The organism is Microbacterium sp. B35-30, assembly GCF_010634855.1.
In the GTDB taxonomy this organism is placed as follows: domain Bacteria; phylum Actinomycetota; class Actinomycetes; order Actinomycetales; family Microbacteriaceae; genus Microbacterium.
In genome coordinates this window covers 1-56,611 of sequence record NZ_MWLQ01000022.1, presented here as the reverse complement: position 1 = coordinate 56,611, position 56,611 = coordinate 1, and the positions used below count along the sequence as shown (strand labels likewise).

At 69.6% G+C, this 56,611-nt stretch carries 52 protein-coding genes (1 of these 52 cut by a window edge); 18 read left to right on the top strand and 34 right to left on the bottom strand.

The genetic code is table 11. From position 1 onward, the window contains the following. The 4 genes from B2K11_RS13200 to B2K11_RS13185 form a co-directional block, all read right to left on the bottom strand. Positions 1–552: the 5' portion of a carbohydrate ABC transporter permease gene (locus B2K11_RS13200; protein ID WP_163618747.1), read on the bottom strand. The gene continues 345 nt to the left of window position 1, outside the view; only the first 552 of its 897 coding nucleotides appear in the window; its start codon is at positions 550–552; its stop codon lies off the left edge, out of view. After that, entirely contained in the window at positions 549–1,511 is a 963-nt protein-coding gene (locus B2K11_RS13195; RefSeq protein ID WP_163618746.1) for a sugar ABC transporter permease, read from the bottom strand. The genes B2K11_RS13200 and B2K11_RS13195 overlap by 4 nt, the downstream gene beginning before the upstream one ends. A 61-nt stretch (positions 1,512–1,572) precedes the next feature. Continuing rightward, positions 1,573–2,904 (bottom strand): ABC transporter substrate-binding protein, encoded by a 1,332-nt coding sequence (locus B2K11_RS13190; RefSeq protein WP_163618745.1) that lies wholly within the window; start codon positions 2,902–2,904, stop codon positions 1,573–1,575. A gap of 116 nt (positions 2,905–3,020) precedes the next feature. Continuing rightward, positions 3,021–4,094, bottom strand: coding sequence for a substrate-binding domain-containing protein (locus B2K11_RS13185; RefSeq protein ID WP_163618744.1), 1,074 nt, complete (start codon positions 4,092–4,094; stop codon positions 3,021–3,023). A 107-nt stretch (positions 4,095–4,201) separates the two neighbouring features. On the opposite strand from B2K11_RS13185, the gene B2K11_RS13180 reads away from it, so the two are divergent. Together B2K11_RS13180 and B2K11_RS13175 are read left to right on the top strand one after the other, a co-directional pair. Continuing rightward, positions 4,202–6,253, top strand: coding sequence for a DUF2264 domain-containing protein (locus B2K11_RS13180; protein ID WP_163618789.1), 2,052 nt, complete (start codon positions 4,202–4,204; stop codon positions 6,251–6,253). Beyond that, positions 6,250–7,260: a hydroxyacid dehydrogenase gene (locus tag B2K11_RS13175; protein ID WP_239526036.1), complete on the top strand. Its 1,011-nt coding sequence runs from the start codon at positions 6,250–6,252 to the stop codon at positions 7,258–7,260. The genes B2K11_RS13180 and B2K11_RS13175 overlap by 4 nt, the downstream gene beginning before the upstream one ends. Before the next feature lie 73 nt (positions 7,261–7,333). On the opposite strand, the gene B2K11_RS13170 is transcribed toward B2K11_RS13175, so the two are convergent. The 6 genes from B2K11_RS13170 to B2K11_RS13145 all read right to left on the bottom strand — a co-directional run bounded on the left by B2K11_RS13170 (position 7,334) and on the right by B2K11_RS13145 (position 14,689). After that, positions 7,334–8,878, bottom strand: a complete 1,545-nt coding sequence (locus B2K11_RS13170) for a M20/M25/M40 family metallo-hydrolase (RefSeq protein WP_239526034.1) — start codon at positions 8,876–8,878, stop codon at positions 7,334–7,336. 109 nt (positions 8,879–8,987) lie between these two features. Next, positions 8,988–9,872 carry a cation-transporting ATPase gene (locus B2K11_RS13165; RefSeq protein WP_163618743.1) on the bottom strand — a complete coding sequence of 295 codons (885 nt, stop codon included), beginning with the start codon at positions 9,870–9,872 and terminating at the stop codon, positions 8,988–8,990. Positions 9,873–10,405: 533 nt separating this feature from the next. Beyond that, complete coding sequence (locus B2K11_RS13160) at positions 10,406–11,146, bottom strand: cupin domain-containing protein (protein WP_163618742.1); 741 nt, start codon at positions 11,144–11,146, stop codon at positions 10,406–10,408. 18 nt (positions 11,147–11,164) lie between these two features. Continuing rightward, positions 11,165–12,079: a PmoA family protein gene (locus B2K11_RS13155; RefSeq protein ID WP_163618741.1), complete on the bottom strand. Its 915-nt coding sequence runs from the start codon at positions 12,077–12,079 to the stop codon at positions 11,165–11,167. Next, positions 12,076–13,185: a Gfo/Idh/MocA family oxidoreductase gene (locus B2K11_RS13150; RefSeq protein WP_163618740.1), complete on the bottom strand. Its 1,110-nt coding sequence runs from the start codon at positions 13,183–13,185 to the stop codon at positions 12,076–12,078. Before B2K11_RS13150 ends, B2K11_RS13155 begins: the two co-directional genes overlap by 4 nt. 190 nt (positions 13,186–13,375) lie before the next feature. Further along, a complete protein-coding gene (locus B2K11_RS13145; RefSeq protein ID WP_163618739.1) occupies positions 13,376–14,689 on the bottom strand; it encodes an extracellular solute-binding protein in 1,314 nt (437 codons plus the stop codon). Between the two features lie 134 nt (positions 14,690–14,823). Between B2K11_RS13145 and B2K11_RS13140 the strand changes: the two genes are divergently transcribed. After that, positions 14,824–15,831, top strand: coding sequence for a LacI family DNA-binding transcriptional regulator (locus B2K11_RS13140; protein WP_163618738.1), 1,008 nt, complete (start codon positions 14,824–14,826; stop codon positions 15,829–15,831). A 6-nt stretch (positions 15,832–15,837) separates the two neighbouring features. On the opposite strand, the gene panB is transcribed toward B2K11_RS13140, so the two are convergent. The 4 genes from panB to B2K11_RS13120 form a co-directional block, all read right to left on the bottom strand. Next, positions 15,838–16,698, bottom strand: coding sequence for a 3-methyl-2-oxobutanoate hydroxymethyltransferase (gene panB, locus B2K11_RS13135; protein WP_163618737.1), 861 nt, complete (start codon positions 16,696–16,698; stop codon positions 15,838–15,840). Next, on the bottom strand, positions 16,698–17,549 hold the full coding sequence (gene panC, locus B2K11_RS13130; protein ID WP_163618736.1) for a pantoate--beta-alanine ligase: 852 nt from the start codon (positions 17,547–17,549) through the stop codon (positions 16,698–16,700). Before panC ends, panB begins: the two co-directional genes overlap by 1 nt. Continuing rightward, positions 17,546–18,412: a DUF2520 domain-containing protein gene (locus tag B2K11_RS13125; RefSeq protein WP_163618735.1), complete on the bottom strand. Its 867-nt coding sequence runs from the start codon at positions 18,410–18,412 to the stop codon at positions 17,546–17,548. Before B2K11_RS13125 ends, panC begins: the two co-directional genes overlap by 4 nt. A gap of 296 nt (positions 18,413–18,708) precedes the next feature. Continuing rightward, complete coding sequence (locus B2K11_RS13120) at positions 18,709–20,166, bottom strand: cytosine permease (protein ID WP_204260126.1); 1,458 nt, start codon at positions 20,164–20,166, stop codon at positions 18,709–18,711. A 123-nt stretch (positions 20,167–20,289) separates the two neighbouring features. On the opposite strand from B2K11_RS13120, the gene B2K11_RS13115 reads away from it, so the two are divergent. Together B2K11_RS13115 and helR are read left to right on the top strand one after the other, a co-directional pair. Then, positions 20,290–20,907, top strand: a complete 618-nt coding sequence (locus tag B2K11_RS13115) for a TetR/AcrR family transcriptional regulator (RefSeq protein ID WP_204260125.1) — start codon at positions 20,290–20,292, stop codon at positions 20,905–20,907. A 244-nt stretch (positions 20,908–21,151) separates the two neighbouring features. After that, on the top strand, positions 21,152–23,290 hold the full coding sequence (gene helR, locus B2K11_RS13110; protein ID WP_163618733.1) for an RNA polymerase recycling motor ATPase HelR: 2,139 nt from the start codon (positions 21,152–21,154) through the stop codon (positions 23,288–23,290). Positions 23,291–23,317: 27 nt separating this feature from the next. On the opposite strand, the gene B2K11_RS13105 is transcribed toward helR, so the two are convergent. From B2K11_RS13105 to B2K11_RS13095, 3 genes are read right to left on the bottom strand one after another with little or no spacing between them, the layout of a single operon-like run. After that, positions 23,318–24,697, bottom strand: a complete 1,380-nt coding sequence (locus tag B2K11_RS13105) for an L-serine ammonia-lyase (protein WP_163618732.1) — start codon at positions 24,695–24,697, stop codon at positions 23,318–23,320. Then, a complete protein-coding gene (locus B2K11_RS13100) occupies positions 24,697–26,151 on the bottom strand; it encodes a DUF3100 domain-containing protein (protein WP_239526032.1) in 1,455 nt (484 codons plus the stop codon). The genes B2K11_RS13105 and B2K11_RS13100 overlap by 1 nt, the downstream gene beginning before the upstream one ends. Continuing rightward, on the bottom strand, positions 26,148–27,377 hold the full coding sequence (locus B2K11_RS13095) for an amidohydrolase (RefSeq protein WP_239526030.1): 1,230 nt from the start codon (positions 27,375–27,377) through the stop codon (positions 26,148–26,150). The genes B2K11_RS13100 and B2K11_RS13095 overlap by 4 nt, the downstream gene beginning before the upstream one ends. Before the next feature lie 141 nt (positions 27,378–27,518). Here B2K11_RS13095 and B2K11_RS13090 point away from each other — a divergent pair, with 141 nt between their 5' ends. The 3 genes from B2K11_RS13090 (at position 27,519) to B2K11_RS13080 (ending at position 31,527) form a co-directional block, all read left to right on the top strand. Next, complete coding sequence (locus tag B2K11_RS13090) at positions 27,519–28,514, top strand: Lrp/AsnC family transcriptional regulator (RefSeq protein ID WP_163618730.1); 996 nt, start codon at positions 27,519–27,521, stop codon at positions 28,512–28,514. A 148-nt stretch (positions 28,515–28,662) separates the two neighbouring features. Beyond that, entirely contained in the window at positions 28,663–29,901 is a 1,239-nt protein-coding gene (locus tag B2K11_RS13085; RefSeq protein WP_239526028.1) for an MFS transporter, read from the top strand. Between the two features lie 117 nt (positions 29,902–30,018). Continuing rightward, positions 30,019–31,527 (top strand): SPFH domain-containing protein, encoded by a 1,509-nt coding sequence (locus B2K11_RS13080; RefSeq protein ID WP_163618729.1) that lies wholly within the window; start codon positions 30,019–30,021, stop codon positions 31,525–31,527. Between the two features lie 50 nt (positions 31,528–31,577). Here B2K11_RS13080 and B2K11_RS13075 read toward each other — a convergent pair whose 3' ends face one another. From B2K11_RS13075 to B2K11_RS13050, 6 genes are all read right to left on the bottom strand, one after another. Next, entirely contained in the window at positions 31,578–32,822 is a 1,245-nt protein-coding gene (locus tag B2K11_RS13075) for a sigma-70 family RNA polymerase sigma factor (protein WP_163618728.1), read from the bottom strand. A gap of 111 nt (positions 32,823–32,933) precedes the next feature. Further along, positions 32,934–33,320 (bottom strand): YciI family protein, encoded by a 387-nt coding sequence (locus B2K11_RS13070; RefSeq protein WP_163618727.1) that lies wholly within the window; start codon positions 33,318–33,320, stop codon positions 32,934–32,936. A 121-nt stretch (positions 33,321–33,441) separates the two neighbouring features. Continuing rightward, positions 33,442–34,149, bottom strand: coding sequence for a VOC family protein (locus tag B2K11_RS13065; RefSeq protein WP_163618726.1), 708 nt, complete (start codon positions 34,147–34,149; stop codon positions 33,442–33,444). Positions 34,150–34,244: 95 nt separating this feature from the next. After that, positions 34,245–35,183: a DUF1214 domain-containing protein gene (locus B2K11_RS13060; RefSeq protein ID WP_163618725.1), complete on the bottom strand. Its 939-nt coding sequence runs from the start codon at positions 35,181–35,183 to the stop codon at positions 34,245–34,247. A 50-nt stretch (positions 35,184–35,233) separates the two neighbouring features. Continuing rightward, a complete protein-coding gene (locus B2K11_RS13055; protein ID WP_163618724.1) occupies positions 35,234–35,890 on the bottom strand; it encodes a response regulator transcription factor in 657 nt (218 codons plus the stop codon). Continuing rightward, positions 35,887–37,290 carry a histidine kinase gene (locus B2K11_RS13050; protein ID WP_163618723.1) on the bottom strand — a complete coding sequence of 468 codons (1,404 nt, stop codon included), beginning with the start codon at positions 37,288–37,290 and terminating at the stop codon, positions 35,887–35,889. Before B2K11_RS13050 ends, B2K11_RS13055 begins: the two co-directional genes overlap by 4 nt. A gap of 109 nt (positions 37,291–37,399) precedes the next feature. Here B2K11_RS13050 and B2K11_RS13045 point away from each other — a divergent pair, with 109 nt between their 5' ends. Then, the gene (locus B2K11_RS13045) at positions 37,400–38,080 is read left to right on the top strand and encodes a DedA family protein (RefSeq protein ID WP_163618722.1); all 681 of its coding nucleotides are present in this window, start codon (positions 37,400–37,402) and stop codon (positions 38,078–38,080) included. Between the two features lie 55 nt (positions 38,081–38,135). On the opposite strand, the gene B2K11_RS13040 is transcribed toward B2K11_RS13045, so the two are convergent. The 4 genes from B2K11_RS13040 to B2K11_RS13025 all read right to left on the bottom strand — a co-directional run bounded on the left by B2K11_RS13040 (position 38,136) and on the right by B2K11_RS13025 (position 41,962). Further along, positions 38,136–38,825 (bottom strand): hypothetical protein, encoded by a 690-nt coding sequence (locus B2K11_RS13040; RefSeq protein WP_163618721.1) that lies wholly within the window; start codon positions 38,823–38,825, stop codon positions 38,136–38,138. Positions 38,826–39,061: 236 nt separating this feature from the next. Beyond that, positions 39,062–39,760 carry a response regulator transcription factor gene (locus tag B2K11_RS13035; protein WP_163618720.1) on the bottom strand — a complete coding sequence of 233 codons (699 nt, stop codon included), beginning with the start codon at positions 39,758–39,760 and terminating at the stop codon, positions 39,062–39,064. Continuing rightward, entirely contained in the window at positions 39,760–41,583 is a 1,824-nt protein-coding gene (locus tag B2K11_RS13030) for a histidine kinase (RefSeq protein WP_163618719.1), read from the bottom strand. The genes B2K11_RS13035 and B2K11_RS13030 overlap by 1 nt, the downstream gene beginning before the upstream one ends. A gap of 148 nt (positions 41,584–41,731) precedes the next feature. Continuing rightward, positions 41,732–41,962: a hypothetical protein gene (locus tag B2K11_RS13025; protein WP_163618718.1), complete on the bottom strand. Its 231-nt coding sequence runs from the start codon at positions 41,960–41,962 to the stop codon at positions 41,732–41,734. Between the two features lie 280 nt (positions 41,963–42,242). Here B2K11_RS13025 and B2K11_RS13020 point away from each other — a divergent pair, with 280 nt between their 5' ends. Beyond that, entirely contained in the window at positions 42,243–42,533 is a 291-nt protein-coding gene (locus tag B2K11_RS13020) for a hypothetical protein (protein ID WP_163618717.1), read from the top strand. Positions 42,534–42,629: 96 nt separating this feature from the next. On the opposite strand, the gene B2K11_RS13015 is transcribed toward B2K11_RS13020, so the two are convergent. The 3 genes from B2K11_RS13015 to B2K11_RS13005 form a co-directional block, all read right to left on the bottom strand. After that, positions 42,630–43,571, bottom strand: a complete 942-nt coding sequence (locus B2K11_RS13015) for an SMP-30/gluconolactonase/LRE family protein (protein WP_163618716.1) — start codon at positions 43,569–43,571, stop codon at positions 42,630–42,632. A 115-nt stretch (positions 43,572–43,686) separates the two neighbouring features. Continuing rightward, entirely contained in the window at positions 43,687–44,853 is a 1,167-nt protein-coding gene (locus tag B2K11_RS13010; RefSeq protein WP_163618715.1) for an MFS transporter, read from the bottom strand. Between the two features lie 229 nt (positions 44,854–45,082). Beyond that, positions 45,083–45,442, bottom strand: a complete 360-nt coding sequence (locus B2K11_RS13005) for a PRC-barrel domain containing protein (RefSeq protein WP_163633323.1) — start codon at positions 45,440–45,442, stop codon at positions 45,083–45,085. 328 nt (positions 45,443–45,770) lie between these two features. On the opposite strand from B2K11_RS13005, the gene B2K11_RS13000 reads away from it, so the two are divergent. Together B2K11_RS13000 and B2K11_RS12995 are read left to right on the top strand one after the other, a co-directional pair. Continuing rightward, positions 45,771–46,889, top strand: a complete 1,119-nt coding sequence (locus tag B2K11_RS13000; RefSeq protein ID WP_163618714.1) for a glycosyltransferase — start codon at positions 45,771–45,773, stop codon at positions 46,887–46,889. Beyond that, positions 46,886–47,926 (top strand): glycosyltransferase, encoded by a 1,041-nt coding sequence (locus B2K11_RS12995; protein ID WP_239526026.1) that lies wholly within the window; start codon positions 46,886–46,888, stop codon positions 47,924–47,926. Before B2K11_RS13000 ends, B2K11_RS12995 begins: the two co-directional genes overlap by 4 nt. 44 nt (positions 47,927–47,970) lie before the next feature. Here B2K11_RS12995 and B2K11_RS12990 read toward each other — a convergent pair whose 3' ends face one another. Continuing rightward, positions 47,971–48,720, bottom strand: coding sequence for a nucleotidyltransferase domain-containing protein (locus B2K11_RS12990; protein WP_204260123.1), 750 nt, complete (start codon positions 48,718–48,720; stop codon positions 47,971–47,973). A gap of 94 nt (positions 48,721–48,814) precedes the next feature. Then, positions 48,815–49,246, bottom strand: coding sequence for a methyltransferase domain-containing protein (locus B2K11_RS12985; RefSeq protein ID WP_163618713.1), 432 nt, complete (start codon positions 49,244–49,246; stop codon positions 48,815–48,817). Positions 49,247–49,453: 207 nt separating this feature from the next. Between B2K11_RS12985 and B2K11_RS12980 the strand changes: the two genes are divergently transcribed. The 6 genes from B2K11_RS12980 (at position 49,454) to B2K11_RS12955 (ending at position 54,590) form a co-directional block, all read left to right on the top strand. Then, positions 49,454–49,672: a hypothetical protein gene (locus B2K11_RS12980; RefSeq protein WP_163618712.1), complete on the top strand. Its 219-nt coding sequence runs from the start codon at positions 49,454–49,456 to the stop codon at positions 49,670–49,672. Between the two features lie 437 nt (positions 49,673–50,109). Beyond that, a complete protein-coding gene (locus tag B2K11_RS12975; protein ID WP_163618711.1) occupies positions 50,110–51,198 on the top strand; it encodes a serine hydrolase domain-containing protein in 1,089 nt (362 codons plus the stop codon). Between the two features lie 69 nt (positions 51,199–51,267). After that, a complete protein-coding gene (locus B2K11_RS12970) occupies positions 51,268–51,435 on the top strand; it encodes a hypothetical protein (protein ID WP_163618710.1) in 168 nt (55 codons plus the stop codon). 539 nt (positions 51,436–51,974) lie between these two features. Continuing rightward, complete coding sequence (locus B2K11_RS12965; protein WP_204260121.1) at positions 51,975–52,805, top strand: helix-turn-helix domain-containing protein; 831 nt, start codon at positions 51,975–51,977, stop codon at positions 52,803–52,805. 63 nt (positions 52,806–52,868) lie between these two features. After that, positions 52,869–53,450: a dihydrofolate reductase family protein gene (locus tag B2K11_RS12960; RefSeq protein ID WP_163618709.1), complete on the top strand. Its 582-nt coding sequence runs from the start codon at positions 52,869–52,871 to the stop codon at positions 53,448–53,450. 201 nt (positions 53,451–53,651) lie between these two features. Beyond that, positions 53,652–54,590, top strand: coding sequence for a hypothetical protein (locus B2K11_RS12955; protein WP_163618708.1), 939 nt, complete (start codon positions 53,652–53,654; stop codon positions 54,588–54,590). 177 nt (positions 54,591–54,767) lie between these two features. On the opposite strand, the gene B2K11_RS12950 is transcribed toward B2K11_RS12955, so the two are convergent. Next, on the bottom strand, positions 54,768–56,297 hold the full coding sequence (locus B2K11_RS12950) for a DUF1565 domain-containing protein (RefSeq protein ID WP_204260120.1): 1,530 nt from the start codon (positions 56,295–56,297) through the stop codon (positions 54,768–54,770). 39 nt (positions 56,298–56,336) lie between these two features. Continuing rightward, a partial coding sequence (locus B2K11_RS20480; RefSeq protein ID WP_204260119.1) for a hypothetical protein occupies positions 56,337–56,611 on the bottom strand: 275 nt, incomplete at its 5' end.

The following is a 56,611-nucleotide window of genomic DNA, read 5'->3' as shown; positions in this document are numbered from 1 at the left end:
GCCCCTCATGAACTGCACCATGAGGAAGACGAAGAACGCCTCCGTCGCGAGGAACTTTCCGAGCAGGAGGGGCGTGAACGTGTTCACCATCCCGAACGCGTTGAACATGATGTACTGCGGGATGATCACGACGTGGAACGGCAGGAGCAGCGTCCCGATCATCAGGCCGAAGTACGCGGCGCGACCCGGGAAGTCGATCCGCGCGAAGGCGTACGCGGCGAGCGCGGACGACAGGACGACCCCGACCACCGACAGTACGGCGAGGATCGTGGAGTTCTGGAAGAAGGTCCAGAACGAGACGCCGCCGATCCCGCTGAGAGCCGTCTCGTAGTTCGCCGTCGTGAGCTCGCGCGGCAGAAGCTGGGCGTTGCCGACGATCTGCGACGACGGCTTGAAGGTCGACAGCAGCATCCACGCCACGGGGTACAGGATGACGACGAGGATCGCCAGCACGACGACGTGGAAGACCAGCTCCTTGAGCGTCCAGCGGCGCCGGTCACGGGAGCGGCGTCGGCCGCGATCGGTGGTCACGAGCAGCTGCGTCGCACTCATCGTCCTTCATCTCCTGCGTAGTGGACCCAGAGTTTGGAGCTGCGGAAGAAGATCACCGTGATGAAGGCGATCACGAGCACCAGGATCCAGGCCATGGCCGATGCGTAACCCATCTGGAAGTCGCGGAACCCGCGGAAGTACAGATACAGCGTGTAGAAGAGCGTCGAGCGTGCGGGCCCGCCTGTCCCGCCCGAGATGATGAACGCGGAGGCGAACACCTGGAAGGCGTTGATCGTCTCGAGCAGCAGATTGAAGAAGATGACCGGCGACAGCATCGGGATCGTGATCGCGCGGAACTTCCGGATCGGTCCGGCCCCGTCGACGGATGCCGCTTCATACAGCTCGTGGGGCACCTGCTTGAGACCGGCGAGGAAGATCACCATGGGCGCGCCGAACTGCCACACGGCGAGCAGGATGAGCATCGGCATGGTCTTGTCCGGATCGCCGACCCAGCCGCCGGCCGGGAAGCCGAAGAACTGCTGGATGCTGTCGACCGGTCCATCATCGATGAACATGGCCTTCCAGACGACGGCGATCGACACGGATGCCCCGACCAGCGAGGGCAGGTAGAACGCCGACCGATAGAACCCGCTGCCGCGGAACGCTGCGTTCAGGATGAGCGCGACACCGAGCGCCGCCGCGAGCTTGAGGGGCGTACCGACGAGCACGTAGATAGCCGTGACCTTCCAGGCCTGCAGGTAGTCGGGGTCGCTCCACAGCCGCACGAAGTTGTCGAAGCCGACCCACTGGGGCGGGCTGAACAGGTTGTAGTCGGTGAAGGCGAGGTACAGCGATGCCACCATCGGCCCTGCCGTCAGCACGAGGAAGCCGATGAGCCAGGGCGCCAGGAAGACGTACCCAGCGCGGATGTCCTCCCACCGCCGTCGGTGCCGGCGTGGCGCCGGAGGGGGTGTCAGCTGTTCCGGCGGTGCCGGTGGAGCGAGTGTGTCGACGGTCATGGCGTTGCCTCTCCCGGATGGCGCGGGCGGCGTGCATCCGTGCACGCCGCCCGCGTCGCGGTCACTTCAGTGCGTTCTCAGCCTCGGCGAACCAGCGCTCGGCGGCCTCGGCGGGCGTGGCCGCCCCATAGGCGACGTCCTGGCTGATCGCCACGAACGTCTGCTCGAGCGTGCCCAGCCCCTGAACGGCGGGCGGTGCCTGACCGTCGAGCTTGTCGGCCACCGACTCCTGGTACGCGAGGATCTGCTCGTCCAGCCCGCTGGCCTCGATGCCCTCGGCCGCGGTCGCGGAGGCCGGCACGCCCCGCGACATTCCGAAGATCGCGCCGACCTCCGGATCGTTCACCAGGAAGTCGATGAACGCGGCCGCCTGTGCCGGGTGCTCGCTGTTGGTGCCGATCGACAGCATGAGCCCGGGCTTGAGGAACATGCCGGTGTTGTCTTCGTCGTCGTACGGCGGCATCGCGAGCGAGAGCTCCGGCGCCGCCGGGCCCTCGCTGAAGCGGGGGAGGAAGTTCGCCCAGCTGATGTCGCTCGCGATCTCGGCCGCGCCGAGCGCGTCGACGCCCTCGAACTGGGCCTGCCGCTCCGCCGGCATCGCACCGCCCGACTCGTGGATCGTGGCGCTGCGCGACCACCAATCGACCAGATCCTTCTGCTCGAAGCCGAGCTCACCGTCGTCGATGAACGACAGCCCCTGCTGTCCGAGCCAGATCTGGAACAGCCAGAAGTACTGGGTGTAGTCCAGCGACCCGTACACCACCGGATCGCCGGAGGCGCCGGCGGCCGACACCTCCGCCAGGAAGTCGTCGTACTCGTCCCACGTCAGCTGGCCCTCGGGCACCTCCACGCCCAGCTCCTCGAGCAGCGGGCCGTTGAAGAGCGTCGCGAGCGTGCTGCTCGAGGATGCGAGGCCGAAGATCTGGTCGTCGACGGCGCCCGCCTCGACGAGCGACGTCTCGATGCCGTCGGTCGCGATGGTGTCGCCGAGGTACTCGTCGAGGGGCAGCACATGGCCGAACCCGCCGTACTCGGCGAGGTAGGCGAGGTCCATCTGGAACACGTCGGGAAGGGTGCGGCTCGCAGCCTCGGTGTTGCGCGCCGTCCAGTAGTCGCCGAAGCCGGCGAAGCTGGTCTGGATGGTGATGTTGGGGTTCTGCTCCTCGAAGAGGTCGATCGCCGCCTCGTACCGCTCTGCGCGGCTGGCATCGCCCCACCATGCGAAGTTGAGGGTGACCTCCTCGTCCGGGTCTGCCGTAGCCGCCGGCTCGGCGCCTCCGCCGGAACAGCCGGTGAGGACAGCGAGGCTGCCGACCGCGAGGAGAGCCCCCGCGGTGAGTGCGCCTCGCCGTGCCGTGGACCTGGCGGCACTGGTGATTGCTCGGGTTGTCATCGGAGCCTCCTTGCTCGTTGCCTCTCGTCGCCCACCCGGCGGAAGAGCACCGGGGGCTGTGCAGAGACAATGTAGGTCGGCGTGGCGACCGGTCGTGCCCAAGCGGACAAAACCGATCAGGCACTCGCTCCACACGACTCGCGGACGGTCAGGCGCGGCAGCATCGTGATGTGCCGGGCCGCGCTGGCGCTCCTGTCGGGTGCCGCGATCCGCTCGGTCAGGATCCGCATCGCCTCGTGGCCGAGATCGCGCCCGGGCGGCGTGACGCTGGTCAGCGGAACCATCGCGAGTCCCGCGGTGTCGTCGTCGAAGGCGACGACCGCGAGGTCGTCGGGCACCCGGATGCCGCGATCCATCGCCAGCTCCACCAGCCGAGCGGCATGCACGTCGGTGTGCACGAGCGCGGCCGTCGTCCCCGCCGTGCGACAGGCCTCGAGGAACGCCACGAGTGCGGCGTCGAGCGGATCGCCGTCGCCTTCGCCCTTGGGCAGGGCCACCGACGGTGCCTCGTCGAGTCCCAGCCGCGTCACCGCGGCGAGATATCCGTCGCGCACCAGCGGGGCCGTGGGGGTGCGGTCGAAGAGTGCCAGTCCCACCGCCGCATGACCCAGCCGCGCGAGATGCTCCACCGCGAGCTCGGCGCCGCGCTCGTGGTCGGTGCGAGCACTGTCGTAGACGGCGAGGGAGGTGGATTCCAGCCGCCGTTCCAGGAACACGACCGGCACGGGGATGGTGCTCACCCACTCCGCCAGCTCGGCCTCGGTGCGGTTGCGCATCGTCGGCGCGAAGACGATTCCGGCCACGCCGATCTCGATCAGGCGTTCGACCTGCCGCTGCTCGAGATCCTCCCGGTACTGCGAGGTCGCGAGCACCACGCGCGTCCGGACGCCGTGGGATGCGGCATCCATTCCCCGCACGATCTGGGGATAGTGGCTGACGGAACCCGGGACCACCACGCCGACGTTCGTGCGCGCGGCCTGCGGGATCGCGGGAGCGCCGACGGCGATCGCACCGCCGTGGACCCGGGCGAGCTTGCCCGACTTCTCGAGCTCCACGATGTCGCGGCGCACCGTGACCTGCGAGACGCCGAGCTCTGCGGCGACGTCGGCGGCGCTCACGCTGCCGTGCAGTGCCACCTGCCGCAGCAGATGCTCGTGGCGCGTCCTCGGCAGCGAGTTGTGTCCTGTCATGGTGCGAAGTCCGTTCGTCGCAGTCTGTTTCGATTGGCCGATCCTGATCGGAATTGTCCGAAAGAGCCGATGGCTACAGGATCGTAATGCACGATCGACGCGTGACGATGACGTACGGGGAACCCGAAGTGGCGACGACGACAGGACGAGGCCGCTGGCAGGCTCTCGCGGACCGACTGCTCGAGAGCGTCGCCCCGTACGCGTCCCCGAGCGGCTCGCTCATCGTGCTGCCGGGCCCGGCCAGCGCCTCCGGGCGGTGGAGCGACGGACTCGAGGGGTTCGCTCGCACCGGCCTGCTCGCCGCTTTCCGCACGCGCGGCGCGGACGGCGACGACCCGGCGCACCTGATCGAGCGCTACGCACGCGGCCTCGCGGCCGGAACCGACCCCTCGCACGCGGAGCGCTGGCCCTCGATCGCGGAGCGGCGACAGGCGGTGCCCGAGGCGGCATCCGTGGCGATCCTGCTGTCGGAGACCCGGCCGTGGCTCTGGGAGCGGCTGGACCCGGCGGTGCAGGAGCGCACGGTGGACTGGCTCGCCGGAGTGGTCGGGACCAGCGGCTACACGAACAACTGGACGTGGTTCCAGACGGTGATCGAGACCTTCCTGCAGTCGGTCGGGGGCCCGTGGCGCCAGGACGACCTGGATCGCAGCACCGAGATCCAGGAGAGCCTCTATCGCGGCGACGGCTGGTACTCGGACGGCGCCGGACCGGACGGCTCGCAGCAGAACTTCGACCACTACGCGGGCTGGGCGTGGCACGTGTACCCGCTCTTCCAGGCGCGCATCCTCGGTGCGGACCTCCCGCAGATCCACCGCGAGCGCCTGCGCGCGTTCCTCGACCAGGCCCGGGATCTCGTGGGGGGCACCGGCGCTCCCCTCTTCCAGGGCCGCTCACTCACCTATCGCTTCGCCACACTCGCCCCGTTCTGGGCGGGGGCGATCGCCGGCCAGACGCCGCTGCCGACGGGAGGCACTCGAGTGCTCGCCGATGCGGTCCTCGACCACTTCGTGGAGGGCGGAGCGATCGACGAGCGCGGGCTGCTCTCGATCGGCTGGCACCGGGAGTTCCGCGCGCTGCGCCAGGCGTACACGGGTTCGTCGTCGACCTACTGGGCGAGCAAGGGGATGATGGGCCTCCTACTGCCCGAACAGCACCCCGAGTGGTCTGCTGCGGCGGAGCGGTCTGCTGCGGCGGAGCGGTCTGCTGCGGCGGAGCGGTCTGGTGCGGCGGAGCGGTCTGGTGCGCCGGACGCCCCCGAACCGACCGAGTCGGTGAGCGTGCGCTCCTTCTCGGCGCCGGGCTGGCTGGTGGTGCGCTCCGAGGCCGACGGCATCTCGCGCGTGCTCAATCACGGCTCCGACGGGTTCCGCGGCCCCGCGGGCGGGGTGCGCGCCGACAACCCCTTCTACCACCGGCTGGGGTACTCGACGGCGACCTCCCCCGATCTGTCGCTGAGCGGCGTCGCCGAGCCTCTCGAATCGCACGTCGCACTGCTCGATGCCGCCGGAGCGCCCTCCCACCGCGACCGCATCGAGCGGGTGCACCTCGGCGACCGCGTCGCGGTCTCCCGCTCGCGGGTGCACTGGCTGGACACCCCCGCCACGGCAGGCGCCGCCGCCGACGTCGCGGGGTGGGCCGCGCTTCGACGTGGGCCGCGCGTCACCGTGGCGTCGGTCGTGCACGGAGTCCGGGAGCTCAGGCTGGCATGGTGGAACGCCGTGGCGCCCGCCCCGCAGCCGTCGGCGATCGACGACCTCGACGCGGCGTGGCCCGAAGCCGAGGGACCCTGGTCCTTCCGCATCGGCGGCTGGGCGCTGCCCGTGCACGACGAGCGATGGAGCGCGACGGCGGCTTCCACGGCGACCCGCGAAGACGGCGTGACGTCGGCCGTCATCGGAGTGCGCGGCTTGGACCGGCACGGCATCGCCCACCGGACCGGCGGCGACCCTTTCGCCGAGGGCTCCGTCACGCCGTGGGCCCGTGGCACCGTGCCCGCCGCCGAAGGCGACGTCGTCGCAGCACTCGTGGCGCTCGGCGCGGAGAGCACCCTCGATCTGAACGCGCTGCCATTGATCGAGATCGCGGCGGATCGCATCACGGTGCGCTGGAGTGACGGTGTCGTCGATGTCGTGCCGACCGGCGGGGTGCGTGCGTGAACCCGGAGTCGCGCCCGCAGGCGCTGCTCGCGATGGAGTCGCCGCAGCTCGCGGCAGACCTCTTCGGCACCCGCGCACGCCGCGACCTCGACCGCGTCGTCGCCGTGCACGAGTCGGTGCTGACTCCCGGCCTCCCCGCCGTTCCGGCGTCGACCGCCGATACCGAGATCCTCATCACCGGCTGGGGCGCCCCGCGACTCGACGAGGCGGTGCTCGCGAACTGGCCCCGGCTGCGTGCCGTGGTGCACGCCGCGGGGTCGGTGAAGCGACTGGTCACCGCGGCGGTCTGGGAACGCGGCATCCGCGTGTCCAGCGCCGCCGGCGCGAACGCCGTCCCCGTCGCGGAGTACACGCTCGCGACCATCCTGCTGAGCGCGAGTGACGTGCTGCGCTCCGCCCATGACTTCCGGCGCACGCAGGACATGCTCGCCGCCCGTCCGCGCGGCGACGTGGGCGCGTTCGGCATCACCGTGGGGGTGGTCGGGGCGTCGAGGATCGGCAGACGAGTGCTGGAACTGCTCCAACCCTTCGACATCGAGTGCCTGCTCGTCGATCCGTCGCTGTCCGCCGTAGACGCCGCCGAGCTCGGGGCAGAACTCGTCTCGCTGCCGGAGCTTCTCGCCCGCTCGCAGGTGGTCACGATCCACGCGCCGGCGCTGCCCGAGACGTACCGCATGATCGGCCGGGACGAGCTCGCCCTCATGGCCGACGGCTCCACCCTCATCAACACGGCGCGCGGCTCGCTCGTCGACACCGAAGCACTGGTCGACGAGCTCCGCGCCGACCGGCTTCGAGCCGTGCTTGATGTGACGGATCCCGAGCCCCTGCCGGCGGGGCATCCGCTCTTCTCCCTGCCGGGGGCGACGCTCACGCCTCACATCGCGGGGTCGATCGGCAACGAGCTGCGCCGCATCGGACACCACGTGGCGGCCGAGGTTGCGCGGTTCGTGCGGACCGGCGAGCTCGCGGACGAGGTCACGTCGCCCGATCTCGCCCGGATCGCCTGAGCGCCGCCGGCTGACGCGAGCACGCATCGGGAGGAACGGATGCCGCGGGCCGCGGCATCCGTTCCTCCTACCGTCAGCGCAGCGCGCGGTCTCCCTTGAAGGCGGGCGACCACTGCCCGAGCGCCTTGCCCTTGGCAGTGCCGTTCACCGCGGACTCGGTCTCGGCGAAGACGAGCGTCGCGTGCGCGGCGGCATCAGCCATCTGCTCGAAGAGCACCGGGTCGATGTTGACGATGGTGTCGCACGGCTGGTGGTAGCAGGGATCGAACGCGACACCGGCAGTCCCGCCGTACAGGACCACCTGGTCCGCCGTCTTGATGTCCTCCGCACCCGAGAACAGGCCGCCCGCCGGGATGCCCGCCCCGATGAACGCGAAGTAGTCGCTGCGTCCGTCGAACGCCGTGGGCTCGGTCGCCAGGTCACGTGAGGCGAACCAGTCCTCGAACACGCTCTCCACGATGTCCGACCCGTTCGGTCCGGTCGTGCCGAATCCGTCCCCGTCGCCGTCGTAGATGAATCGACCGCCGTTGGGCGAGCCGAGCATGTCGAAGTTCAGGTTCACGGCGTGCTGCTTGATCTCGGCCTTGCTCAGCTGCGACACGTAGTAGTTGGAGCCCTGCAGCCCGTCCTCCTCGCCGCCCCAGAACGCGAACCGGATGCGGTTCTCGGTTTCGATCCCGAGCGCGTCGATCTGCAGCGCCGTCTCGAGCAGCGCCGCCGTGCCCGAGCCGTTGTCGTTGATGCCGGGGCCCTCGGGAACGGAGTCGAGGTGAGCGCCGACGATCACCGTGCGATCCGTACGTCCGGTCGGGGTGTCGGCGAGCAGGTTCCACGTGTCGATCGCCGTGGTGTTGGTCACCACGTTCATCTCGACCACGAGACCGCTCGTGCCGACGAGCTCTTCGCCGACCTCGAACGAGGTGCTGACCACCGGGACCGGCGTTGCCGTCCAGGTCGACGAGCCGAGCGTGCCGCCGAAGACGCCGAACCGGTCGTCGCCTTCCACCTCGTTGCCCTGGTTGAAGATGATGACGCCGACCGCTCCTTCGGCGACGGCGTTGGCCGCCTTGACGCTGAAGTCGCACGACCCGCGCTGGATGAGCGCGATCGACCCCTCGACGAAGTTCGCGAAGTCCGTGGTCTCGCAGCCGCTCGTGGATGCGCGGTCCCCCGCGAGATTCACGTCGACCGCCTGTACGGCCGCCTCGACGACGCCGCTGCCGGTGTAGTCCATCGGGTAGAAGTCGTCTACGAAGGCGTAGGACACTTCGCCGGGTGCGGTCTGGGTGAGTGTGGATCCCTCGTAGTCGACGAGCTCGTACGAGAACGGCTGAACGGTCGTCAGGTAGCCTGCGGCTTCCAGCGTCGACTTCACGTACTCGAGCGATGCTTCGTAGCCGCTGGTACCGGCCGCACGGTTGCCGCCGTTGGCATCCGCGATGGCCTGGAGCGCCGCCAGATGGGTCTGGAGCCCGGCCGCGGTCACGGCGTCGGTCAACGCAGTGGTGTCGGTGGCGGGTGCCGCCAGCGCGGGAGCGCCGACCGCGGCGACGGTCAGGCCGCCGATGATGACTGCGGACGCCGCGATCGTGCCACGGCGTCGGGTGCGATGGTTCACTGGTGCTCCTCAGGGGTTCGGGAGTGGTGAGGTGTCGACGCCGAGTCTGGCGCCTGACCGGAACCTACAACGCCCTGTGGCACCTGGGGAAGAGGGAGCGGCGGCGCGCTCAGTTCCCGAAGAAGTCGCCGAGACCGGGGAGCTCGAAGTTCGACAGCTGGTCGCCGAGGCCCGAGACGGTCTCGCCGGCACCCGAGACGAGATCGCCGGCCGCTCCGAAGTCGACGCCGCCCGCGATGGCGTCCAGATCGACGCCGCTCGCGATCGCATCGAAGTCGATGCCGGATGTGACGGCCTGCGCCAGGATCGGCGCCGCGACGGTGCTCACGACGGCGGCGCCGGCGACGGCGCCCAGCATTCCGCCCGCGCCGACCAGGGCGGCACTGCGGCCCATTCCGCCGGCCGACCCTGCACGCGAGCCACGCCCGACGCGCGCGAGCAGTCCCGCCATCGTGCCGGGCCGCACGGCTTCGGTGCGGGCGGCGGCGCGCGCGAGGTCGGGGGCGTCCGCCGTGCGCGGCTGCTCGGCGGGCCGGAGCTCGGACCGCATGCCGGCCTGCACCTGCGCCCGCTGCTGCGGGGTGAGGCGGGCGAAGGCCTCACGGTGGATCGCCTCCACCTGGTGCGGGTCGGACGTCTGCAGGAGATACTCGTAGCGGGCGATGGCCGCACGGTCCGCGGCGGTGGGTGCGACGCCCGCCGGCGCTGCCGGAGGCGCGGCGGCGGCACCGGGCGGCGCCCACGAGCCGGCCGCCGGCGGAGGGGTCAGCCCGACGCCCGGCGCGGCGTGGTGAGCCGGCGGCTGCGCGGCGTACGGCGTCTGCCCGGCCGGCGCGTGAGAGGGGGCCGCCGGCTTGCCGTCACCGGTGACCGCGCCGGCGACATCGCGGACCATCGACCGCCAGTCGCGGCTTCCGCCGCGCGTCGAGGACGACGAGCCGGACGAGTCGAGCGCCTTGGCGGCGAGGTCGAAGATGCGGTTGAGCGAGCCCATAGGGGTTCCTTCCTGTCGGAGACGTGGCGAGACGAAGATCGCCAAGGTCTCCTCCACCCCGAAGGGCCGGCAGCCCGGGATCCGGCGCTGGATCCGTAGTGACGAGCGTGCCGCAGGCGGGAGTACTCCCCTTGTGCCACCCAGCCTAGAGCCCGGGCGCACCCCGCCCTGGCGGCTTCGGCAGGTTCATCGCGCTCTCTCAGCGGATTGATCGATTCCGGATGCCGCGGCGGTGGGGTCCGGGAGTTGCGGGTTATGGGGCCCCGGAACCCGGCGTTGTCCGGACATCGGCCCCCAACCGCTCGCCGTCGCGGGTGGGGTCCGGGAGTTGCGGGTTATGGGGCCCCGGAATCCGGCGTTGTCCGGACATCGGCCCCCAACCGCTCGCCGTCGCGGGTGCGGTCCGAGAGTTGCGGGTTATGGGGTCCCGGAATCCGGCGTTGTCCGGACATCGGCCCCCAACCGCTCGCTGTCGCGGGTGCGGTCCGAGAGTTGCGGGCCATGCGGCCCGCGGCATCCGGAATCGTCCCGGGTCAGCGGGGCCCGCGGGGATCGCTCACCTCGTAGGCGCGCAGGCGTCCGCACATGCCGAAGCCGCGCTCGCCGGTCAGCGCCGGCGCCTCGGACACCGCCGCCGAGGCGAGGTGCGCGGCGTCGCCGCGGGCGAGGGCCCTGGTGATGTCGAGGCTGTGGGCGGCCTGCGCGGCGGGGCCGCGTTCGACGATTCCGGTCCACGCGGCCGCGCGCTGCTTCACGAGGGCCGCCGCGGCGGCGTGGAAGTCGCGGAGAGGTGCGAGATCGCCCGCGTCCACGGCCGCACGGAGCCGCAGATAGCCCTCGACGGCGAGGTCGCGGCGCCGGGCCGCGGCATCCGCCCTCGCCTGGAGCGGCGCTGCCGGCAGCGTCGCCGCCGCGGCGTACCGCTCGGGATCCGCCACGATGTCGGCCGGGAACGTCATGACGGCGTCGCCCGCCTCCGGCAGCCCGGCGTTGCCCATGACCACGAGCACCTTGAGGTCGCCGTGGTTGACGGCGCGGTGGATGGTGCCCGGCGTGAACCACACCACCGATCCCTCACCGAGCTCGGTCTCCCGCGCACCTCCGGCGTCGATCGTGTGGAGCTCGCCCCGGCCGCCGACCACGACGTAGCACTCGGTCGAGGCGAGGTGCATGTGGGGGCTGCCGCCGTGCAGCCCGTCGGGCGCGGCGTCGTCGTAGACATCGAGCAGGGTGACGGACGTCGCGCCGGGGAAGCTCGGCGGGGTGAGAGGCATGGCGTTCCTTTCGGGCTGTCAGACGGCGACCGGTTCCAGGATGCCGCGAAGAACGCCCGCGAGGGGCTCGGCGGCCTCCGCTCCCCCGTCGGCGATGCCCACCGCGTACCGGAAGCGCACCGTCTCGCCCGGTGCGACGACGACCTCTTCGCTGAAGAAGGGCGCGGGATTGAGGGCCGCGAACTCTTCCGAGCGCGCGAACCACTGCGGCGGATGATGAGGGTTCGACGCGTCGTCGAGCATCAGCACGAGCGAGGTCGCGTCGATGTCGTCGTGCCGGCCGACGAACCCCATCCACTCGTGGCGTGACCCTCGCACGTCGTCGCCCGCGCCCGATGCGCCAGGCCCGACGAGCGTGCCGTTCGTGAACGAACGTGGCCCCCGCCAGAACAGCCCGCCGTAGCCGGCGTTCTCGCGTCCCCTCGTCGTGGGCGATCCGATGGCGATCGGCGCGCCCGACACGTTCGTCAGCCGCGTGTCGAACGTGAGCGCCCACGCCTCGTCCGAGACGACCTCGGCGGTCAGCGCCCGCTGCTCGGCGAAGAGCACGCCGCCCACCTCGGTGATCCAGCGCAGCTCGTGCGAGATGCGCGCGCGGTCGCCGGTCTCCAGGTCGATCGCGCCCTCGTGCTGCTGCACGCCGTTGTTGGGCAGCTGCACGTAGAACTGCCCGTGGACGTACGTCGGTCCACCCCAGAAGTTCTCGTCGTTCACGACCGGCAGTGACCAGGCGATGCCCTTGTGCCACACGTGGTCGTGCGGGCGGAACAGGCTGACCAGGTCGCCGCGACGCGTACGGAGGGGGTGCAGGTACGGCTTGGGCGACTCCAGCGCCGCCGTCGACGGCTGGTAGACGTACGTGAAGAGGTCGACGTCGCCGTCGCGGACGGTGACCGACGAGCCCAGCTCATGCGTGAGGCGCAACGTGCTCATACGAGGACCTCCTTCACAGGCGCCCACGGCACGGCCCCGCCGCTCATGGAGCGGACGAACGGGTCTTCACCCGCCAGCTCGCCGGCGTCGATCGTGGTGCCACGGAACGCCGACGCGTACGTCGCCGCCGCGAACTCGAGGGTGTGCCGGGCTTCCGTGAGGTCGACACCCGGTGCTTGACCGGCGTCGAGCGCGTCGAAGATCGCCCGCAGCTGGTCGAGGTGACCGCTCTTCGATCCGCTGTCGAGTCCCTCCGCCCAACGGCTCGCGAGGTGCTCGTGGCCCGGGGCCGGGGTGAACGTCCAGTCCTCGCTCGTGTAGCCGTAGAGGTGCTGCACCTCCACTGACGCGTACTCGAAGTCGAACCGCAGCCGCGACGTCTCGTGCGGCGAGACGAGCGAGTTGACGACCGTCGCGAGCGCGTCGTTCTCGAAGCGCACGAGCGCCATCGACACGTCCTCGGTGTCGGTCGGCCGCAGCTGCCGCGCCGCGAACGCGCTCACTCGAGACCAACGGCCGAAGATGTCGAACAGCAGATCGAATTGATGGATGCCGTGGCCCATGGTCGGACCGCCCCCCTCGACATCCCATCGCCCGCGCCAGGGTACGTCGAAGTACTCGTCGGGGCGGTACCACAGCGTCTCGCACGTGGCCACGAGCGGACGGCCCAGCTCGCCCGCCCGGGCGAGCGCCTTGAGGTGACGAGCCGCCGCGCCGAAGCGGTGCTGGAACACCGTCAGCACCGGCACGCCCGTCTCGGCCTGCACCACCGCCAGCTCGTCCACCTCGCCGAGGTTGAGCGCGGTGGGCTTCTCGACGAGCGACGGCACACCCGCGCGCATCGCCTGGACGGCGAGGGGCGTGTGCGTCTGCGGCGGCGTGCAGATGTGCACGAGGTCGAGCCGCTCGCTCGCGAAGAGCGCGGCGGCATCCGGGTAGACCCGGTCGACGCCGAACCTCTCGGCGAACTCCAGCGCACGATCGCGGTCGAGATCGACCACCCCGGCGATCTCGACGCGCGGAGCCAGGCTCTGGAGCGCCTCGGCGTGGGCGTGGGCGATGCCGCCGGTGCCGATGATCCCGACACGGAAGGTGGGTGAGGGCATTGTTCTTCCTGTTCACTCGTGCGAGTCGTCCGCGATCACGCGGACAGGTCTTGTCGGTGCCCCGGGGTGTGGAGGACAGACAACCCCCACACCCCGGCACCGGGCGTGCTCCGCTTGTGGGCACCGCGCCCTGGATGCGCGCCCGGCGGGTGCGAGGCCGAGCACGATGGCCACGCACCCGACGTGTCTGCTACTGGTTGACGATGACGTCGATCTCGGCGAAGAGCTGGTCGACCGCGTCGTCCACCGTGATCGTGCCGAACCCGAGTTCCTGTCCGAGCGCCTTGAACTTGGCCTCGACCGAGCCGTAGCCGACGATCGGCACCGGCGGGGCGTCGCCGATGCGGTCGGCGATCGACTCCTCGTAGTCGATGATCTGCTGGGCGGTGTCGTCGAGCTCAACGCCTTCGAGCTGAGTCTGGGATGCCGGCATCCCTCGGTTCGTCCCGAAGATGGCGCCCACCTCGGGGCTGTTCACCAGGAAGTCGGTGAACAGGGCGGCGGCCTCGGGGTGCTCCGTGCTCGCCGCAGCGGAGATCAGCATGCCGGCTTTCTTGTACAGGTCCTTGGCTCCTTCCTCCGTGACAGGAGGCGCGACGAGGTTCAGGTCGGGATACGCCTCGCCGAGGTTCGCCTTGTAGGGAGCGCCGAAGTTGTCCCACACGATCTCGGTGAGCGCCTGCGCGGAGTCGAAGGCGCCCTTGGGAGAGACCTCCAGGATCCGCTGCTGCGGGGTGACGACGCCGTCTTCGCGCAACCCGGCGCCACGATTCCAGAAGTCGGCGAGGTCCTCCTCGGTGAAGCCGACCTCACCCTCCTCGGTGAAGACCGACTTGCCCTCGGAGCGGAGCACGAGCTCGAACGGCTGGATGAAGCTGGTGGGGTCGGCACCGCCCCAGACCTCGAGTCCCGCGGCCTCGGCGGCATCCCGGGCCTCGTGCAGCCACTCGTCGTACGCCTCCCAGTCGCCACCCGCGAAGGGCGCGACGCCGACCTGGTCGGTGAGGACCACGTTCTCGAACATTCCGATCGCGTTCGTCGAGACGGGCATGCCGGCGATCGTGTCGTTGATCGATGCGATGTTGAGCACGCTCTCGTCGTAGCCGTCGGTGGCGACGATGTCGCCGACGTAGGGCGTGAGGTCCAGCAGCAGCCCGTTCTCGGAGTACTGGCGAACATAGGTCATGTCCATCTGGAACACGTCGGGGAGGTTCTTGCCGGCGGCCTCGGTCTGGCGCTTCTCCCAGTACTCGTCCCACGCCAGGAAGGTCGAGTTCACGGTGATGTTCGGGTACTCCTCGTTGAACGCGGCGATCGCCTCGTTGTACATCTCGGCACGGACGTCGTTTCCCCAGAATGCGAAGTCCAGGGTGACCTCCTCGTCCGGGTCATAGGTGGCTGCGGCTTCGCCGGCGGGGGCTGAGCCGGCACAGCCGGCGAGTGCGGTGGCGAAGGCGACGATCGCCACGGCGCCGACGGCGCTCGCCTTTCTGCGTGTGAACATCTTTGTCCTTTCGGAACGCTGATCGCGAGGGAAACTGTCGAGTGAACCTTCACTTAGTGATCGATCACTCGGGCGAGAGCAAGAATAGTGAAGGTTCACAATCTGTGTCAACATGGATGTCGAAGGAGGCGCTCGTGACCGACACCGCACCACCCCGCCGGCCGACGATCATGGAGGTCGCCCGGCTCGCCGATGTCTCGCACCAGACCGTCTCGCGCTACTTCCGCGCGCCCGATGGGCTCAAGCCCGCCACCAAAGCGCGCGTTCAGGCCGCCGTCGAACAGCTGAACTATCGTCCGAACCTCGTCGCCCGCTCGATGCGGACGCGCCGGACCGGTCGGCTCGCCGTGGTCGTGCCGACCCTCGCCTACAGTCCGGCACGCATGCTCGCCGGCGCGAGCGCGGCCGCCCACGCGGTCGGCTACGCGGTCGAGGTGCTGGCCATCGAGGGCGGCGCGGAGGAGCGGACGGAGCGCGTGGCCGAGCTGGCCGACTCCGGTCAGGTCGACGGCATCGTCTCGTTCGCCCCCGTGCTCGCCTCGCTCGAGCTGCAGGCCTCCAGCGGGACCCCGATCGTCGCATCGGCCGACTTCGACGATGAGATGCGCGGCATCGGGGAGCTGGCGGATGCCTCAGCCCTGGTCGACTTGATCCGGGGCCTTGCCGAACGCGGCCACCGCCGGTTCCTCCACATCACCGGCGACCTGCAGTTCGCCTCGGCCCGCGCCCGGCGCGACACCTATCTCGAGACGGTTGGATCGCTCGGGCTGGAATCGACCGGCGTGATCGAGGGCGACTGGTCGGCGGAATCCGGAATGGCCGCTGTGCGCAGCATGCCCGACCGTGACCGGGCGACCGCTGTGATGGCGGCGAACGACCTGGTGGCCGCCGGTGCGATCCGCGCTGCGATGGATCGCGGGTGGCGCGTGCCCGACGACCTCAGCGTCACCGGATGGGACGACCAGCAGCTCGGTCGCCTGATGAGTCCCGCACTGACGAGCGTGGAGGTCGACCTCGAGGGTTTGGGCTCACGCGCGATGACAAGGCTCATCGCGGCGCTGCGCAGCGAGGCCGTGCCGTCCGAGCCCCAACAGATTCACCGCGTGATCTGGCGCGAGTCGACGGGCCCTGCGCCCCGCTGACGGGCGTCAGTCCGTCGAGTTCCCGGCAAGCGCCTCGCGCGTCGCGGCGACCGCGGCCTCGTTCGCGCTGTACCCGTGCTCGGGTCCCGGGAAGACGCCGCCGCGCACCTCGGCGGCGTACGCCGCGACGCCGCCCGCCATCTCGTCGCCGACGGCTGCGAACCGTTTGACGAACGCTGCGGTCTTGCCCTCGGTGATGCCGAGGAGGTCGTGCATCACGAGCACCTGGCCGTCGGCGCGGCCGGCGCCGATGCCGATCACCGGGATGTCGAGGGCGGGCAGCACGACGTCGACGACCGCGGCCGGCACCGCCTCGACCACGAGCATGCTCGCGCCGGCCTCCTGCACGGCGACCGCCTCGCGCGCGAATCGCGCGGCGGAATCGGCCGTGCGTCCCTGCGCGCGCATCCCACCCAGCGCGACCGCGGTCTGCGGGGTGAGCCCCACGTGCGCGACGACGGCGATGCCGGCCGCGGCGATCGCGCGGATGCGGCTCAGCCGCGCCTCGCCGCCGCCCTCGAGTTTGACGGCGTCGGCGCCCGCTTCGCGGACGAACCGTACCGCCGTCGCGACGGCCTGCTCGTCCGACACCTCGGTCGAGCCGAACGGCAGGTCGCACACCACGAACGCCGACGTGACGCCGCGGCGCACGGCGCGGGCGAGCACCAGCATCTCGTCGACCGAGACCGCCACCGTCGAGTCGTAGCCGAGCACCACCTGCGCTCCCGAGTCGCCGACGAGCACCATGTCGACCTCGGCCCGCTCGGCGACGCGCGCCGTCGGGTAGTCGTAGGCCGTGACCATCACGATGGGCTCATGGCCGGCCTTCATCTCTTCCAGCCGCCGAAGCGTCACCTGCGGGCGCATCACGAACCTCCTGCGTCGATCACGGTGTTGTCGATGAGCCGGGTGGCGCCGACGCGCGCGGCGATGGCCACGAGGGTCGGGCCATCCACGAGGGGAACCGGCTCGAAGGTCTCGGGGTCGACGAACGCGACGTACTCGAGCGCGATCATCCCCTCGGCGAGCACGTCCAGTGCCCGGTCGCGCAGCGCGCGGGAATCACGGATGCCGGAGCCTGCGGCATCCGTCACCGCCTGCAGCGCGCGCGGAATGGCGAGCGCCCGTGCACGCTCGTCGGGCGACAGCCGCGCATTGCGGCTCGAGCGCGCGAGTCCGTCGTCGTCGCGCGAGGTCGGGCACACGACGAGCTCGACCGGCACGTTGAGATCGGCGGTCAGGCGCCGGAGCACGGCGACCTGCTGCGCGTCCTTCGCGCCGAAGTAGGCGGCATCCGGCAGCGCGGCGAGCAGCAGCTTCGTCACGACCGTCGCGACGCCGTCGAAGTGCGCGCGGCCGCGCTGGGCGCCTTCGAGGGTCTCGGCGACCGGACCGGTCACGCTCACGGTGGTCGAGAAGCCGAGGGGGTACATCTGGGCGGCGTCCGGCGCGAAGACCACGTCGACACCCGCTTCGTCTGCGAGCGCGACGTCACGCTCCTCGGTGCGCGGGTAGGCGGCGAGGTCCGCCTGCTCGGTGAACTGCGCGGGGTTCACGAAGATCGACATCACGACGGTGTCGTTGTCGGCGCGGGCGGCGCGCACGAGCGTGAGGTGCCCCTCGTGCAGGGCGCCCATCGTCGGCACCAGGCCGATGCGGCCGCTGCGTCGATCGCGCAGCGCGCTGCGCAGGTCCGCGATCGTGCGGACGACGGTCACCACGACGCCTCCCCGGGGGCTGCGTCGGCCGCGAGGTCGCGGGCGTCGGCGGGTGTGCGCGTCGCCGCGAGGTCGCGTGTCGCGTCGGCGAGGGCGTCGAACAGGGCGAGGCGCCGCGGCATCCGCTCGGCCACCGCCGTGCGCTGGCGGGCGACCGTGTCATCATCGCCGCGCGCGATGGGGCCGGTGAGGGCGGATGCCGCACCCTGCGCCCGCCAGTTCTCCACCGTCGCGCGCACGAGCGGAGCGAGGGCATCGCGCGGCACTCCAGCGGTCTCGGCCAGCTCCTCCGCGAAGCCCTCGAGCGTCACGAGGAAGTTCGACGCGATCGACGCCGCCGCGTGATACGCGGCCCGGTCGGCGTCGGCGACCTCGAACGGCGTCATGCCCAGGGTCCGCGCGATGGCCGCGGCAGTGTCGAGCGCGCGAGGCGTGGAGCCCGCGACGGCCGCAGGCACGCCGTCGAATGCGGCACGGTCGCCCGCCACGGTCATGAGGGGATGGATGCTGAGCGCCTCATGCAGTGCGAGCGGTTCGAGTGTCGACGCGCCCGAGAAGTGCCCCACCAGGCGGCCGGGTGCGATGAGGTGCGCGGCCGCGCCGATCTCGGCATCCGGAACGGCCAGCAGCACGATGTCGGCCGTGTCGCCGGTCGCGCCCCGTCCGAGCGGGCCCTGGACGTCGACCCCCGCAGCGCGGAGCGCCGTCGCCATGGACCGCCCGACCCGGCCATCGCCGATGATCGCCACCCGCCCGAGGGCTACCGCGGGGCGCTGCGAGACCACGGGGTCATCGGATGCCGTGGGGCCGGCGTTCGCCGCCGGGCCGTGGGCGCGCACGGACGAGGGATCGAGGTCCGGCATCGTCGCCCCTCCCGTGTCCGCGGCTGGTGAACCAGGGTTCAAAAGTACCGTGCGGGCTCGCCGGGTCCGTCCACGGGCGGATCCGGCGGCATCCGTTCCCCAGCTTTCCCCTCCCTGCTTCCCCTGTCCTCCAACAGGTCAACCGGCCTTCTACAGGAGGTTGGATCGTTCCAACCTCCTGTGGAAGCGTGCTTCTCCTGCGGAAGGCACTCGCCGGCGAGCGCCCGGCGTCCTGACGGACTGCGCAACGCCCTTCCGCCATCGGCGAAAGGGCGCTGTGAGGGGGGAGGCAGCCCTCAGCTCGCGTCGGGTCGCCCCGCCTTGCCCAGCGGCGTGCGCAGCAGCACCGTGTAGACGAGCACCGACACCGCCATCCCGACGGGCACCGAGAGATCGACATAGCCGAGGCTCTCGGCGATGGGTCCGGTCCAGACCTCGGTCGACAGGCACAGCGCGGTCGCCGTGCCGCCGATGAGCACGGCCGCCACGCCGGGAATGCTCCAGCCGCCGCTGTACCAGAAGCGGCCGCCGCGCTCCTCGTCGAAGAGGTCGGCGCCGTCGTAGCGCCCACGGCGCAGCACGACGTCGGCGACGAACACGGCCATCGTGGGTGCCGAGACGATGACGAGGAACTGCAGCATGAGGTTGACGGCATCCAGGAGGCTCGTCGACAGCACGAGGTAGACGGTGAGCGCGGTGCCGATCAGGCCGACGACGATCGCGGCCGGGATGCGGCGGATCGGCAGGCCGATCGCCTGCAGCGCCATGCTCGAGGTGTAGGTCGTCATGCCGTTGAGGGCGATCGTGTTCGCGATCACGCCGATGACGAGCACCGGCCCGAGCCAGCCGGGCAGCAGGCCCAGGAGCGCGGACTCGATGCCGGCATCCATCGCCTCGCTCGTCACCGCGGTCGCGAGAAGCGCGCCCACCACGGTGAAGACCATGCCCGGCAGCGCGCCGCCGAGGGCCGTCGCGGCGATGATGTGTGACGCCTTGGTCGAGCGCGGAAGGTAGCGGGCGATGTCGGGGCTGTTGATGTACGAGATCGGGCCGGACGCGATGATCGTGAAGCCGATCGTGATCGCCGACCACAGCGGCACGCCCGAGAGCGGCTCGGGCTGCTGGAACGCCAGATCGACCTGCGGCAGGAGGAACGCCGCGACGGTCACGAAGATCACGGCCAGCACGACGGCGAGCCACGAGTACACGCGCAGGATGAGCGCGTGGCCGTACACGGCGACGAGCACGGTGAGCGCCGAGATGACGAGGGTCACGACGATCGGCACGACCACCGGGTCGGTGAGCCCCATTCCGGCGAGCAGACCCGCGCCGAGGAACGACGACGCGAGCCAGTTGAGGGCGAGGAACACCGCGCCGATGAGCCACCCGGTGAAGGCCACGACGGGCTTGTTGCCGATGATGCCGTAGATGGCGCGCGTGATGACGGAGCCCGAGGTGCCGGCCGCCGGCCCGCTGATTGCGATCGTGCCCGGCAGCACCCACAGCGCCGAGGCGGCGATCACGACGAGCACCGCCTGCCACAGCTCGAGTCCGAGCAGCACGAGCGTCGCGCCGATGGTGAAGTTCAGGATGCTGACGCTCGGCGCCGCCCAGACGAAGAACAGATCGCGAGCGCGGCCGTGGCGCTCGCCCGCCCCGATCAGCTCGATGCCCCGCGTCTCCGGCTGGTTCGCGGCATCCACGAACTCCGTCTGCGGCGGCGATGCCTGCGCGGTCTGCGGCTGCTGTGACACGGTGATCCTCTCGGGCGGACCTGACCAGGTCGTCGGGCCGCGGCTTCGTTGCTCTCGGGATGGTGCCCCTATTGGTCGCTCGAACAATAGGTTATTGGTCACACATCCAATAGCATGGGCCGCATGGTGTCAAGCGGCGATGCTCGGCGGGTGCGCAAGCGTCCCGAGGAGCGCCGGGAGGAGATCCTGGCGGCGGCCGCCGACATCGCCCTCACCGAGGGCCTCGAGCGCATCACGCTGCGTGCGGTCGCCGACCGGCTCGGCGTGCGCCCCGGCCTGATCACCCACTACTTCCCCGCCGCAGAAGACCTGGTGGTCGCCGCATTCACCCGCGCGGCCTCGGGTGAGCGCGCGCAGCTCTTCCACCTCGACGGCACCGCGACGCAGCGGCTGGCGCGGCTCGTCGCCGGGTACGAGAGCCACGAATCCTGGGATCTCGCGCGTCTCTGGCTGAACGCGCGCCACCTGTCGCGCTTCAGCCCTGCCTTGAACGAGGCGCTCGTCGAGGAGGAGGCGCTCAACCAGGCCGGCATCGTCGACATCATCGAGCAGGGCCTCGCCGCGCGCGAGTTCGCCGACGTCGATCCGCACGTCGCGGGCACGCGCATCCTGATGGCCGTCGACGGCCAGAGCGCGTCGGTCAACAACAGCGGCGAGTCCTCACAGGCGCCCTATGAGCACTTCGTCTCGGACGTCGCCGAATGGACGCTGGGGCTCCGCCCGGGCACGTTGCTTGCATAGCGGGCGCCGCCGGCCCACGACGACCGCACGCGCGCATCACGAACGCCGGCGAAATCCGCCTCGTACGGGGTGCTGTCACGGACCTCCCCGTCCGCCTCGTGCAACTCCCTGCCCTTACCAGGATAACGGCCGGAGGGGGCCTTGCGGCAAGGGCCCCCTGGGGGCGCATACTTGTCGATCGCGACGCCTCCTCGACCCTCCCCCACAGAACACCACGTCGCGAAATCCGCCAGGAGCAGATGCCGTGAACCCCATCCAGACCAGCCCTTTCCGCCTGCCCGAACGTCTCTCCGCCAAGTCCGATCCCGTCCTCATCGGCGACGACGAGCAGCACTTCGCCGCCCTGTCCGAGAGCCTCACCCAGTCCATCGCCGGGATCGAGGACCGCCTCGATACGCTGCGCCGACAGCCCGGCGGACACGGTCAGGGCGCCCTCGAGCGCGACCTCGAGATCCACCGGCTCTCCGCGCGCCTGCGGGTGCTGCGCCGTTTCACCGTCGACGCGTGCCTGGGCCGCATGGTGCCCGCCGACGGCTCGGAGCCCGTCTACATCGGCCGCTTCGGAATCACGGATGCCGCGGGCCGGCGACTGCTCGTCGACTGGCGCACGCCGGCGGCCGAGCCGTTCTTCGCCGCGACCCATGCCCAGCCCATGGGGCTCGTGAGCCGCCGCCGCTACCGGTGGACCGGACGCCGGGTGACGGACTACTGGGATGAGGTGTTCACCGCCGAGGGGCTCGACCACAACGCCGCCCTCGACGATCAGTCAGCGTTCATCGCCAGCCTCGGCGCGAGCCGCTCACCGCGCATGCGGGACGTGCTCGGGACGATCCAGGCCGACCAGGACGCGATCATCCGCGCCGGTTCGCGCGGCGCCCTCGTCGTCGACGGCGGACCCGGGACCGGCAAGACGGTGGTCGCGCTGCACCGCGCCGCCTATCTGGTCTACTCTGACCCGCACCTCGGAGAGGGCCGCGGGGGCGTGCTGTTCGTCGGTCCGAGTCCGGCGTACCTCTCGTACGTCGAGGATGTGCTCCCGAGCCTCGGAGAAGACAGCGTGCAGACCTGCACGGTGCGCGACCTCGTCGCGGAGGGCTCGACCGCTGCGGTCGAGTCGGACTCCGCTGTCGCACGTCTCAAGGCAGACGGTCGCATGATCGATGCGATCGAGCCGGCCGTCCGCCTGTACGAGGAGCCGCCGGCAGAGCCGCTCCTCATCGAGACGCCGTGGGGAGAGCTCTGGCTGAGCCGGCAGGACTGGGTGGAGGCCTTCGCGTCGGCCGAACCCGGCACGCCGCACAACGAGGCTCGCGACCAGCTGTGGGAGACGGTGCTCGACATCCTCATCGACCAGGCCGACGGCGACGAGGTGCCGCTGCATCAGCTGCGCCGAGCGCTCGCCCGCAACGAGGAGCTGACACGCGTCTTCGCCCGCGCCTGGCCGCTGGTGGAGGCATCCGTTCTCGTCTCCGACCTCTGGAGCGTCCCGGCCTACCTGCGCCGATGCGCTCCATGGCTCACGCCCGACGAGGTGGACGCGCTGCAGCGCACCGTCGCCACGGACTGGACCACGTCGGACCTGCCGCTGCTCGATGCCGCCCGGCGTCGGCTCGGCGACCCCGCGGCATCGCTGCGTCGGCGGCAGCGCGACGCGCGGCTCGCGCGCGAACGCGAGTACATGTCGCAGGTCGTCGAACGGCTGAAGGAGGCGGGCGACGAGATGATGCAGTGGCTCGACGGGGAAGATCTGCGCAACAGCCTCGTCGACGAATCCGTGCTCGACGCGGCCGACCCCGACCTGCTCGCGGGGCCGTTCGCGCACATCGTCATCGACGAGGCGCAGGAGCTGACGGACGCGGAATGGCGGATGCTGCTGGCCCGCTGCCCGTCGCGCAGCTTCACGGTCGTCGGCGACCGGGCCCAGGCCCGGCACGGGTTCCGCGAGTCGTGGCAGGAACGACTCGAGCAGGCAGGCCTCACGGACGTGGAGATCGCCTCCCTGACGATCAACTACCGCACGCCGAGCGAGGTCATGGCCGAGGCCGAGCCCGTGATCCGCGCCGCGATCCCCGACGCCAACGTGCCCACGTCGATCCGCTCGAGCGGCGTCGCCGTGCTGCGCGCCGCGGTGGTGGAGCGCGACGCGATCCTGGGCGACTGGCTCGCCGGGCATCCGGAGGGCACCGCCGTCGTGATCGGCGACGCGTCGTTCGTGCCGGAGGAGCGCGTGCGGTCGCTCACGCCCGAGCTCGCGAAGGGCCTGGAGTTCGACTTCGTCGTGCTCGTCGAGCCCGCGGCTTTCGGCGAAGCGATCGAGGGTGCGGTGGACCGCTACGTCGCGATGACGCGCGCGACGCAGCAGCTGGCGGTGCTGGAGGGGTAGCGGCGGAGCGCAGGCTCGCCGTCGCGCTCAGCACTCGACGACGTTGACGGCGAGCCCCGCCGCGCTCGTTTCCTTGTACCGGGATGACATGTCGGCGCCGGTCTGGCGCATCGTCTCGATCGCGGTGTCGAGGTCGACGATATGGCTGCCGTCGCCGAGCAGCGCCAGGCGGCTCGCCGTCATCGCCGTCGACGCGGCCACCGCGTTGCGCTCGATGCACGGGATCTGCACGAGCCCCGACACCGGGTCGCACGTGAGGCCGAGATGGTGCTCGATCGCGATCTCGGCGGCGTTCTCGATCTGCGCGGGCGTGCCGCCCCGCACGGCCGTGAGCCCGGCGGCCGCCATCGCGCAGGCGCTTCCCACCTCCGCCTGGCATCCCGCCTCGGCGCCCGAGATGGAGGCGTTTGCCTTGATGATCGATCCGATCGCCGTCGACGTCAGCAGGAACCGCCGGATGAGCTCCAGGTCGAACCCGGTGGCCGCGACCGACTGGTAGAGCACTGCGGGGAGTACGCCGGCGGCGCCGTTCGTCGGCGCGGTCACCACCCGTCCCCCCGCCGCGTTCTCCTCGTTGACCGCGAGCGCATAGATGGACACCGCCTCCGCGGCATCCGTCGACTCACCGCGTTCGGCGAGCCGGTTCCACGCGGCCGCCGCTCGGCGCGGCACGCGCAGGCCACCCGGCAGTACGCCGTCGGAGTGGAGGCCGCGCTCGATGCACGCCCGCATCGCCGTCCAGATCGCATCGAGCCCGCGCCGGGCCGCGACCGCTCCGTGCACGGAGACCTCGGCCTCCCAGGCGACGTCGGCGATGCTGCGTCCACGCGAGAGGTCGAGCAGCTCCCGCATGCTGCGGAAGGTGGGCGCGTTCGGCGTCACCGGACGCGGCCCCGCCGCATCGGCCACGACCGGCTCCCCGAGACGCCGGATGAAGCCCCCGCCGACCGATAGGTACGTCTCCTCGACGACGTCGCCCGAGGCGAGTTCGGCGCGCAGCGTGAGGGAGTTCGGGTGCCCATGCGGACGCTCGCGCGGCGCGAACGTCAGGTCGTCGCGTGTGAACCGCACGCCACCGATGTCGAGCGCACGGCCGGCGTCGAGAAGCGCCCACGCGCCGTGGACGACCGCCGGATCGACGGTCTCGGGGCGGTGTCCGCGGAGGCCCGCGATGACGGCATCCGGGGTGCCGTGTCCCACTCCCGTCGCGGCGAGGGAGCCGTCGAGGCGGCACCCGAACCGGACCACGGCTGCCAGCATCCCGCCGTCGGCGAGACGGTCGCGGAAGTCGGCGGCCGCGCGCATCGGGCCGACGGTGTGCGAGCTCGAGGGGCCGATGCCGATCGAGAAGAGGTCGAGCGCGGAGGTGTACACCCCGCGCTCGACCTGGACGGCGGTGCCGGTCATCAGCCCCACAGTCCCAGCGCGAACTCGGCGACGATCGCCGAGAGGATGAACGACGCCGTGATGGCGACCGTCCCGACGGGGATGATCTTCCAGCCGATGCTCTTGAGCATCGGCAGGTCCTTGCCGAGGCTCAAGCCCGCGATCGTCAGCATCACGGTGATGAGCGAGAGGAAGTCGATGGTGTCCGAGACGGTCGTGAACCACCCGGCGACGGGTGAGATCGGCGATGTGAGGAACGCCCCCACCGTCATCACGACGATGATCGCCGGCACCTTGCCGCGCGTCACCTTGGCAAGCCCGATTCCGCCCGCGACCAGTGCACCCATCACGAGGTACGCGATCACCATGTCCCACGAGAAGCCCTTCGCCGCGATCGCAGCGACAACGAGTCCGGCGAACCCGATGATGAGCAGCGACACCCAGAGCGGCACGCGCACGTTCGGCTTCTCGAGCACCGTCTCGGCCACGGTCCTGACCGCCGTGGTCGGCATGGCGCCCTTGGCCTTCGACCGGCGGCCCGGCAGCGCCGCGTCCTTGTTGCGGGTGAGCAGCTTGTAGAAGCGGTCGGCGAGCGGCAGCGACACCCAGACCCCGATGTAGATGCCGAGCACCCCCGTGATCAGGTTCGAGGTGGCGGCGAGCGCGAGCACCTGGTCCTGCATGTCGGGGTGGGCCGACACGATGACGGATGCCGCGGCCGCCATCATCGATCCCGAGCCGACGCCCGCACCCATGGCGAGGGCGAGCGGGTCGAAGATGCCGAGCGAAGCGGCGATCGAGGCGATGAGGCTCACGATGACGGCGCCGAAGATGGTGCCGAAGACGTACATCGACAGCACTCCGCGGTACTGCGGCGAGTCGGAGCCGTAGCGCTCGCTCACCATCGCGAACGAGCCCTCGCGGTCGATCGAGAAGGTCGCGCCGACGGTCGCCGGCCCCATGCGCAGCAGCACCGCGAGCGGGAGCGCCAGTGCGATGGTGCCGAACAGGTGACCGACCTCCTGCAGCAGCAGCGCGGGGCCGGCCTGCAGGAGCAGCGGGATGTTCGGGCCGATCGTGAACGACAGGCGCGCGCAGAGGAAGAGCACGGCGACGCCCATGATCACGGTGGCCGCCTGCTGCAGGTCGATCGGCAGCGGCTTGAGACGCTGGCCCGAGACGAGGGCGCCTGCGGTGATGCCCCAGATCATCGGCAGGAGCGTCACCGACGCGATGCCGAGAGGGATGACGATCGGTCCGATCGCCTGCGCACCGGCCGAGATGGCCACGACCAGTGCGATGAGGATCCACAGCCGCGGGCTGCGGAATCCGAGGGCGATGACGGATGCCGTCTTCTGAAGGGGGCTGGGAGACTGCGGTCCTGTCGAGGCGACGTTGCCTTCGTGGGTGGGAGCGGTCATGTCGGGTTCTCCAGGTGGGGAGGCGGTGCCGTCCGCGTAAGCGGGGTCGGTCATGCCTCGAGCGTGTTCCGGGTCGCCCCGACGGGGCGCTCGGCGGTGCGGTGGAGCAGGTCGGCGCGCAGGGCGCCGTCCAGGGCGACGTCGAGCACCGTCCACGCGAGGATCGTGGCGGCGTCGATGACGGCCTGGTCGGCTGCGGGGGTGGCCGCAGCAGCGGTGAACTCGGGGTTGTGGGCGGGGCCCGTCTGCCCGAGGAAGGCGATGGTGGGGTGGATCGAGGGCACGACCTGCGACACGTTGCCCATGTCGGTGGAGCCGCCGCCCATCTTCGCCGCGCCGATCGTGCGGCCGCGCGCCACGAGGTTGCGGTCCCAGAAGGCGCCGAGCGATGCGTCGTGCTTGACCGGCGCGTACGGGTGCTCGGTCGCCGACCACTCCCAGCGGCATCCTGTCGCGACGGCGGCACCCTCGAAGCACGCGAGCACGCGCTTCTTCATGTCACGCCACACGTCGGTGTCGTACGCGCGCAGTTCGACCTGCACGACGGCACGGTCGGGGATGATGTTCGTCGCCTCACCGCCGTGCGAGACGTAGGCGTTGAGATTCGTGTCCTTGGGCAGTTGCTGGCGGAGGAAGGCGATGGCGGTCTGGGCGATCGCGGCGGCGGAAGCCGCGTTGAGGCCCTGCTCCGGCATGCCCGCGGCGTGCGCGGTCCTGCCGTGGAAGACGACCTCGAACCGATCGACGGCTGTCGCACTGAAGGCCGTCGCCGAAATGTCCTCTCCGGTCATGCCGTGCACCATGAGCGAGAAGTCGACGTCTTCCCACGCACCGGCGAGGAGCATCGCCACCTTGCCGCCGCCGTGCTCCTCCGCAGGCGTGCCGAGCAGCTTGACCCGCAGGCCTGCCGCGTCGGCCAGCGGCGCCAGCGCGAGGGCGGCGCCTACTCCCGAGGCGGCGATGACGTTGTGCCCGCAGCCGTGGCCGATGCCGGGAAGCGCGTCGTACTCGGCGCAGATCGCGACCGTCAGGTCGCCGGTGCCATACACGGCCTCAACGGCGGTGGAGACTCCGTACGCCCCGATCTCGACGTCGAAGCCTGCCTCCTCGAGGGTGCGGGCGACGAGGGCTGCGGCCTCGTGCTCCTGCCACGACAGCTCGGGGTTCTCGTGGATCGCGTGGCTCAGGCCGATGAGCTCGTCACGGCGTGATTCGACGCCGTCGGCGGCATGGCGCTTCAACTCGGTAAGGGTGACGGCGTCGGTCGTGATGAGACTCACGATGGTCCTTTCGTCGGTGCGATCGATGCGGCAATGGTGCGCCTGGATATGTTTCGAACACATGAACCTGCAGGATTTCTGCGTGGAATGCGCTGCTTGTGCGTCACAATTGCGTCAACGCACCGACCAGGAAGGCCGCCCGTGCAGGAGATCACCCTCGATCAAATCGATCGACGGCTCGTCCACGCACTCCAGATCGAGCCGCGTGCGAGCTGGAACGAGCTCTCCCCCGTGATCGGCGTCGACGCCAGCACCCTCGCGCGCCGGTGGGCACGGCTGCGCGAGGAGGGCATCGCCTGGGTCACGGGGCATCCCACCCTCGGGCAGGTGTCGATCATGGAGATCGACTGCGAACGGGCGAAGATGGATGCCGTCATCCAGGAACTGCAGCGCGACCCCGCGGTCTACGTCCTCGACGTCACCTCCGGGTCGCGCGATCTCATGGCCATTGTCTTCGCGCCCGACATCGCGGGGCTCTCCGACTATTCGCTGCACCGCCTGGGCCGGCTCGACGGCGTCCGGTCGGTGCGCACGCACCTCGTGAACGAGACACTCATCGACGGCGCGAGCTGGCGGCTGCGCGCGCTGGAGCCGGCCGAGGCCCAGGGTGTCCGCCCTCCGAGGCCGCCGCGAGCCCGTGCGGCGCAGCGCGTGCCCGACGACCTGCGGGAGGCGATCGAGCGCGAGGTGTGGGCGGACGGCCGCGTCCCGATCGCGACGATCGCCGAGCGCAGCGGGTTCGCGCCGCAGCGTGTTGCGGACGCGCTCGCGACGCTTCGCGCGAGGGGAAGCCTGCGCTTTCGCACCGACATGGCGCGCGCGGCATCCGGCTGGCCCATCTATGCCTGGTACTTCGTCGAGGCTCCGGCGCAGGTGCTCGAGGTCGCCCGCACCGCCATCACGTCCGTGCCCGAGGTGCGGCTCGCGATCACGGCGGCCAGCCGCTACAACCTCATCCTGGCCGTGTGGCTGCGGCGGCTGGCCGATGTCAATCGGTTCGAGCTCGCCCTCGAGAACGCCCTGCACGGCGCCCGCATCGGCGACCGCGCCGTCGTGCTGCGGATCGCGAAGCATATGAACCAGACCGTCGGCGCCGACACCCGCGCGACGGGGTTCGCCGGCCCCGCCACCGCCTAGCGGAGCGAGGGCCGGCGGCGGCGACCCCCGTGGACGGCTTCCGCCAGGAGGGATACTGTCGCGGTGTCAGCCGAAGATCCCGTGGAAAAGAGGCGGTGCCGCCATCTCCAGGACCAGTTCCGCGCCATCGCTGCCCACTCCACGCCGCGTGCAGGGCACGTATTACACACTGCTGCTCGGCAACACCCTCGCCGCATCGTTCATCTGGGGCATCAACACGCTGTTCCTGCTCGATGCCGGGCTCACGAACCTCGAGGCGTTCTCGGCGAATGCGTTCTTCACCGCCGGAATGCTGATCTTCGAGATCCCGACGGGCGTGGTAGCCGACACCGTGGGGCGGCGAGCCTCGTACCTGCTCGGCACGATCACGCTGGCGGTGACGACCGTCATGTATTGGATGCTGTGGGTCTGGCAGTCGCCGTTCTGGGCGTGGGCGGTGGTGTCGGTGCTGCTCGGGCTGGGCTTCACGTTCTTCTCGGGTGCGGTCGATGCCTGGCTCGTCGACGCCCTGAAAGTGACCGGCTACCAGGGCAGCCTCGAGACCGTCTTCGGCCGCGCGCAGATCGTGGGCGGCGTCGCGATGCTCGCCGGGTCGGTACTCGGCGGTGTGCTCGCACAGCTGACGAACCTGGGCGTGCCGTTCCTGGTCCGCGGCGGCATCCTGCTGGTGATGTTCGTGGTCGCCGCCCTGCTGATGCACGATCTGGGCTTCCAGCCGGATCGCAGCGAGCGTCCGCTGCAGGCGACCCGTACGGTCCTGCGTGCATCCTTCCGCTATGGCCTCGGCGATCCACCGGTGCGCTGGCTCATGCTCACGAGTCCCTTCACCGCGGGCGTCGGCATCTACGTCTTCTACGCCATGCAGCCGTACCTGCTCGAACTGTGGGGCGACGAGGAGGCCTACTCGATCGCGGGGCTGGCGGCCGCTCTCCTTTCGGGGGCTTCGATCGTCGGCGGCCTGCTCGCCCCGCGAGTGCGAAAGCTGTTCCGCCGTCGCACATCGTCGATCCTGCTGGCGACCGTGTCGAGCGCGCTCGTGCTGATCGGGCTCGGGCTGGTGCGCGACTTCTGGTTCGCGCTGGTGCTGGTGGCCCTCTGGGGCGTCGCCTCGGCGATCGACGACCCGGTGCACCGCGCCTACCTCAACGACATGATCCCGTCGAAACAGCGCGCGACCGTGCTGTCGTTCGACTCGCTGATGGGTTCCGCCGGCGGGGTCGTGTTCCAGCCGGTGCTGGGCCGAGCGGCGGATGTCGGAGGGTACGCCTCGTCGATGCTCTGGAGCGGGGTGATCTCGGCGATCGCGGTGCCCTTCGTCCTGCTGAGCCGGGCGCAGCGGTCGCCCGCCGACACGGCGCGTGAGGTCACCTCCGACGCCGAGGCTTAGCGGTCGCGAGGCGCCGCGGCATCCACAAATCGGCGGCCCGGGTGCACCGGCAGGCAGCGCTGCCCATAGATTCGAAGCATGGCCCGCAATCGGCGGGCTCAACCTGGAGAATCCCCCATGGATCTGTTCGGCCTCATCGGCATCGCTGCAGCTGTCGGAGTCGTGCTCGTCGTCGCCCTCATCGGCTTCATCCTGTTCCGCGCGTGGTACCAAGTGCCGAAAGCCGACGAGGCCATCGTCATCGTCGGCAAGAAGGCGCGCGACAGCACCGAGGGCGAAGCCAACAAGATGACCGTCATCAGCGGTCGCGGAGCATTCGTCAACAAGCTGACGCAGCGCTCCGACAAGGTCTCGCTGCGTTCGCGGCAGATCAAGTTCGAGCCGACCGCGCAGACCATCAACGGCGTCACGATCGACCTCACCGGCGTCGCCCTCGTGAAGATCGGCTCGACACCCGACCAGGTGCGCCGCGCCGCCGAGCGCTTCGCATCGCAGGACGACGCCATCGTCGTCTTCACGACGGAGCAGCTCGAAGGCGCGCTGCGCGGCGTCGTGGCGAAGCTCACCGTCGAGCAGGTCATGCAGGATCGGCAGAAGCTGAGCGACGAGATCGCCCAGGGCATCTCGGGCGACCTGCTCGCACAGGGTCTGGTGCTCGACTCGTTCGCCATCCAGGGCATCACCGACAAGAACAACTACATCTCGGCGCTCGGCGCCAAGGAAGTACAGCGCGTCAAGCGGGAAGCCGATGTCGCAGAGATCGACGCCACGCGCGAGGTGAAGAAGCGCCAGCTCGCCGCCGACGAGGCGAACCTGATCGAGCAGACCGCGCTCGACAAGAACACCGCCGCCGCCAAGTCGGAGGTCGGCCGGGCGAACGCCCAGGCCGAGCAGGCCGAGAACCTCGCCCGCGCCGAGGCCGAGCAGGGTGTGCTGCTCCAGGAGGCCAACAACACGCAGGCTCGGCTGGATGCCGAGGTCAAGAAGGTCGCTGACGCCGACAAGTACCGGCAGCAGACGCTGGCCGACGCCGAGGCCTACCAGCAGCAGATCGCGGCGGACGCCGAGGCATACAAGCGCGAGAAGAACGCCGAGGCCGACCGCAAGGTCGCTCAGGAGCGCTCGGATGCCGATGCCTACGCGGTGAAGGCCCAGGCCGAGGCGCGTGAGGCGTCCGCCTCCGCCGAGGCGGCGGCCGTCCGGATGAAGGCCGAAGCCGAGGCGGCCGCCGTGCGCGTGCAGGCGGAGGCCGAAGCGGAGGCGATCCGCCTTCGCGGCAACGCCGTTGCGGAGGCCGTCGCCGCCGAGGCGGCGGCCCTGCGCGAGAACCAGGACGCGATCCTCGCGAAGGAGATCATCGGTCAGCTGCCGCAGCTCATGGCGGAGTTCGCCAAGGGGTACGAGAAGGTCGGCAGCATCACGCTGATCGGCGGCGACAGCGCGGCATCCCACCTGGCCCGCGAGCAGTCGACGAGCCTCACGGCGACGTTCGAGAGCGTCAAGGCCGCCACCGGTCTCGACCTCGGGGCCGTCATGCAGGGCCGCGCCTTCGGTCGCGGTGTCGCCGAGGGAACCGCAACCCACGTGACCACCACCGCCGTCGACCCCGAGCCAGTCGTCGGCTGAGCGTCGTCACACGTCAGCGCCCGCCTGCGATGCAGGCGGGCGCTGTCTGTTCACCCCACGAGCTGGTCGCGACGGCGGGCGAGGTATGCCCGCTCGGCGGCGTTGCCGGCGAGTCGGATGGCTCTGTCGTACGCCGTCCGCGAGTCGTGGCTTCGCCCGACCCGCCGCAGAAGGTCGGCGCGCGCGGCGTGATATGCGTGGTACTCGGCGAGCGCCTCGCCGAGTCGGTCGATCTCGGCGAGTGCGACGTCGGGGCCGTCCACTTCGGCGACCGCGATCGCGCGGTTCAGCCGCACGATCGCGGAGGGATCGAGGGCAATCAGGCGGTCGTAGAGGGCGACGATCTGCGACCAGTCGGTGTCGCGCGAGGTCGGGGCATCCGTGTGCACGGCGTTGATCGCGGCCAGGAGCTGATATCGCCCTGGTGGCTCTGCACCGGCGGCGACGGCGGCGATCCGCTCGCGGACGAGGCCGTGACCCTCGACCACCAGGGTCCTGTTCCACGCGCCGCGGTCTTGCTCATCCAGGGTCACCAGCTCACCGGTGCGGGACACGCGCGCGGTGCGGCGTGCGTCCGTCAGGAGCATCAGCGCGAGGAGGCCGGTCACCTCCCCTTCATCCGGCAGGAGCGTGCGCAGGAGGCGGCCCAATCGGATCGCCTCGTCGGTCAGGTCGGCGCGCAGCGGGTCGTCTCCCGCAGTGGTCAGATAGCCCTCGTTGAAGATGAGGTAGATCACGGCGAGCACCCCGGCGAGCCGCTCCTGGATATCGGTCGCCGACGGCACCCGGTAGGGAATGTGCGCTGCCTTGATCTTCGCTTTCGCGCGCGTGATCCGCCTCGCCATCGTGGTCTCCGGCACCAGGAAAGCGTGGGCGATCTGCGCGACGGTGAGTCCGCCGAGCAGGCGCAACGTCAGCGCGATGCGGGCCTCCGTGGCGAGCGCGGGATGGCAGCACGTGAAGACCAGCCGAAGCCGGTCGTCCTCGACCGGTCCGGTCGGCTCGGGTGGATTCTCGTCCGACAGCATCAGTGCAGCCTGTTGTTTGCGGTCGCGATGGGACTCTCGACGCAGCCGGTCGATCGCCTTGCGCGTTGCGGTCGTGGTGAGCCAGGCGCCGGGGTTGGGTGGCACCCCGTCGCGCGGCCACCGCTCCACGGCGGAGACGAATGCCTCGGCTGCAGCGTCCTCGGCGAGGTCCAGATCGCCGAAGCGACGGGCGAGACCCGCCACCAGCCGCGCCCACTCCTCGTGGTGTGCGCGGCTGATGGCCTCCTCGACAGGGGTTGGGGTCATGAACCCAGCAGAGCGTGGGCGGATGCCGCGGACCGGACGAGACGCGCTTCGACGGCGCCGGCCGCAAAGCGCTCCGCTGGTCCGATCGCGGACGGCCGGTCTCGAGCCACGTCACTCACTCGCAGGCGATTGCCGTTCGATGATCTCCGCGAGGCCCGACGGGAACCGGTGCACCTCCTGGGGCCAGTCCAGCGAGATGGCCAGTCGCCCGGCCCAGTATCGTGCGGCCTCGTCGTCCGGCACCTCGACGACAGTGAACCCGCCGAGGTGCTCCTTGCTCTCGACGAACGGCCCATCGGTGAAGACGGGCTTCCCGTCCTTGCTCACGACGCTGAAGATCGCGGTCGAGGCATCGATTCCCCCCTCCGCGAAGAGGAAGACGCCTGCCTCCGTCATCTCTTCGAGCACAGCTTTCGAGGCCTCGCTCTTGCGGTGCAGTTCGTCGGGGGTGTGCTCGGGCACCCACTCGTCGTTGAATGCGATCAGATACTTGGGCACTGTCGTCTCCTCTCATCGGGACGAGAGCCATGTCGTGGCTCCTTCGTCGCGGCGGCCCGAACGGGTCGCACACCAGATCCACGAACGGCAACGATCGGATACGACACTATCCCTGAGACATTCACGCCTTCTTTGCGGCGGACACGTCCACGCACACGACTCCGGTGTTGCCGTCCTGGTCGGCGATCACCGTGAGCTCTGGCGCGTTGCTGTCATCGACGACGGTCCCCCCTGCCGCGACGGCGTCCACGATGCGTTGCTCGGCCACCTCGGGCGCGACATAGACCTCGATGTGCAAGCGCTGACGCGGGGCCTCCCCTTCGTCGGCTTCCCCGAACCACAGGTTCGGCACTCGCCCTGTGGCGTCTCTGATCTCGTCGCTGGGAGACCCGCGGCCCTGCGAGTCGGCGCTTCCGGTGAGGAGTGCCGCCCACACCGGGGCGATGGTCGCCGAGCGTGCCGTGTCGAGGCCGAGTTCGATGTGGCTGACCGCTGCAGGGTCGGCGGCGACTCCGTGATCGGCGGCGATCTCGGAGATCCGTCGCGCCAGCATCACGTCCTGCTGGGTCACCCATTCGACGACGTGTTCGGTGCCTTCACCGTCGCGGTAGATGGCATCGTCGCTCACCAGCTTGAGATCGACGTACCCCGCCCCCATAGACACCTGCGGGTGGTGGCGGAGCGCGTCGCCCGCCTCGCCCACCGCGACGACGAACAGTGCGCCGCTCGTGAAGTCGTCGACCCGGTATCGGGCGTGCAGCCCCTGCGCCAGCTTGCGCCAGTCCGTCAGGTCGGCTGCGGCGATCTCTCCGCCCCCCAGCATGTCCATAGTCGCGAAGCCTAGCTCTGGATCGATCGCAGCGGCAGGGCGGAGTTCACCGCTTCGCCCGTTCATCCGCACCGATCCGAGTGCGCGTTCGGGGTTCAGGTGCTCAGTGTGGGGAAGGTCCACTCCCCGTCGAGGATCTCGGGGCGCGGGCGATAGAGCCGGACGAGGTAGTTCCAGCCCTCCGTGATCGGAAGGGCGTTGGGGACGTCTGCGGGGTAGTCGCCGAAGCGGACGGTGATGCTGCCGTCGTCGTTGCGCACGCCGGTGATGTTGTTGATCGTGTACGCGGCGCGCTCGTTCGGCTCGAAGAAGCCGGCGGCGTTGTAGACCGAGATCGACCAGAACCCGTCGGCCGGGACATCCCCCACCGTCAACTCGTACCGCCCGACCGGAAGCCGCGGGTCGACGCCGATGTAGCTCGCCTCCGCGGAAGGCAGCCCGCCCCATCCGGCCGCCGTGCCGATGAGGTGCCGTACGGGATCCACCTCATCGCGGGCGCCGAACATCCGGTCGAAGCCGGTGAGATTGCGGGCCAGCGCGAGCAGGGCGTCGCGCGTCTCGTCGAAGGTCTCGGTGTCGTACTCAGGCATCTCGAACGGCTGGCTGGAGCGGGCTTCCAAGCCGATGCCGTCCTGGATCACCCGCACCTCGGCGAGGTCCGCGGGGTCGTTGGGGTCGGCCAGGATTCGGACGGCGACCACCACGTGTGGTGTGCCGAACCGGTCCAGCGAAAGCTCGTACTCGCCGGCGTCATGGAAGACGGCATCGACGTAGTGGTGCTCGTTGACCACCATGGCCGAGAGGTATCGCTCGCCGTGCTCGGGAATCGTGAGCGTCGCCCCGGCACTGATGTCCACGACCGCGAAGCTGTAGAGCGTGTCACGGTTCAGGCGGATGACGGTCTGCTTGTCGACCGCGGCCGGCTCGCGGTTGTGCAGAAAGCGGTTGACGCCTCCGACATTGGACTGCAGGTCGTGCATCATCCGGTGTGTTTCCGCGCGAACGAAGGTATCGGCGTTGACGAGGGTGCTCATGGGTTGATCCTGCCACGCGGCCTCCCGCTCGTCGGACAGCGGATGCCCGATCATTCGGCCGCGACGATGCCCGCCCGGTACGCCAGCACGGCGGCTTCGACGCGGTTGCGCACGCCGAGCTTCGCCAGGATGGTGCTGACGTAGCCCTTCACCGTGCCCTCGACGAGGTGCAGCTGCGTGCCGATCTCGGCGTTCGAGGCTCCCGCGCCGAGCAGAGCGAGCACCTCGCGCTCACGATCGGTCAGGGTAGCGGCAGACTCGCGGGCCTCCGCGCTGCGCGTGCGGTCGCCCTCGCGGTACGGCGCGATGACCCGGCGCGCGATGTCCGGGGAGAGGTACGCGCCGCCCTCCGAGACCGCGCGAACGCCCGCGATCAGTTCTCGGGGATCGGCGGCCTTCAGCAGGAACCCCAGCGCGCCGCCGCCGAGTGCTCGCTCGATGTAGTCGTCCTCACCGAAGGTCGTCAGCATCACGATCCGGGTGCCCGGCACGGTGGCCGCGATCTCTGTGGCCGCACTCAGGCCGTCGAGCACCGGCATCCGGATGTCGAGCACGGCCACATCGGGACGGTGGCGCTGGGTGCCGTCGATCGCTTCGCGGCCATTCGCGGCCTCGAACACCACCTCGATCTCAAGGTCGGATTCAAGGATCGAGCGCACGCCCGCGCGCATCATGGCCTCGTCGTCGGCGATGAGCACCCGGATCATCGCGCCTCCAGCAGGGTCTTCTCGACGAGCACTCCTTGATCGAAGCACAGGCGATACGTCGCATCGGTGAAGTGCAGCCAGCCGTCGCGCGCGGCGAAGTACTCGCACTCCGTTCCGTCGGGCGACGGCGGCTCGGCGACGATCGGCACCGGGCCCGGGGTGCCCGCCGGCAGAAGCGGCGCGAGCGCCGCCCGCGTCGCGCCCAGCTCGATGCTCTCGTACAGCTCGGACGTGACCGCGGTGTGCGCGAACGTGATCGCCTGCACGACGGCGAAGCCGACGAGGGCGAGCCCGAGGATCACGGCCGGGACGATCGTCGCCTGCCACACACGTCGGCGGGCAGCACGCGCGTTGGTGCGCAGCGCCGGGTCCGCGGCATCCATGGATCCGTGCGCGACGGTCTCGGCGCGCATCGGCGCCCGCAGCCTCAGCTCGAAGCCGCCGCCCGGCGTCGAGTCCGCATCGATGGACCCACCGAGCAGCTCGGCACGACGACGGAGGCTCGGGATGCCGTGGCCGCTGCCCTGCGCACCGGTCTCGGTGGACGCCGCCGAGCGGATGGACACCGTCACGCCGTCGGCGTCGGACCGCCCGACATGGATCTCGACCGCGGCGCCGGGTGCGTGCCTGGCCGCGTTCGTGAGGCCCTCGCGAACTGTGCGCACGGCCAGCTCCGCGATCAATGGATCCGCGGCCGCAACGAGCGCGTGGTCGATGGCCGCCTCGACGCTCATCCCGGCATCCCTCGCCCCGGCCACGAGCGCAGCGATGCCCTCGCCGCCGACGGGGTCCAGTCGACTCGGGCCGTCTTCGGGCCGCGTCACCCGCACCACATCGCGCAGACGGTCGCTCGCCCGCACGGCGGCCTCGCGCAACGCGCGGAACTGCTCACGCTGCGCGGGACTGAGATCCCGCCCGAGCTCCAGAGCTCCAGCCTGCACCGCGATCAATGCCAGCTCGTGGCCGATCGTGTCGTGGAGGTCGTCCGCGATGCGCCCGCGTTCGTCGGCCTGCGCGCGGTCGGCGAGGATCGCGGCATCCGATTCGCGCTGCTCCTCCCGCAGCATCCGGTACCTGCCGAACCACCAGGGAGCCACGACTGTGAGCAGCGCGATGAGTACGCTCGCCATCCAGTCGCCGAGGGGCGCGGTGCCGGGCAGCACGTAAGAGATCGGGAGCGAGGCCGCCAGCACGACGGAGAAGGCGACCACGGCCGGCACGAGCCCGACCATGTGGCGTCCCGCCAGGTAGCCGGCGACCGCTGCCGGGATCAGGGCGAGCACCAGCGCAGAGTCGCCCCACCGGGCCAACGGCAGCGCGATCGACGTCGCGAGGAGCAGGAGCACGACGCCGACCGGCGTGGGCCACGACCCTCGCAGGGAACGACCGGCACGGAGCATCCCCCCATCGTAGGAACGCAGACCCCTCCCGCAGGACTGACGAAAGTAAGGTGCAGTCCATGCTTCGGTCGGCTGTGCCGGCCTCTGCCCCGTTCGTAGCGTCGCAGGCATGGACCTCCTCGCACTGCTGACGACCCTCGTGACCGACCTCGCGGCATCGCCGTGGGTGTACGTGGTCGTGCTCGCCGTGTGCGTGATCGACGGGTTCTTCCCGCCGATCCCGAGCGAGACGGTCGTGGTCGGCGCGGCCACGGTCTCGGTGGTCACGGGACAGCCGAACCTGCTGCTGCTCATCGGCGTGGCTGCCGCAGGCGCCATCATCGGCGACAACATCGCGTATCAGCTCGGCCGGGTATTGGGCACGGACCGCTTCCGCTGGATGCGCACGAGGCGCGTCACCAGCGCGGTCGAGTGGGCACGCCGCGGGCTGGACCGGCGCGGTGCGCTCCTCATCTTCACCGCGCGCTACATCCCGGTCGGCCGGATCGCGGTGAACATGACTGCCGGTGCGACGGGCTACCCGCTTCGCCGGTTCCTGCCGCTCTCGATCGCCGCCGGCATCACCTGGGCGGCATACTCGGCGGTATTCGGGATCGTCGCCGGGCAGTGGCTGCACGACCAGCCGCTGCTGGCCATCGTGCTCGCGATCGTGATCGCCGCGGTGATAGGGGCGGTGGTGGATGCCGTCATCCGCCGCATCCTCAACCGCGAGGCGCGTCCGGTCGGCGCGGTACTGCCCGACAGCGAAAGCCCGCGGGTCACCTCGGCGGCGCGTCCCGGCGCTGTGTGACGCGTGTAAGCGCGAAAACACCCCGGGGCACCCGGGGCGTTTTCGCATACTGGGCTCAGCCGGCAACCCGAGCTGTCTCGGCCGTCGCGGCATCCGCGCTCGCGTCGGTGACGGCGCCGCGGACGAGCTGCACGCTCGCCCAGAGGCACGGGATCAGCATCGTCACCCCCCCGAGCACGGTCGTGTCCACCGGGAGCGGCACGAAGCCGACCAAGACGGGCAGCGCGAACAGCAGCGGAACGACGATCGGCACGATCCGGCTGCGCCACAGTGCGAACACCAGGAGCGGAAGGGTGAGGAAGAAGCCGACGAGGCCGACGAGCAGCGGCACCCCGAACGCCGGACTAGCCGAGAGTGCGACCACCTGTGAGACCGCCGCGTCCGTGTCGGTCGACGAGATCAGAATGGTCAGCGTGGCGAGTTCGAATCCCAGCACCAGGAGGAGGACGACCGCCGTGACCATTCCGGTGATCAGGCCGATCGCGCCGAGTGTGCGTCCTCTACCACGTGCGATCGTGCAGCCGCCGATTCCCACCGCGGCCGCCATGAGGATGGCCGAGCCGAAGATCTGCAGGCCCAGTGCCAGGTACTCACCCCCCGTGCCTTCGGCGATCGCTGTGAATTGATCCTCGGCGGTCTCGTAAGGTTCCGGGTGCAGCAGCCCCGGAAGCACGAAGATACCGAGCGGGGCGAGCGTGATCCCGATCGCTCCCAGCCAGCGCAGCGCCACATCAAGACGTCGCATGATTGCCACCTTCCACGTAGTTTGCGGTGCACCGTCGGTGCGAAGCCCACGATGCCCGCTGCCGCGCGGGCCGCACATCCCACGAGACGCGGTCCCTCGCGCACCGGAAGTCCTCATCGGCTCTCGCGAAGTCGTAGCCTGTGGTCCGACTTCGGTCTGACGCTCCCGTCGTTGCCGGCCGCACTGTCAGCGGGACGACACGGGCGGGGGCGGACTTCGTCCCGTCTTCGGCTCGTTCAACGAGCGGGGGGCGAGTCGTCCCTGTGCACGACCGCCGGCCGCATGAGACCGCAGTCGTACGCGAGCACCACCGCCTGCACACGGTCACGCAAGCCCAGTTTCGCCAGGATGCGCGTGATGTGGGTCTTGACGGTCGCCTCGCCCATATAGAGCTGAGCGCCGATCTCGCTGTTGGACAGCCCCCGCGCGATCGCCTCGAACACATCGAGCTCGCGCGGCGTCAGGCTGGCGAGTCGGTCGGGCACGCCATCGACGGGCGGTGGCTGACTCACGTAGGACTCGACGAGCCGCCGTGTGACCGAGGGGGCGAAGAGCATCGCTCCGCTCAGGCACGCCCGGATGGCGGCGGTGAGATCGGCCGGCGGCGTGGTCTTCAGGAGGAACCCGCTGGCTCCAGCGCGCAGCGCGCCGACGACGTATTCGTCGAGATCGAACATCGTGAGCATCACGACTCGCGCCTCGGGCCGGGCATCGATGACCGACCGGGCCCCCTCGATGCCGTCGATGCCCGGCATCTGCACGTCCATCAGGACCACGTCGGCACGAGTGGCGACCGCCTCACGCGCGGCCGACGCGCCGTCGGAGGCCTCTCCGACGACCCGCATGTCGGGTTCTGCGTCGATGATGGCCCGCAGTCCCCCACGGATGAGGTGCTGATCGTCCGCGATCAGCACGCGGATCGGAGAGTCCGCCATCAGAGCCTCGCGACAGCGTCGGCCGAGAACACCGCTTCGACGAGGAATCCCTCGTCTGTCCACCCGGCTCGGAAGGTTCCGCCCACGCCCTCCACGCGCTCGTCGAGACCGGTGAGCCCGAAGCCCGTGGTCTCAGAACTCCGAGAGGGTGGATCTGCGCGACGCACCCCGTCGTCCTTGACGCCCACACGCACCTCGTCGCCGGACCACTCCACCCGGATCCGCACGTTGCGTGCGTTCGAATGCCGCACGATGTTCGTGAGACTCTCCTGCACGATCCGATAGACGACGTCGTCGAGGTTCGGGGGGACCGGCGTCCGCTCGAGCGAGATCTCCAGTCCTGTCTTGCGCATCCGATCCACCAGGCTCTGCAGCGGCTCACGAGGAGCTCTGGCCAGCCCAGGGCCCCCGATCGCGCCGGAGTCGAGCAGATCGAACATCACCTCGAGTTCCTTGAGGGTGTGCTCAGCGGTTTCGCCGACAGTCTTCAGGGCATCCCGCGCGGCCGCCGGATCGCGCTCGCGCAGCGCGGACGCGGCCGAAGCCTGCATCACCATGACGCCGACAGAATGGCTCGCGACATCGTGCAGCTCGCGGGCGATCCGCAGGCGCTCCTCGCGGCGGGCTGTTTCGACCCGCGCGTCCAGATCCGCGCGGAGCCGGTCGGCTTCGGCAGACGCGGCCCGGGCGGCCCGGTCCTGCGCCGACCACTCGAGTCCCGCGAACGCCGGCAGCGCGATCACTGCGAGGCAGAAGAGGCCGTTGCCCGGTTCATGGAGGTCGAACCATCCGGCTGACGCGGCGGCGAGTGCAGCGAAGATCAGCCAGAGCAGGGGCAGCCCCGCCGTGCCGACAGACCAGGCCAGCAGCACGATGCAGAGCAGGCTCGAGACGCCCGGCAGGACCCCGGCCAGCAGTCCCGAGACGACGCCAGCCGTCGCCACGATGCACGCGATGGTGCCGAAGCGCCGCCTGGCGAGCACGCAGGCCGGCAGCACGAGGGCAAGGGCCCATGCGAGGGGACTCGGCGGTTGCCACGCCTGAAACGACAGCTCCAGGACTCCTCCGACAAGCAGCACCGCCGCGAGCACGATGTCGATCGTGCGAATGCCCGCGGCGGACGGCGTGCTGGAGTGCTTGGGGTTGGGCTCCGACCGGAGGATGCCCAGCAACCAGCGCAACTCGGTCACGGCCTGCCTGCCCCGCCTGCTCACCGACTCGATCAGTGCCGGGTCCAGATCGATGCGGGCGGCAGCAGCATCCGACCTCATGCCTTCTACCGCGGCCCTGAGCAGTCCCAGTGACTGTCCGCCGAGCCGGGCGCGCTCGTCTGCGACGATCCGCGCAGCCACGGCCGCGGCATCCGTCGCTTGCAGTTCTGCCGCAGACGCCTGCGCGCGGTGCGCACTCTCGGCGCGCGAGTGCACCACCCGGCCGTACGCGAAGACGGATCCCGTGAAGACGAGGGCGAAAGCCACCGTGCTCTGATTCCACGCCTCCATCGAGGCGATCGGAAACGTGAGAGCGACGAGCGCACCACGCCAGAGTGGAGCGTAACGCCCGAGGTAGTAGACCCCGATGAGAAACGGTGCCAGGTAGGGAGCGCCGTCGGGGGTCAGGCCGGTCAGATCGAGGAGCAGGAAGAGCGCCGACAGCACCACTCCGGCGGTCAGCGGCCGCTGAGGCAGCACCATGATCAGCGCCGCCGTCGCAACGGCGATGGGCAACGCCCAGAACGTGGTCGGCAGGAAGAACGCCCCGACCGGGATGCCGCACAGCGCGCCGACGACGGCTTCCACGAGGGACGGGCGCCGCAGCCACATGGCGGGAGACTACGCCGCGAGCGCGTTCGGCGCATCAGACCCGGGTCGGACACGGCCTACGACCAGACGCGCACCCCGTCGAGACCTCCGCCCCTCAGAACCACTGCCGGGATGGATGCCGTGGCCCTGCCCGCGAGAGACGATCAGCTCATTCGGCGCCGGGCTGACGGTGCCATTCCAGAAGGAGACGGCGATGCGAACCATCCAGAATCCGTCGATGATGGCGGTGCTCCATGGCTAGGGCGCGCACCGCGGTTCTCTTGGCGGCAAGCGTCGTCGCCCTCGCTGCGACGGCCGGCGCGGTCACGCCCGCCGCCGTTCCCGCGACCGCGGCCGCGATCGTCGCCTGCCAGAACAAGGTCACCGGTGTGCTGCGCATCCCACCAGATGGCGTCTGCCTCACCAAACCGAGCGTGCTCGCGGAGCGCGAGGTGCAGTGGAGCGTCTCCGGCCCGGCAGGAGCTGCGGGGCCGGCGGGCCCCGTTGGTCCGGTTGGACCCGCTGGGCCGGAAGGGGCTGTCGGGCCTGTGGGGCCTGAGGGCCCTGCCGGCCCCGAAGGGCCCCCAGGGGCGGGGGCGGCGACTCCGGGAGCCGCACATATCTATCGGCAGGGCACCACGAGCCGAGCGTACATTCCGTCGCAGGTCGACCCCTTTCCGGTGGGCTCCGTTCTCGTCCCTGCGGGCACGTACCTGGTCCGCGCCCAGGGCGAGCTCAACAACACCGAGCGCGACTATTCGAGCGCGTGCCTCGTGTCGGTCAACGGAGAGCGCACGGGACCGGTCCGGCAAATGATCAACAACGCTCGGTACTCCCCTGCTGCGTTGGACATCGAAAGGCTGGTGACCCTCAGTTCGCCTGGCCAGATCGAGATGGCGTGCTACGGCTTCGACGATGACACCTATATCGCGGACTATTCCCTTGTGGCATGGCCCGTCGTCGTGAACTGAGCGCAACCGGAACGGAGCAGACTCGCCTGGCCATCCCGCTGTGTGGGGGCAACGTCCTCGGACCTGGGGGCCGGGCGGGCCGGGTGAACTGCCTGTTCAGAGGTCGATCACTGCGATAGCCGACTCGTGCAGGCTGCCGACCCAGATCCGCCCCTGGTATTCCCGGACGCCGGTGACCATGTGGTACGACGCCCGCTGAGTCTTCGGATCGACGTCGACGTCGTGGATCAGCCGACCGTCGTCATCGTACGCCTGGACCCGCACGGTGCGCTTCGGAGCCGGCTGCAGCCTCTGCGGCAGGCGGGTCGCGAGCCGCCGCAGCACCATCGGTCCGGTCTGCAGCCGCTCGACGAGCGAATCGCGCGGGCTGGCGATGCTGACCCAGATCAGGCCGTCGCTGCCCCTCGCGATGTTGTCGGGGTACCCCGGAAGGTCGCTGCAGAGCAGATCTCGGGCTCCGGCGTTCGGGCCGGTCAGCCACCGCCGGACGACGGTGCGGGCGCCGGTCTCGGCGACGGCGACGAAGTCCTCGGCACGTGACAGCGCGACACCGTTGGCGAAGGCGAGTCCGTCGAGCACCACGGTGACGGTGCCGTCGACGTCGAGGCGCAGCAGCCGCCCGGTGCGGGTGTTCTGAACGAAGTCCGACTTCCAGTCGTCGACCCCGAACTTGGTGGAGGAGTCGCTGAACCAGACCGTGCCATCTGAGGCGATCGCGGCGTTGTTGCAGAACCGCATCGGGTGGCCGTCCACGTCGCGGGCGATCGCCTCGACGCCGCCGGTGCGGACGTCGATGCGGAGGAGCCCGCGGCGCGCGTCGCAGACCAGCAGCCGACCGTCGAGATCGAGCTCCAGGCCGAGCGGCCGACCCTGGGTTCCGGCGATCCGGTCGACCTTCGCGCCGTCGTGACTGACCCGGAACACCGACCCGTCGGCCGTTCCGGTGAAGACGGCGCCCTCGTCGGCGCCGTGACCGCAGACCACGACATCCTCAGCGCCGTAGCCCGGGACCGGGTGGGTGGTGAGGGTGGGCGTCATGAGGAAGTGCTCGCGCTGTCGACGAGCGGGCTGCGCGCGGAAGGCTGCATGCTGTCAACGTAGCGCGGCCGAGTGTGTGACGAAGTGGCGGTGGCAGCTGTTCGGGCTGCGTACTTCAGTGATCGCGACGTCCGGGCCTGGTGCCTTCCGCTTGTGCGGCGGTGGCGAGCGGATCGGCGCCGCGCACCAGCCCCGCGAGCACCAGAGCCACCGCGGGCACGACGAGGCAGACCGCGATCGCGACCCGTAGTCCAGCCCATTCGGCGATGACCCCCACGATCAACGGTGAGGCGAGAAGGCCCAGTCGCATCACGGTAGCTGCGGCGGCGAGGCCCGTGCCTGCATCGAGTCCGGGGGCGCGGTCGGCGGCGTCCATGGCAAGCGGAATCATGGGGGCGATGCCGAGCCCGAGGAGGCCGAGTCCGACGGCGACGACCCACGTGTGCGGTGCAGCCACGGCGACGACCAGTCCGACGAAGGCGGCCACGGAGCCGACGCGAAGAGTGCCGACCGCGCCGATCCGGTTCACGAGTGCATCAGAGAGGAACCTGCCGAGTGTGAGAGCGCCCATCAACGCGACGAACGGGATCGCTGCTTCGGCGGAAGTGGCGCCGGTCTCGGTGGCGACGAAGACGCCTCCCCATGTCGAGCCGAGATCTTCGAGGAACGCACCGATGGCGGCGAGAGCGCATGCCGCGATGAGAATGGCACTGAACCGACCACGCCGATGAGGCTGGGCCCGCACCCCCGGCGTTGGAGGCGTCGTGTGCAGTCGCACGAGCGGGAGTGCGCAAAGACTGCCGACGACGATGATGACTCCCATGGCGGGCAGATGGATGCCGATGGGAATCGCGAACTGCAACGCCATTGCTCCGAGCATGGCCCCGGCGATCGCTCCCGCACTCCATGCACCGTGCAACCCGTTGATGATGGATCGGCCCATCAGCCGCTGAATGGCAAGACCATGCGCGTTGTTCCCGACGTCGCCCGTGGCATCCCCGAACCCGATCGCGAAGAGAACGGCCCCGAGCATGACCGGTCCGTCGGCGAAGCCGGCCACCATGAGCAGGACGCCGAGAATCACGGATGACGTCACAGCGACGGGTACCGCACCGAGTCGAGCCACCAGCCGACCCGCGAAGATGCTGCCCACGACAGAACCCACCGGGCCGCATGCCACCATGAGGCCGAACGTCAACTCACTGAGATCGAACCGGTCCTTCAGCTCCGGATAGCGGGTCACGATCGTCGCGAACACCAACGCATTCGCGATGAAAAGCATCGCTACTCCGTGTCGCGCAGCCGACACGCGCGGAAGGGCCACCGGAGAGTTCATCATCGGCCACCCTAGCGGCCTGCTCGCCACCGCTCCCGCCGGGCGGGGTGGCTCGGTCGACGTTCGCTCGCGCACGAAGATGTGCCGCCCCACACCCGTGAACGGGCATGAGGCGGCACAGTCCTTCTCCGCTGATTACGTGGGTGCCCGGCCGCTGCCTGGTACCCATGCCGGGTCAGCGGTAGAAGTCGCCGTAGTAGGTGTCGAGACGGCCACGGTAGTCGTCATCCATACCCGTGGTGGTCTGATCCCACTCCGGAGAGTTCTTGATCTGGTCCTTCGTGAGGTCGACGTAGACCTTCTCGTCGGCGTCGTCCACGCGCTGGACGGTTCCAGCGGGCAGAACGACCTTGCGGCCGAAGATCCACGGCCCGGTGTCGACGACCAGACGGCTGCTGCCGGCGTCGTCGCTGGCCTCATCGATTTTGCCGATGTCGCCATCGGTGGCGTGGACGTGGTAGCCCACCAGATTGCGTGCGCCGGCACCACGGTTGGCGGATTGACGGTAGTCCCACGCGTCCCAGTTTGAGGACATGACTGCTCCTTTGTCTTCATGGGTGTGTGAATTCGGAGCTCGACCCGGGTTGGTGTCGCTCCAACATCCACGCTAGGAAACGGCTCGCGGTCACGGGACCCCCTAGCCAAATCGAGCGGAAAAGCGTAGAGGCGAACGGCCGGCCCAGCACCCCGCTGCGGTCCGCAAGACGACGTGAAGCGGTTGTCAAGCCCCCGCCGCCGCGGAGAGAACCGCTTTACCGTGCTGATCACCTCGCTACCCGAAATGTCCACCGAGACGTCGTCGCCCGCCATGGGAACCCTCGCCGCACGATGCGCGCCCGCGCATCGTTTGGGGAGGAAGAGAAATGCGATTCGGATTCTTGTCGACATACCCGCCGACCAGATGCGGCCTCGCCACATTCACACGCTCACTCGCCTTCGCGCTGATCGACCCGCGTTCCGCCTCGGCGTCTGTGGTTCGTGTGCTCGATCCGGACGAGAAGATGGCTTCGCCGGCCGAGGCGGGCGTGCGCATCGTGTCCGCGCTGCGGCCGGGGGACGCCGGCAGCAGGGCCGAGGCAGCGCGAGCACTGAACCGATGCGACGCCGCCATCGTGCAGCACGAATACGGGATCTACGGCGGCGCCGACGGCGACGAAGTCCTCGCCGTCCTCGAGGCGCTGCGGGTGCCCGTCATCACGGTGCTGCACACCGTCTTACCCCAGCCGAGCAGCGGACAGAGGCGGGTGCTCGAGGCTGCCGTGGAGCTTTCGACGGCCGCCGTGGTCATGACGGAGCATGCCCGGGAGACTCTCCTGGCACACTTCCGCGTCAGCCCGGAGGATGTGCACGTCATCCCGCACGGCGCCACCGCACTGCCGCGGCACTCCGCACATCGCCGGGGCGCATCACCGACGGTCCTGACGTGGGGCCTCATCGCGCCGGGCAAGGGACTGGAGCGCGGGATCCGCGCTATCGCCTGGCTCCGCAAACGCGGTGTCGACGCGACGTACGTCATCGCGGGGCAGACCCATCCGAAGGTCCTCGCGCACAGCGGCGAGGCCTATCGCGAATCGCTGATCGGGCTCGCCCGCGACCTGGGCGTCGAGGCATCCGTCCGCTTCGTCAACACATACCTCTCATCGGATGATCTCGCGGCGCTCCTCGGTGCCGCCGACGCCGTCCTGCTCCCCTACGACTCCAAGGATCAGGCGACGTCCGGCGTCCTCGCCGAGGCGCTCGCGGCGGGAGTGCCGATTGTGGCGACCGCGTTCCCGCACGCCGTCGAGACGCTGACCGGGTCGGCGGGCATCGCCGTGCCGCATGACGATCTGGACGCGATGACATCGGGCCTCGAACGGATGCTGGCGCTCGGGGAGGATCGCCGCGCGTCACGGCGGGGCGGCTCCGGGCCGACGTGGTCCGAGGTCGCCGAGCTCTACCTCGACCTGGCCGAACGGCTTCGAGCGGAGCGCGCGGCGTGATTGCGACAGAGCTCCCCCTCGCCCACCTGCGGGGGATGACCGACGAGCACGGCCTCTTCGAGCATGCGATGGGCGAGGTGCCTCGCAGAGAGCTGGGCTACTGCGTCGACGATGTCGCCCGCGGGCTCGCCGTCGCAGCGCGGGAGGACGGACGATCGGATGCCGCGGCCGCCCTGACGGACTGCTACCTGCGCGTCGTGGAGGCAGCCGTGGCGGAGCACGGGCGCGCGCACAACCGCATGAACGCCCAGGGCGAGTGGACCGACGCGCCCGGAACCGGCGACTGGTGGGGCCGCGCCCTGTGGGGGCTCGGGGTGGCGGCGCGGTTCTCGAGCCGCACATCGGTCAGGGAGCGGGCCGCGGCGGCCTTCCATCGGGCGGCGCGGGCCCGCTCCCCGTGGCTGCGCGCGCGCTGCTTCGCTGCACTCGGCGCGGCCGAAGTGGCGGCCCACGACGGGGCTGATGGCGCTGCCCTCGCTCTGCTCCGCAGCGCCGCGCACGCCATCAGCGGGCACCGGCCGGGTGCCTCGGGATGGCTATGGCTCGAGCCGCGGCTGCGCTACGCCAACGCCGTGGTTCCGGAGGCGCTCATCGCCGCTGGTCGCGGGCTGGGCGACGACCGGCTCGTCGAACGCGGAACAGACCTACTCCGTGTCTTGATGTCGATCGAGACGGCACCCGACGGCCATCTGTCGCTGACCCCGGTCGGCGGACGCGGACCGGGCGATCCCCACCCGGCGTTCGATCAACAGCCGATCGAAGCGGCGAGCCTCGCGCAGGCGTGCGTGCAGGCATTCGACGCGACCCGCGACGACGGTTGGCTGACACCGCTGCAGGCAGCGTGGGACTGGTTCGAGGGCGCCAACGACATCGGCATCCCGCTCTTCGATCCGGTCACAGGTGCCGGGTACGACGGCCTCACACCAACGGGCCGCAACGACAACCGCGGCGCCGAGTCCACGCTCGCGGCTCTCGCTACGCTGCAGTGCCTCCACCGCGCCACGGCCTCGGCCTCGGTTCAAGGCGCTTCCGCGTGAGCAAGGCTTCCACGCGGTCACCTCGCCACCCCGCGCGTCGTCTGTCAGCCCGCCGGTCCACGGAGTTCCACGAACGCGGGTTCCAGTCGGGCGGCCCGGCTCGAGTCGATGTGGGCGACCTCGCGCAGGAGGTGTTCGGTCAGCAGTAGGCGGGCCGCTTCGAGTTCGTGTGTCGTGAGGTTCGAGACGCGTGTCGCCTCGAGCTGCTCGAGCTCGTCACGAGGAAGGGCGTCCACCTCGCGCCCGTGCCATGAGGTCAACCCGATCCTGCAGCACTTCAAGTCGATGACCCGGTTCCTGAGTTCGTCGACCATCATGGCGGCCTGCCACAACTTTCCTCGCGCGATGGCGGAGCGCGCGTGGATGGCGTACAGCCATCCCATTCCGATGGCCGTGTCGGTGTTCGGTGGGCTGGGGGTCGTCGGCGTGTTCGGAGTGCCGAACAGCAGATGGAACGCCGGCTCGGTGGCACGGAACTGATCGTGCGGCCAGAACGACACGTCGATCTGCAGCGAGCTGCGCAACAGAAACACGCGGTACCGGACACCGACGGCAAACACGTCCAGCGTGTCGGCGACCCCGAATCTCTTGTCGATCGCGTCGGTCCAGTCGTCCACGACCGTCGGCTCGTCCGCTGCGGGGTTCAACTGGAGAAGCAGGTCGATGTCGGACCACGCGTCCTCCGTGCCCCGAGCTGCCGAACCCGCCAGCGCCGCACCACCCACCCGCGGGTCTTCCCTGGCGAGCGTGATCAACTCTGTACGGATCTCGGTTCGCTCGGCAACGGAGAACATGTCACCAAGATCCCACAACCCGGCGCCGCCATGTGGGGGCCCGGTCCCGGTCGGCAACCGTGCGCCGGGTACGAGTGAAGGGGTCTGTGCGTGCCTACGGGTGCAGTTCAATGATGTTCAGCGGCGCCCCGGTGTCCACATAGAGGCGCGCACCCGGTACCGTCGCGTTGCGGAGTCGGGTGAGGGCATCGGCGTACTGACGGGGATGCCGCCCGTCGAGTACTCCTACCCGGCATGCGAAGGCGATGTCGAACCGCGGCTCACTGCGAGGCAGCTCCAGGTGCTCGACGCCGGCGCGGTGCACGCCGATGGTGCCGCGCTCGATCTCGGCGCTGCAATTCTTCTCGGTGAGCGCGATTCCCTTCGCCGAGCGATCGACGACGAGCACGTAGCCGGAAGGGCCGACTATGGCGGCGACGGCTCGCGCCGCGGCACCCGGGGCGCCGCCGATCTCGAGCACGCGCATTCCTGCTCGCAGCGGCAGTGCGTCGACGACAGCTCGCAGTCGAGGTGAGAGCTCACTCACTGCGTTTTCGTCCAAGCGGAGGATCGAAGAAGCGCCATGCTTCGATCTTCTTCGTGTCGGCATCGCTGTCACAAGCGCTGCCAGTCCTCATCCCCGGGGCTCGGTGGCGAATCTTGGAGGCGCCGAAGTGCATCCGAATCGACGCGGGCGGGAGAACTACCTCATAGCGGGTGAACAGGTACCCGCCAAACAGGAGGGGAAAGTCCAATGAAGCGCATTCTCGCTACCGGAGCGATCGTCGTGCTCGCCGTCTTCGGCGTCGCCGGCACCGCCAGCGCTGCGCCCGCTGACGCTGCGTGCTTCGGCCAGGTGCACAAGACGATCAACACCGAAGGGGCCCTCGGGTTCACCGGCGTCGGAGAGGTCGTCCAGGCCGTCGGCGGCCAGGCCAAGAACGACACTGCGAGGGGCATCTGCGGCGACTGAAGCCCTGAGCTTCTCCGCACCGTCGTCGGCGGCTCGGACGCATGGACGTCCGAGCCGCCTACTCGTCCTGGACATTCACGGAGGCTCCGGCATCCGACCTGATGACGCTCGGAAGTCAGGGCCGCCTGTGCAGTCGAAACGAACGCGGGGGCGACGAGGCACGGATGCGGGTGCCTCAGGGGTCGCGCCCCCGTCTCGGCTGGACGGGGTCAATCGCCGAAGTGGGTTTCCCGGCAAGAGGCCCGCCCCGGGACGTGTCGGAACACCCTGCGGCGGCCGAGCCATCACCGGTCTGGTGGCCCCGGTGAAAGTGGGGCATTCTGGAGCCAGCATCGCGTCGGTGCCCAGAGTCGGCAGGCCCGACTCGTAGGCGACCGCGTTGCTCGCCACGCTTGCTCGACGGCCCTCGATTGCCGTGGCGGTCTGCCAAGAGGGTCTTGTCACCGGAGGCGGCAATGTGGCTGTCCCGTATCGCGCATGTCGCCATCCCCGTCCTGCTGCTCGCGGCGATTTCTGGTTGCGCCGCCGACCCGGTCGACGCCAAGCGCACGGCGAGCACCGCGATTCTCGAGGCGGGCGTTCCCGACGACGCACCGGGATGCTCCGCGGCCATCGCCGTCGACGGTGAGGTTGTGTGGGCTGAGGCCCGCGGGCTCGCGAACCTTGCTACGGACACGGATTTTGAGAGGTCCACCCCGATTCACATCGGCTCGGTGGGTAAGCAGTTCACCGCGATCGCGGTGCTCATGCTCGCCGACAGAGGCGAACTGTCTCTGGAACATTCACCGGCCGTCTATCTGGACGGGCTGCCGGAATGGGTGCAACAACTGACGCTGAACGACCTGTTGCACCACACCTCTGGGATCGAGGACGTGCTGTCATTGCCCCCGAGCATCTTCGGCACGCCGCCGCTGACGAACGTCGACGCCCTCGAGTTCGTGAGAACCAGTCCCCTCGCCCATCCCGGCACCCCGGGCGAGTTCGACTACTCGAATACGAACTACGCGCTGCTCGCAGATATCGTCACCGCGGTCACCGACACGGAGTTCACCGCGTGGATGGAGACGAATGTCTTCGCGCCGTTGGATCTCGAGGCGAGGATCGGGCCGCCGATTGCCTCTGATCCCATGGGCTACGAGGGGGATGCGAGCGCCGAGTTCGCCGAGGTGGAGGCGTGGCCGTGGGTGCTGAACGGAGCTGGCTTCGTCACGATGACGGTGTCGGACCTGGTCCGCTGGGGTGAGCAGCTGCGTGAGCCGTCATTGGTGAGCGCAGAGACGCTGGCAGATGCCCTGAGCAACGGGGCACCTCTGGACGATGGATCCACCTACGGGCCGGGCCTCTTCGTCTTCCCCGATGGCTCACTCGGCCATCCCGGAGACGGAGCAGGTCTCTACACGGCGTTCGGCGTCAGCGCAGACCGGCAGACCACGGGCGCCATCGCGTGCAACCAGGACGGGATCGATATGGACGGTATGGCCGACGACCTCGTCGGAATATGGTTCACCGAGCGACCGGATCAATGAGCCGTCACCGACCCACTGCCGCCAACGCTCAGCGGAACGCAACCAATGCGGACGACGGAAGGATTCCCCGTGTCCACCTACGACGAACAACCCGCTCCGTCTCACATTCCTGCTCCTGGCGAGTCGAGCATCCCGGAACTCGAGGTCGATGAGACCGTCGCCCCGCGGCCAGAGGAGGAACTGGCAGACCTCATGCGCGCGCAACCCGATGTCAAAGACCACACGCGCCCGGACTGACCGACTTCCCAGCGACGCGACGATCGCCGGTCCGTTCAGAGCGTTGCGGCAGCAAGCGTGAGGACCTCACGCGCCCGAAACGCGGCCCTTGGCACGCTACGGCGGCCCTCTCAGACCGCATCGACGATGCGGATACCGGTGTCGATCCCGCAGGAACGAGTCGGGCCGGGCGAGGCTGATCCAACTGCCGTCGACGACCGGTGCGGCGTCGATGTGCCAGATTCCGAAGTCGGCTCGCGGCGCCGGCCATGCGTAGGTTTCTGCGGGGGCAGGGACGATGTTGCGCACGGCCCCGAAGTAGACGGGCCGTACGGTCGAGGCCGGTGACCGCCTGGGCCAGATCCACGATGGCTGCGGATCCATCGACGTCGCCCTGCCTTGTGGCGCGGGTGGGTAGATCGAGTTGGCAGCGATACGACCTACTCGAGTGCGCGAGCAGCTGCTCGAAGGAAGAGTGCTGTCACGATCTCTCAGAGCCGAGCCTTTGCGGCGGCGCGCGATGCAGACGGGCCGTCCGCGATGATGTCAGCGTGGAGTATATGTCCAGGGTGCCCGGTCCGCCGCTCGACGGGCTGATCGACGACCTCTACTACCTGGAGGGCGCCCCGCCGTACTCCCGGTTCGTCCTGCCGGCGGCGCCCGCGCCTTTGCTCATCGTCAACCTCGGGGCGCCGTTTCTCATCCGCACCGGCAGCGACGAAGAGGCCGTGGAGTACACCGACGGCTGCGCGGTCACCACGCCCACCCGTGCGTGGGAGTTCGGCTATCCGACCCCGACGCGGTCCGTGGGCGTCCACTTCAGGCCGTGGGGGCTGGCACCGTTCCTTCCGATGCCCGCGGCCGAGTTGTGCGACCGACCGGCGACGGTGCAGCAGATCTGGGGCCATCCCGCCACGGCTGAGTTGCGCCGCCGACTGGCCTCGGCGGACGCACCGCGCGAAATGCTGATGATGCTCGAGGAGGAACTGGTGCGACGGCTGCGCGTGATCAACGGCCTGGACATCGTCCGCCACCTGAGCAGCGCCATCGCGGAGACCGGCGGAGCGGTGCCGATCAGCGACCTCGGCGTGGCCGCCCGCGCCAGCAGCACGTACTTGGCGAAGCGGTTCAAGGAGGTCATCGGCGTCACGCCGAAGCGGCTGGCGCGCAGCTACCGGTTCACCACCACCGTGCTGGCGATCAACGTGGCCGCACCTATCGACTGGGGTGATGTGGCCGCTGGCGCAGGCTACTTCGACCAGGCCCACTTCGTCCACGAGTTCCGGGAGTTCACGGGGCTCACGCCGACCCGCTATGTCGAAGTGCGGCAACGCTTCCTACGCGAACATCCCGACCACGCGCTGGATGGCTGGCCGCTTCCAGCCGATTGATTTCTTACAAGAGCGCCCACTCACGACACCCGAGACTTGGAAGGCCGAACAGAGGAGGAACCCATGGGGAAAGTAGTCATGAATGCGTCTGTCTCGGTGGACGGCTTCATTGCTGCGGATAACGACGATCCCGGTCCACTGTTCGAATGGTTGGTCAGCGGTGACGTGCCGTTGGACGACAGTGGCGTACTGAACGTGTCGCAAACGTCGTACGACCACATCCGGCCGTACTGGGACCAAGTCGGGGTGACAATCACCGGCCGCCACAGCTTCGACATCACGGACGGCTGGGACGGAAAGCCTCCGAGTGGGATCGACCACGTGGTCGTCGTGACACACCGGCCGGCACCCGAGGACTGGGACCCCGATGCGCCGTTTCACTTCATCCACGGCATCGAGGCGGCCGTGACCAAGGCGCGGGAGCTCGCGGGTGACCGCACTGTCGAGGTCGCCGCTGGCGACGTCGGCGGCCAGGTGCTCGCCGCAGGTTTGGTCGACGAGGTGCGCATGGACGTCGCACCCGTCGTGCTCGGGTCCGGCAAGCGCTACTTCGGCTCCGTCGACTCGCAGCACCTGCTCGAAGACCCAGACGTAGTTGTTCAGGGCAACCGGGTGCTTCACCTGCGCTATCGGGTGCGCCGTTGACTATAAACGTCTGCGCCGATGAGCCACGCTTTGGCGTCGGAGCGCTCGCACGTCTGGCGATGCTCATGGAACGGTCCCGGGGATCTCCACACCGCGGCAGCGCGGGAGCGGCCCCATCGTCAAGCAGATGCCGTCATGGCGACGTCGTGCTTCGTCCGGCTCCCCCTTTCAGGGTGTCGTGCCCGGGCGGATAATCAGGGCATGGATGCGCCGCGGGGGTCGGCCGACTTCGAGCAATCGGACGAGCTGCAGCGCCTCCGACGGCGCGCCTACGGACCGAATGCCGACATCACGGGTGATTCGGGGGCTCAGGCTCGACTTTCCGAACTGGAGGCCGCCGAACGTCGAGGGCGGACTCCCGTCGTTGATGCTGCCGCAGCGCTCCCAGCCCCTGTCTCGGAACGCGCCCCGGTCCCTGAGCCTCTCGAAGGGTCGCGCCCCGCGTCGACATCGGTGCCGCAGCCTGTCCATGGGGCGTCCGCCGAGCATGAGGCTGACGGAGGGTCGATCACCGGGCAAGACCCCGCCGGGGTTCCGACCGCCGATTCCGAACCGATCGACGAAGCCCGCTCGGCACCGTGGTGGCGCCGCCGCCGCTTGCTGCCCTGGGTCATCGCCGCGGTGGCGGTGCTGGCCACAGCCATCGGCATCGGTGTCTTCGTCGTCGGTGAGTCGGACCAGCCCAAACCGGTCGCACAACTCACTCCGCAGGGCCAACCCGCAAATGCGTCCATTCCTGTCGACGATGACGTCCCGGTGAGGTATGACCTGACCGTCGCGGACTTCGTCTCGTACGGCTCGTACGGGCCGCTGCAGATATGGAGCACGACGAAGCTGGAGAATCAGCGATGCCTTGCCGTGGTCGTGGAAAATCACATCTCGGTGTTCGAGTGCACGGCGCCTTCTGTCGACACCATCGCCGATTACAACATCGAACCCAACGAGCTCCCACCCGCGCCGTCAGGTGAGCTGTCGCCATACGTCCGATTCATCCTCCACGATGGGGTCGTCGACGTTTACCGGCCGAAAGAGGAGGGCGAGTTCTACGGATCCAGTCCGGCCACGCTACAACGCCAGAACTCGGTGCTCACTCAGTCCTCACTCCGTACGAACACGCATGCCCAGCCAGGATCCCCTTAAGCGAACTGCTCGTTGAACAGGCCTTCGGCGTACCACGAGCTCCCAGTGAATTGTGGAGCTCGTACATGCGATCACGCTCGGCGGGGGTCTTCGAGATCCTGGTGGAAGCGGGTGGTGGCCTCCGTGTTCGAGGGAAGCCACCACCCGATCATGCCCCCAGTTGGTGCTGGCCGCTGCCTACGTCAGCGCGGCCGCCACCAGGGTGAGGGTGTCGACGGCGTAGTCGTTGATCTGGTCACTCGGGGCGTCACTGAGGGCCTTCACGAACTGCTCTGGCCGGTGCCGCTGCAGCTCGAGCTGCAGTTGCTCGTTGAGCTGGGCGCTGGAGATGTCGCCCGACTGCGTATACGTGATAACGAGTTCGCTGAGCGTGGCGTACGGGTCATTCGCGTTGGCGAGGTATCCCAGGTCGTTCTCGTCCGCGGCTGTTCCCGCGACCGGCTTGAAGTAGGTGACCTCGGGCAGGCTGCCGTCCGCGCGCCGCGCCGCGGTCAGCTGCCTGCTGTCGACGCTGACGAAGTCGTCGTCGGTCAGCGTCAGGCCCTCCCCGATCGTCCAGGAGTTGTTCGTCTCGTTCTCGGGCGTGGTGTCGTTGTTCGAAGTCGTCCGGCCCTCGTAGGCGAGGTTGCCGTGCAGCACCTCCCGGAATCCGGCGATGTCGTCCGGGCTCGTCGGGCTCACGCGCTCGAGCATGTTGTAGTTCGCGCCGTATCCGGGATCGGTCGCCGTGTTGTTGATCCAGTACGCCGCCTGCCCGGGCTGGTGATTCGCATAGAAATTGTTCCCGCCGTTGTCAACGGCCAGCGAGTCGATCACGGTGTGCACGGGAATCGGATCCGGTAGGCCCGTCGTGCGGTACGCGTATCCGCCGACCTTGAAACCGTTCTTGTCGCCGACGCCGTCCTGGTTGCCGTGGTGGTCGAACGCCCAGTCGCCGACGTGCGCGACGCGCCCTACCGAGGAGATGCTGTCGAAACCGTCGTCGCTGTTGTTCCAGGCGCGAGAGTTGATGAACCACACGTTCTTCGCGTGCGCGCCGAAGCCGTCCGTGTTCGAGGCTGCGGTCGCAGTCGGGCCGACGTTGTCGTACGCGTCGGAGTCGACCACGGCACCGGTGCCGTCGATCGTGTAGTAGAAGCCGGATGCCTCATTGCCGTAGGCGGCCATGTTCACGAAGTTGGCGCCGCCGGCGATGCGGAACGCCTCCGACTGCTTCTGATTGCCCACCTTCACGCCCGTCACATCGAAGCCCACGAAGTTGACGTCGGTCACAGCGGTCTCGATGTAGAAGGCCGCCACGCGCTGGTCGGTGGGCACGTTGCTGAAGTCGAACACCGGACGCGAGTCACCGGGGTAGGCCATGTAGGTGATCCCGCTCTTGGAGATGGGATTGACGTAGTGATAGACGCTTTCGTGCGGGTTGTCTGTCTCGGTGATCTCGAACTCGTCGTACAGCCCACCGCGGATATACACGACATCACCGGCGGATGCCGCCTCCTGCGCCCGAAGTAGCGTCCTGAACGGCGCGCCTTTCGAGCCCGGGTCGGTGTCGCTACCTGTCGGGGACACATAGTATTTGCGGCCGTCCTCGCCGACGCTGCCGCTCAGCACGTCAAGCACCGACCGCATTGATGCCTCGGCCGGCTGCTGGGTGTCCGCGTGGGCGGCGCCGCCTGACAGGACGAGTCCGATGACGCAGGCACTCATGATGGCTGTTCGAGTAAAGGCTTTCATTGAGCTTCTCTCTCATTTCTCGTGCTGCCACAGCATTGTGACGAAGTGCATCGGCAGTGAGGCACCCGGTTGGTGGAACGATTCAAGCAAAGGGAAAGCGTTTTCACAACCATCCTCCCTCGCGCTCAGGCTGATCATCGCTGTCTGGCGATCGCCCGCGATGCGCCTGGTCCTCGCACTTCTGACGGCTGTGTCGGCGGCATACCTGTACTGGCAGTCGCGGTCACGCCACTCGCTGCCCTCGGTGTCATCGCCCTCTTCACATGAGGGTCGTTCATCGTGCCGCG

Excerpts from the sequence above, each read along its gene's own strand:
- B2K11_RS13195 (WP_163618746.1), bottom strand. The coding sequence starts at position 1,511 with ATGACCGTCGACACACTCGCTCCACCGGCACCGCCGGAACAGCTGACA.
- B2K11_RS13190 (WP_163618745.1), bottom strand. The coding sequence starts at position 2,904 with ATGACAACCCGAGCAATCACCAGTGCCGCCAGGTCCACGGCACGGCGA.
- B2K11_RS13185 (WP_163618744.1), bottom strand. The coding sequence starts at position 4,094 with ATGACAGGACACAACTCGCTGCCGAGGACGCGCCACGAGCATCTGCTG.
- B2K11_RS13180 (WP_163618789.1), top strand. The coding sequence starts at position 4,202 with ATGACGTACGGGGAACCCGAAGTGGCGACGACGACAGGACGAGGCCGC.
- B2K11_RS13165 (WP_163618743.1), bottom strand. The coding sequence starts at position 9,872 with ATGGGCTCGCTCAACCGCATCTTCGACCTCGCCGCCAAGGCGCTCGAC.
- B2K11_RS13160 (WP_163618742.1), bottom strand. The coding sequence starts at position 11,146 with ATGCCTCTCACCCCGCCGAGCTTCCCCGGCGCGACGTCCGTCACCCTG.
- B2K11_RS13155 (WP_163618741.1), bottom strand. The coding sequence starts at position 12,079 with ATGAGCACGTTGCGCCTCACGCATGAGCTGGGCTCGTCGGTCACCGTC.
- B2K11_RS13150 (WP_163618740.1), bottom strand. The coding sequence starts at position 13,185 with ATGCCCTCACCCACCTTCCGTGTCGGGATCATCGGCACCGGCGGCATC.
- B2K11_RS13145 (WP_163618739.1), bottom strand. The coding sequence starts at position 14,689 with ATGTTCACACGCAGAAAGGCGAGCGCCGTCGGCGCCGTGGCGATCGTC.
- panB (WP_163618737.1), bottom strand. The coding sequence starts at position 16,698 with ATGCGCCCGCAGGTGACGCTTCGGCGGCTGGAAGAGATGAAGGCCGGC.
- B2K11_RS13125 (WP_163618735.1), bottom strand. The coding sequence starts at position 18,412 with ATGCCGGACCTCGATCCCTCGTCCGTGCGCGCCCACGGCCCGGCGGCG.
- B2K11_RS13115 (WP_204260125.1), top strand. The coding sequence starts at position 20,290 with ATGGTGTCAAGCGGCGATGCTCGGCGGGTGCGCAAGCGTCCCGAGGAG.
- B2K11_RS13105 (WP_163618732.1), bottom strand. The coding sequence starts at position 24,697 with ATGACCGGCACCGCCGTCCAGGTCGAGCGCGGGGTGTACACCTCCGCG.
- B2K11_RS13100 (WP_239526032.1), bottom strand. The coding sequence starts at position 26,151 with ATGACCGACCCCGCTTACGCGGACGGCACCGCCTCCCCACCTGGAGAA.
- B2K11_RS13080 (WP_163618729.1), top strand. The coding sequence starts at position 30,019 with ATGGATCTGTTCGGCCTCATCGGCATCGCTGCAGCTGTCGGAGTCGTG.
- B2K11_RS13075 (WP_163618728.1), bottom strand. The coding sequence starts at position 32,822 with ATGACCCCAACCCCTGTCGAGGAGGCCATCAGCCGCGCACACCACGAG.
- B2K11_RS13065 (WP_163618726.1), bottom strand. The coding sequence starts at position 34,149 with ATGGACATGCTGGGGGGCGGAGAGATCGCCGCAGCCGACCTGACGGAC.
- B2K11_RS13060 (WP_163618725.1), bottom strand. The coding sequence starts at position 35,183 with ATGAGCACCCTCGTCAACGCCGATACCTTCGTTCGCGCGGAAACACAC.
- B2K11_RS13055 (WP_163618724.1), bottom strand. The coding sequence starts at position 35,890 with ATGATCCGGGTGCTCATCGCCGACGACGAGGCCATGATGCGCGCGGGC.
- B2K11_RS13050 (WP_163618723.1), bottom strand. The coding sequence starts at position 37,290 with ATGCTCCGTGCCGGTCGTTCCCTGCGAGGGTCGTGGCCCACGCCGGTC.
- B2K11_RS13045 (WP_163618722.1), top strand. The coding sequence starts at position 37,400 with ATGGACCTCCTCGCACTGCTGACGACCCTCGTGACCGACCTCGCGGCA.
- B2K11_RS13040 (WP_163618721.1), bottom strand. The coding sequence starts at position 38,825 with ATGCGACGTCTTGATGTGGCGCTGCGCTGGCTGGGAGCGATCGGGATC.
- B2K11_RS13035 (WP_163618720.1), bottom strand. The coding sequence starts at position 39,760 with ATGGCGGACTCTCCGATCCGCGTGCTGATCGCGGACGATCAGCACCTC.
- B2K11_RS13030 (WP_163618719.1), bottom strand. The coding sequence starts at position 41,583 with ATGTGGCTGCGGCGCCCGTCCCTCGTGGAAGCCGTCGTCGGCGCGCTG.
- B2K11_RS13025 (WP_163618718.1), bottom strand. The coding sequence starts at position 41,962 with ATGCGCAGCACACCGGTGACCTTGTTCTGGCAGGCGACGATCGCGGCC.
- B2K11_RS13015 (WP_163618716.1), bottom strand. The coding sequence starts at position 43,571 with ATGACGCCCACCCTCACCACCCACCCGGTCCCGGGCTACGGCGCTGAG.
- B2K11_RS13010 (WP_163618715.1), bottom strand. The coding sequence starts at position 44,853 with ATGCTTTTCATCGCGAATGCGTTGGTGTTCGCGACGATCGTGACCCGC.
- B2K11_RS13005 (WP_163633323.1), bottom strand. The coding sequence starts at position 45,442 with ATGTCCTCAAACTGGGACGCGTGGGACTACCGTCAATCCGCCAACCGT.
- B2K11_RS13000 (WP_163618714.1), top strand. The coding sequence starts at position 45,771 with ATGCGATTCGGATTCTTGTCGACATACCCGCCGACCAGATGCGGCCTC.
- B2K11_RS12990 (WP_204260123.1), bottom strand. The coding sequence starts at position 48,720 with ATGTTCTCCGTTGCCGAGCGAACCGAGATCCGTACAGAGTTGATCACG.
- B2K11_RS12980 (WP_163618712.1), top strand. The coding sequence starts at position 49,454 with ATGAAGCGCATTCTCGCTACCGGAGCGATCGTCGTGCTCGCCGTCTTC.
- B2K11_RS12965 (WP_204260121.1), top strand. The coding sequence starts at position 51,975 with ATGTCCAGGGTGCCCGGTCCGCCGCTCGACGGGCTGATCGACGACCTC.
- B2K11_RS12960 (WP_163618709.1), top strand. The coding sequence starts at position 52,869 with ATGGGGAAAGTAGTCATGAATGCGTCTGTCTCGGTGGACGGCTTCATT.
- B2K11_RS12955 (WP_163618708.1), top strand. The coding sequence starts at position 53,652 with ATGGATGCGCCGCGGGGGTCGGCCGACTTCGAGCAATCGGACGAGCTG.
- B2K11_RS12950 (WP_204260120.1), bottom strand. The coding sequence starts at position 56,297 with ATGAGTGCCTGCGTCATCGGACTCGTCCTGTCAGGCGGCGCCGCCCAC.